Genomic DNA, 55,528 nt, shown 5'->3' on the forward strand with positions numbered 1-55,528 from the left:
GTCAGTAGCGCATTGAAGAGTGACTTTTCCGGACGCGATCTTTCCCGACGCATGGACGCCGTGCCTTCGGCATGATGCCAAGCCAACGCACGGCCGAAGGAACTGGTTCCCGGCTGCGAGAATAGAATTCGACCAGTGCTACGGCGCGTCAGCCCCCCGGAGGCGTTTGCCAAACGTTAAGCAAGCGCCGGCATACCCATCGGCATTCCCAAGAAACTCCACAATCTTTCCTGGGAAGAAGACAGCATTTTTCGACAAAGGAGAATTTTCCATGCGGTTAGGGCAAGCGATCTTCTTCGGTTCGGCGGCCGCCCTCCTCACCTTGGCAGCGCCGACGCTCGCCAGGAATTCCAGCACGAACGCCCATACGGCGAAGGCGACCGAGGCGCCCGCGGCCGGCAGCTGCCATGCCTATCAGCAGGCGGCCGACGGCTCATGGACGCAGCGGCCCTGTGAGGCGATGGGCTCCAAGGCGCCGGCCCAGCCCCGCTCCGCCGCAAAGGGCGCCACCGAAGATATGCAGTGATGCGGGCAAAGGCGCCTGTGCGCCGTGTCCACCATCCATCATCGATCGTGCATCTTGATGGTGGGCACGCGGGGCCTGTCATCACTACGCGAGCGCTATTGCGCTCGTCGCGGGGCGCGGCATTCGCCGCGATCCGGTGGCTTTGTCCACACGGACTGCGAACTGATTTGCTTCGTGCGCAAGCGTAAATACATGTAGCGGCCTGCGACAAGCTGGCACGACGGGCAAATCACCAAAAATCTGTCCAGCCCTCCCAGCAAAAATATTCTGCTTTCGTTCTCACCCAAATCAGCTCCATAACTCCGCCCGTCTCACGGCAGATGAGGGGCGTTGGCCATCGTCACGAACGCGCGGTGAGATGCGATGGACGCTGATGGCGCGCTAGACGTACGCGCCGGACGCGTACGGCGAAGTCGTGTGGTTCGGGCGCCGCGGTGCTGGCGCTAAGTTGCGTGAAACTGTTTGCGCAGCGACGGAGGCAACAGAGCCGTTCTCCGGGAAGAGCACGAAGTAAGCCGTAAAGCCATTGCGCAGGGAAGGCCGGAATGCTCCCGCTGCCCTGTATGCTCGTGTGCAGTTTTGTTTGCGCAAATCGCACGCGAGACCGCGGGTGCAGCAAGCACCCGGTCTTCCCTGCGCCCTCTGAACGAGAGGGTACAGTTCAAGTGCAAACCTCGGGCGCGACGCGCCGCGAGATCATAACGTCATATTCAGTTGTCATCGTCCGCCTTGTGCGCAATTGCGCACTGGGGCGGACGATCCGGTATTCCAGAGACGCCAGTGATTGAACCAAGAAGTCGCGGCGTACTGGATGCCCGCCTTCGCGGGCATGACGAGCCCGTGCAATTTTCGGCGTCATTGCGAGGAGCGAAGCGCCGCCCTGCTCAGCCAATCGTCGAAACGCGTCGGCATGATCCGCGCGCCAGCGTCCGGCACCAGCGTGCGCAACGCGAGCGGCGCACCGAAATACGGCACGTCAGCGCCCGACACGATCTTGCTGCTGTCGCCCTGCTTGCGCAGCCAGCGGCCGACGAAATCCGCAAGCGTCGCCGGTTCCGGACCTGCGACCTCGCGTATGCCGTTGGCGGGATCCCCGAGGGTCACGTCGGCGAGCGCGACGGCGACCTCGTCGGAAAGCAACGGCTGCATCAACTGGCTGGAGACGTGGACCGCGCCATCCCTGCGCCCGGAATCTGCGATCGCGCCGACGAATTCGAAGAACTGGGTAGCGCGCAGGATCGTGTAGGCCAGGCCGGATTTCGCGATCAGCCGCTCCTGTGCCAGCTTGGCACGGAAGTAGCCGCTGCTCTCGAGCCGGTCGGTGCCGACGATCGACAGCGCAACGCAATGCCGTACGCCGCCCTGCTTCGCGGCCGCGATCAGGTTGCGCGTCCCCATCTCGAAGAAGTGCAGTACCGCCTTGTCCTCGAACGAGGGCGAATTCGACACATCAACGACAATGTCGGCGCCTGCAAGCGCTACTTGCAGGCCCTCTCCGGTCACAGCGTTGACGCCCCTGCTCGGCGACGCCTGCAGCACCTCATGGCCGCGCGACCGGAGCAGAGATGCCAATTTCGAGCCGATAAGGCCTGTTCCACCGATGACAACGATCTTCATTTTCCTCGCTCCTCTCTCGAAAGCCGCGGCAACCCGCACTGCATCAAGACGACTGTGCAAGGCGCCGGCGTGACACGCCACCACTGTAAACTCTGGATTAAGTTGCACCACCTATACTGGTGGCCTACATGCCCTGACCCGCGCAAATGGCCTAAAATCCCATGAAAATCGGCACCCTCCTGACCACTGCCATCGTCTCGCTTTCCGCCGTCGGCGGCGGGCTCGCCGTCTATGTGGCGGCTTCGAAATACCAGACCATGGACAAGGTTTCGGTCGCCCAGAGCCGGCTGGAGCTGGTGCGCGCGGTCGGCGATATCCCGCGCTACATGAATCCCGAGCGTGGCTTTGCCACCAACATCATGTTCGGACCTCCCGCCGTGGATCCGAAGCTGATCGCCGAACTCGACAAATATCGCAAGAACACCGATGGCGCGCGCGACACAAAATGAACCGGGTCAAAACGACTCTGCCCGGCGCGATCGACGACAGTGCCGCCGTCACCAGCAGCATCGATGCCCTGAACTCACAGTTCGCTGCGCTGCGCACGGCCATCGACAAGGCCCTCACCGGTCCGCCGGAAGCCCGCCGCGATGCGGCCAAGAAAATCGTCTCCGACAACTCGGTCTTCAACAAGGCTATCACCACGCTGCTCGACGAGCAGGTGCGCAAGATTGCGCTGCTCGACGGCACGGCCTACCGGCAGGCAAGCTACGCCAATATCGCCTGGACGCTACGCGACGTCGGCGGTCTCAACTCCAGCCTGCACAAGAATCTCATCGGCGCCAACCGGGTAGCCACCGAAGCCGAGAAGATGGAGATCAGCCGCTCGCAGGGGCGAAACGATCAGATTCTGATGACGCTGCAGGAATTGCGCGGCAATCCCTCCACGCCGGCCAATGTGGTCACCGCGCTTGACAAGATGAACGCAGCCTATGTCGATCGTTTCGGCAAAGAGCTGAAGCTCGTCAAGGATGGCGCCATCAGCGGCAAATATGAACACGATATGGAGACCTACTACGCAGAGACGCAACTCGGTCTTGCGTCCATCATTACGGTCCGCGACGCCTTTTACGATAACGCTGAACAGGTGCTCGGTGAAGCCTATTCCTCCGCGCGCTTCAGCTTCCTGATTGCGCTCGCAGGCCTGGCCGCGGTTGTCACCGCAAGCGGCGCGCTGATCGCGATGGTGCGCCGCCGGGTCTGCAAGCCGATCATCGACCTCACCGCCACCATGTCGCGGCTGGCCAGCGGCGACGTGTCCGGTGAAATCGCCGGCACCGGGCGCAGCGATGAGATTGGCGCGATGTCCGCTGCCGTTGGTATCTTCAAGGACAGCATGATCGAGGCCGAACGGCTCGCAGCCGAAAAGGCCGCCGAGAACGACGGCAAGATGCGCCGCGCCCAGGTGCTCGACGAGCTCACCCGCGTATTCGAAGCCAAGGTTACCGAACTCGTCGGCGGGCTGTCGTCGGCATCGTCAGTCATGGAAGACACCGCACAGTCGATGTCGTCGACCGCAACGCTTACCAATCGTCAGGCCGCCATCGTTGCCGCCGCTTCCGAACAAACCTCCGCCAACGTGCAGACGGTGGCGAGCGCCACCGAGGAACTGGCCTCCTCGATCTCGGAGATCGGCCGTCAGGTCGCGCAATCGACCGAAATCGCCGCCCGCGCAGTCGACAATGCGCGGCGCACCGGCGACACCGCCCGCTCGCTCGCCGACGGCGCGCAGAAGATCGGCGACGTCGTGACGCTGATCCAGAGCATTGCCGCGCAAACCAACCTTCTGGCGCTGAACGCGACCATCGAAGCCGCGCGCGCCGGCGATGCCGGCCGCGGCTTCGCCGTTGTCGCCTCTGAAGTCAAATCGCTGGCCGGCCAGACCGCAAAGGCGACCACTGAAATCTCCGAACAGATCGCCGCGATTCAGGCGGCGAGCGACCAGACCGTGACGGCGATCCAGAACGTCGCCAACGTGATCGGCGAGATCGACCAGATCGGCACCGCGATTGCGGCCGCGATCGAGGAACAGGGCTCCGCGACCAAGGAAATCTCCCGCAGCGTCCAGGAAGCCGCGCGCGGTACCCAGGAGGTCAATTCCAACATCACCGGCGTCCAGAAGGCCGCCGACGACACCGGCGCCGCCGCCAATCAGGTGCTCGGTGCGGCCGAGCAATTGTCCTCGCAGTCCAAGGATCTCGCCGGACAGGTCAACCGCTTCCTCTCGGAGGTGCGTGCGGCGTAGGCCTAACGGGCGAGTTCCGGACCGACAAGCCGCGCGCAAGTTGTAGCGCCATGCGTTTCGGCTTTCCCTGCCCTCCGCCGCAAATCGAACAGAAATGCTGCCTAGCGAATGCGCCTCCTACGCGGGGGCACACTTGAACAAGAAACTGAAATATGCCGCGGCGGCGATCGTCGTCTTCGCCGCAGCCGTCTACGTCAACAACACCAACCATCTCGCCGCGCATCGGGACGGCAAGCCCGTACTTCTCGCCCATCGCGGCATTGCCCAACGCTTCGACGAACGCGAGCTGAAGAACGACACCTGCACCGCGGCGCGGATGCTTCCGTCCAGTCACCAGTATCTGGAGAACACGATCGAATCGATGCGAGCCGGTTTTGCGGCGGGCGCCGATATCGTCGAGTTCGACGTTCATCCCACCACCGACGGCGAATTCGCGGTGTTTCATGACTGGACGCTGGATTGCCGCACCGACGGCCACGGCGTCACGCGCGAACACTCCATGGCCTATTTGAAGAAGCTCGATATCGGCCATGGCTATACGGCTGACGGCGGCAAGACCTTTCCGTTTCGCGGCAAGGGCATCGGCCTGATGCCAACGCTAGGCGAGGTGCTGGCAACCTTTCCGGAACAGCGGCTATTGATCAATGCAAAGAGCCGCGACCCCTCCGAGGGAGAGAAGCTCGCGGCCGCGCTGAACAAGCTTCCCGCCGAACGCCGGGCGCAGATCATGGTCTATGGCGGCGACGAGCCGGTCGAGACCGTGCGCCAGTATGCGCCCGGTGTCCGGACGATCTCGCGCGGTGCGATCAAGAGCTGCCTCCTCGGCTACATCGGCTACGGCTGGAGCGGTGTGGTGCCGAAAGCCTGCCACAACGCGATGGTGATGCTGCCGATCAACGTCGCCCCGTGGATGTGGGGCTGGCCGGACCGCTTCCTCAACCGCATGAAGGCGGCCAACAGCGAGGTCTTCGTGCTCGGCCCCTACCGGGGCGGCGAGTTCTCGACCGGAATAGATACGCCTGAGCAGTTTGCGCGTTTGCCGCAAAACTATTCCGGCGGCATCTGGACCAATGAAATCGAGGCCATCGCCCCGCTAACGGGCAAGTAGCCCATAGCCCGCTAGCTCCGTAACCCCGGCGCCTCGTGCCCGGTGCGCGCGACATATTCGGTGTAGCCGCCGCCAAATTGATGAATGCCTTCGGGCGTCAGCTCCAGCACGCGGTTGGAGAGCGCCGCCAGGAAATGCCGGTCGTGGGAGACAAACAGCATGGTGCCCTCGAACTCGGAGAGCGCGTTGATCAGCATTTCCTTGGTCGCGAGATCCAGATGGTTGGTCGGCTCGTCCAGCACCAGGAAATTCGGCGGGTCGTAAAGCATTTTTGCCATCACGAGACGCGCCTTCTCGCCGCCTGACAGCACCCGGCATTTTTTCTCGACATCGTCGCCCGAGAAGCCGAAGCAGCCCGCCAGCGCGCGGAGCGAGCCTTGGCCCGCTTGCGGGAAGGAATCCTCCAGCGACTGGAACACGGTGCGCTCGCCGTCGAGCAGATCCATGGCATGCTGGGCGAAGTAGCCCATCTTGACGCTGCCGCCGACGGCGACCGTGCCGTCGTCGGGTTCGGCTGAACCCGCCACCAGCTTCAACAGGGTCGACTTGCCGGCGCCGTTAACGCCCATCACGCACCACCGCTCCTTGCGGCGGATCATGAAGTCCAGTCCCTGATAGATGCTGCGGCTGCCATAGCCCTTGTGGACATTCTTCAGGCTGACGACGTCCTCGCCCGAGCGCGGCGCCGGCATGAATTCGAACGCCACCGTCTGGCGGCGCTTCGGCGGCTCGACGCGCTCGATCTTGTCGAGTTTCTTGACCCGGCTCTGCACCTGGGCTGCATGGGAAGCGCGCGCCTTGAAGCGTTCGATGAACTTGATTTCCTTGGCCAGCATCGCCTGCTGGCGCTCGAACTGAGCCTGCTGCTGTTTTTCGTTCAGCGCGCGCTGCTGCTCGTAGAACTCGTAATTACCGGAATAGGTCGAGAGCGTGCCGCCGTCGATCTCGACGACCTTGTTGATGATGCGGTTGATGAACTCGCGGTCATGCGAGGTCATCAACAGCGCGCCCTCGTACCCCTTCAGAAACTGCTCCAGCCAGATCAGGCTCTCCAGGTCGAGATGGTTGCTCGGCTCGTCCAGCAACATCACGTCGGGACGCATCAGGAGAATGCGCGCCAGCGCCACGCGCATCTTCCAGCCGCCCGAAAGCGCGCCGACGTCGCCCTCCATCATCTCCTGGCTGAAGCCCAAGCCCGCCAACGCCTCGCGCGCCCGGCCGTCGAGGGCATAGCCATCGAGCTCCTCAAAACGGTGCTGCACCTCGCCGTAGCGCACGATGATCTCGTCCATGTCGTCGGCGCGATCGGGATCGGCCATCGCGGACTCGAGTTCCCGGAGCTCGTTCGCTACGGCGCTGACGGGCCCTGCGCCGTCCATCACCTCTGCCACCGCGCTGCGGCCCGACATTTCACCGACGTCCTGGCTGAAGTATCCGATGGTAATGCCCCGATCGAGCGAGACCTGGCCCTCATCCGGCGGCTCCTGGCCCGAAATCATCCGGAAAAGCGTGGTCTTGCCCGCCCCGTTCGGGCCGACGAGGCCGATCTTCTCCCCCTTCTGGAGGGCCGCGGAGGCTTCGATGAAGAGGATCTGGTGGCCGACTTGCTTGCTGACGTTATCGAGACGGATCATTGGGGCCTGAAAGGGAGGAAATCGCTGCGGCCCGCTGCTTAGGACATCTGGCGCGCCGGTGGAAGCGGTTCCGAATAGCATCATTCGGAGTGATCACTCTACCCATGGGCGGGAGCTATTATGCCTGCAACCGCATGCCGCTCGGATGCAGAATCGGTCGCGGCAAAACCTTTGAGCCTCGCGAACCGATCAGGGCAAGCCTCGTTACTTCGTCATATCCAATTGAAGAACGGAGTAGTTCCATGAGCGCAACAGGTCTCGAAGTGTTCGACAGAACCCTTCAAATCACCAACACCTGGTTGGACGAAATGATGGCGACGCTGCCGCGCGATCGCAAGCTGGCATGGCATGTATTGGGCGCAGTGCTGCGAACCATCCGTGACCGGGTTCCGGCCAATCTCGCCGCACATCTTGGCGCGCAGCTCCCGCTGTTGGTGCGCGGCACCTACTATGACCAATGGCGGCCGAGTGAAACGCCGAAGGCATGGCGATCGGCAGACGAATTTCTCTCCATCGTTTCGGCAGAACTAAGTTCCGTGAAACCGATCGGCGCTGATGACGCGGTGCGCGCGGTGTTTCGGGTTCTGAACCACCATGTCGATCCTCATCAGGTCGAGAAGGTCCGACACGCACTTCCCGAAGAGGTTCAGAAGTTGTGGCCCGCCGATAATCAGGTTTCCTCGGCTGCCTGATGCGGCATGTGATCGCGGTTCCGCTAATCGAGAAGAACTCTCGCGTTCAGCGGGCGTTGTTTCTCGAAAGCGACAACGGAGACAGCCATGACCAAGCCTCCACCCGTGCCGCCGGACAATCAAAGCCACAAGGGCACCGGTGATCCGAAAACCGGCAACGCTCATCAGGCCCAGAAGGGCCGCGGCCATATCGAAAATCCCCGAGAACAGGGACAGCCCGGCAATACCGCGCAGAACACCACGCATCAGGGCTATCAGCAGGATCGCTAGTCAGGAGCGAGCGCCATGTCGACTTCAACAAAAACGCCGGCGAGCATTCGCCAAGGCGGCCCGGGCGCTTCCCACGAGAGCGCCTGGGAGCCCCTTCACGTCAGCAAACCGCCGGCCGATGATCCACAGCGCCGGCACAGCAAAGTGTCCGGCGGCGGCGGCGAGCACGATACCCATCATACGCATCGCCCGGAACGAAAGGGCGGTGGCAGCCACCCAGGTTCGAAGAGCACGTCATGAGCACCAAGCATGTGAAACTGAACAGGCCGACCAACGCAGATCTCGCCCGCAACCCGCTGATTGGCGGATCGAAGGGCGTGACGATGGCGGGGGCTACGCCGGACGAGCTGGAGGAGTTCGAAGGCGCCAACACCTTCGAGGGCGACATCGAGAACGACACCAATCCGCAGGGCGGCATCAACAAGGCAGAAGTTCGCGACCGACGCCGCGGACCGCCGCAAAACGATCGGGACAGCGGCCCGCGGAAAATGCCGCTGCAGGGAAGGAAGACCCATGAGCAGCAATTGCGTATCCTGGAAAGGAAGCCTGATGTTCCTGACGCGAGGCGGGAGGAGCAGATTGCGCGCACCCAGCGCGAAGGCGGTGCAAAAACCGCGAAGCGTGGCGGACGCCAATCGGAATTTCCGGTGAGTCGCGCCGGCCTCAACCAGGAAAGCCAGCACAACAAGCACAATCATCCGGGGCAGTCGGGCCATAAGCCCCAAAAACCGCAGGGATAGAGATCATGACACGTGGAGCACACGGAGATGGCAGGCATCTGGGACCGGGAGCCAAGGGCAAGGGCGCGGGCACCGGCGCGATGACCGACCTGCAGGACGAGTTGATTGGCGATAACGTGCTCTCCAACCGCGACAAGGCCGAGCATTCGCGCGATCGGGGCCAGGACAGCAAATGGGCCCAAACCGAACAGTTGCATGATCACGCTGCCAACAAGGGCCGCGGATAGGCGGGATGCCGTCGGCCCGGCAGGGCGGAGTTACAGGTGGATCACGCCGCGCCGCGCGGCGTGTGCCACAGCGTCGGTACGGCCGGTGGCGTCGAGTTTATCGAGCAATGATCCGACGTGGAATTTGGCCGTGTGAACGGATATTCCAAGCTGTCTCGCAATAGCCTTGTTCGATGCGCCTTCGGCCATCAGCACAAGCACGTCGCGTTCGCGCGGCGTAAGCTCGATGTCGGCGGGTTCGAGCGCGTGCGCTTCACGTGACACGAGCACGACCGCGGCAGCCTCCCCCGGTGTCGCCAGGCGGATACCGGCAACGCCACCGAGCAGCGACGCAAGCCGGTCCGCCAGCGCGGGATCGGAAATCTCGATGGCGACCACAACAACCGGCGAAATTTCCTCGCTCACGCCTCCGCCCTTTCGCCGATCGTGAGCTTGACCCGCACTGGTTCGCCGCCGCGCCGAATCTCGACGTCAACGACCGAGCCGACGCTGTCCGGCCCGAGCGCTCGTAACAGCGAACGCACGCCGGAGAGCTTCTCGTCGTTCCAGCCGACGATGATATCGCCTTGCCGGATGCCGGCTGCGGCCGAAGGGCCCGACTTGTCGACGCTCATCACCATCGCGCCGATGCCATCGTCCAGCTTGACGGGCTGCAGCCCAACCCCGAGATAGCCCCGCGCGATCCGGCCATGGGTTTCAAGTCTTGCTGCGATCCGGCCGATCGTCGCGCTGGGAATGACAAGAACACGTCGCACCCCCTGGACAGCCATGCCAATCGCTTCACCGGAGGCAGTGAGCGCAAGGCCCCCCTCGTGGCTGTGTCGCAACCGGACGCCGAGTTCGATCCGGGCGTCTATCTCGCCACCGCGCAGGCTTCGCCAGCGGCCGCCGACCAACGATACCGCACCCAGCGCTGCGGTGGGAACGCCATGCTCGGCGGCGACCACGACCGACAGCGAGCCGAGATCAGGAATGACAGATGCAAGCGCGACCGGCGCAATACTCTTGTCCTCGAATCGCAGCAGCGCGATGTCGGTTGTATGATCACGGCCTGCGATGCTGGCCGGCCGCGTCGTTCCGTCGGCAAGTCTGATCGAGACTTCGCCCTCGTCGGCCAATGCCTCGTCAGCCGTTACGATCAGGCCGGGTTTCCAGACGAAGCCCGAGGCCCTCAAGCGGTGCGAATGCACCGAGACGATCGCGGGCCTTGTTCGGGCGACCATCTCGGCGAGGGCGGAGGAGAGTGAGGAAAGGACGGTTGCGCTCGGGTCGGACATGACTGGAAGCTCCTGGATTGTTTGATCCAATCTGGGGGTTCGGATTGCGTTCGGGAACTAGCCTGATGGGGAGGCGCGATGGGTTTGACGTCGAGCACACCATCAGGGAACCAGCATCGACGAGCTGTCCGACTTCTCAGCCGCTACGTGTTGTTGTGGCGGCCAGCAATTTTTCGCACCTATTTTTGGAAATCTTCTAAGAGCTTCTCTAAGAACCTTTCTAGCGACTCCAAGAACCTTTCTATTAGAGAAATCATCGTCCCTCGCGTATGCGTCCCACTGGGGTTGCGCTGCCAAGTTTCCTGAAAGCGCGACAAGTGCTCTCAGGGTTGGGGTGACGCTTTGAAGTCTCGTGATTTGTTGAGGGTCGCCGCGTCGGCGACCGTGTCCGTATTGGTCTTGTGGCCGCAGGCGATGTTGGCGCAGTCGAGCTCCGGCTCCGCGTCGCAATCACTCCCGTCAGTCGTTGTCACCTCACCTGAAAAGCGCACCGCGGCAACGACGACGCGGCGCGCCCGGCACCCGGCCGCGCAAAGCGCAGCCGCGGCCCAAAGGCCCCAACCGAAGCGCGAGGCAACCACTGTTGTCGAGAATCCGCGCGGCGCGGTCCAGGGTTACGTCGCCGGCCGCTCGATGGCGGGCACCAAGACCAACACGCCGATCATGGAGACGCCGCAGTCCCTCTCGGTCATCGGCAGCGAACAGATTCGCGACCAGAAACCCGGCAAGTTCGACGAGATCATGCGTTACACGCCGGGCGTTCTTGCCGGAACGTTCGGCGCCGATCCGCGCAACGACTGGTTCCTGATCCGCGGCTTCAAGTCTGACGACGTCGGCCTCTTCCTCGACGGGCTGCAATTATTCTACACATCGTTTGCGAGCTGGAAGCTGCAGCCGTTCAACCTTGAGCGCGTCGAAGTGCTCCGCGGCCCCTCCGCCGTGCTGTACGGCGGCTCCAGCCCGAGCGGCATCGTCAATGCGGTCAGCAAGATGCCGCCGACGGAGCCGATCCGCTATCTCGAGACCGGGGTCAATAATTTCGGCAACGCTTATTTCGCCTTCGATCTGGGTGGTCCAGTGGCGACGGCTGCCGAGAATGGAAAACTGTTCTATCGGGTGGTCGGTCAGATCCAGAACGGCGGTACCCAAGTCGATTTCACGCCCGACAACAACTACTTCATCGCGCCGTCGCTGACCTGGAAGCCCGACGCCGATACGACCTTCACCGTGCTGGCGTCAGCCTCGAAGAACGACACCCGCAGCCAGAACTTCCTGCCCCATACCGGCACTGTCGTATCAGCGCCATTCGGCCGGATTCCGACCAGTCTGTTCGCCAGCGATCCCAGCGTCGACAAGTTCAAGCGAGAGCAGGAAATGCTCGGCTACCAGCTCGAGCGCAACCTCTCCGACGACGTGACCTTCCGGCAGAACGCTCGATTCGCCCATGTCGACGTGACTCTCGCGACGCTGTTCGGCCTCGGTTATGAAACGACGCCCGCGGCAGCCAATCTGATGCGGGGCAATTTCATCACTCGTGGTGTCGCCAATCAGGGCAATCTCGACAGCCAGCTTGAATACCGTTTCAACACCGGCATTCTCAGGCACACTGCGCTGTTCGGTGTCGACCTGAAGCATTACCGCATCGACGATCGACAAGGGTTCACCTGCTGCGCACCCGCCCTCAATCTCGTGAATCCGGTTTACGGCTCCGTCGCGCCTATCAATTGGACGTTTAATAGTACGGACACGACGCTGACCCAAAAGCAGCTTGGCGTCTATGTACAGGATCAGATCAAGCTCGACCGCTTTACGCTCGTGTTGAGCGGCCGCAACGACTGGGTTGCGACCAATAACGACAACCACATCGACACCGGGCAGAGCCGCGAAGACAGCAAGTTCAGCGGGCGCGCAGGCCTGATCTACAATTTCGATTTCGGCCTTGCGCCCTACGTCTCTTACGCTACCAGTTACAATCCGGTCATCGGCGTCAATAGGGGCCAGTTGCTGTTGCCGGAGACCGGCCAACAAACCGAAGTGGGCTTCAAATTCCAGCCAAACGGCTTCAATGGTCACATCGGCTTGGCATGGTTTGATTTGAAGCGACAGAATGCGCTGACGTTCGACCCGACTGGTATATTTCAACCGACCCAGAGCGGCGAAGTCACGTCGCGCGGTCTCGAACTGGAAGCCGTCGCCAATCTCGCCCCCGGGTTCAAGGTGATCGGCGCATTCACGACTTACGATCTTTTCATCAGCAAGGATCTGAATCCGGCGCTGATTGGCAAGGTCCCGACCGCCACGCCGCGCCAGCTCACCTCGGGCTGGATGGACTACACCTTCCAGGAAGGTCCGCTGACCGGCTTCGGCTTCGGTGGCGGCGTGCGCTATATCGGATCGTCCTTTGCCGATCAGGCGAACCTGCTGCCGGTGCCCTCCGTCGTGCTCGGCGACGCCGCTATCCACTATGAGTGGAAGAACTGGCGCGCGGCGCTCAACGTCATCAACGTCGCCGACACGGTCTATGTGGCCAACTGTTCGTCGGCGAACGCCTGCTTCTATGGGGATCGGCGCCGAGCAACAGCGAGCCTGTCGTATAAGTGGTAGCCGCGTGAGTGAAAGGAGGCAGCACTGAAAGCCAGAACCGTTCGCATCTGGTCGGTGGTCCACACCTGGAGCAGCCTGATATCGACGCTGTTCCTGCTGCTATTGTGCGTCACCGGCCTGCCGCTGATCTTCCACCACGAGATCGATGAACTGCTCGGCTACGATCCGAAGCCCGAGATCGCCCAGCCGGGCGCCGTGAAACGAAGCATCGACGAGATCGCCCGCACGGCGCTCGCGAACGATCCCGGGCGTGTCCTGCAGTACATCCTGTGGGACAAGGACGAACCGAACAACGTGATTGCCTTTACCAACAACAAGGTCGATGGCGATCCGGATGCGGCAACGCTCAAGGCGTACGATGCGCACACCGCCAAGCCGCTCGGCTCGGTCGGCGGCGGCCCGATGCTGATATTCCTAAAACTCCACGTCGACATGTTTGCGGGCCAGCCCGGCAAGCTGTTCCTCGGCGCGATGGGATTTCTGTTTCTGGTCGCGATCATCTCCGGCGTGGTGCTGTACTGGCCGTTCACGCGCCGCCTGAGCTTTGGCACGCTGAGGGACAAATCGCGCCGTATTGCCTGGTTCGACTGGCACAATCTGCTCGGCGCCATAACCATCGCCTGGGCGCTGGTGGTCGGCGCCACCGGGGTCATCAATACGCTGGCCGAGGTAATGCTCAGCCAGTGGAAAGCCAACGAACTCGCTGGCATGGTCAAGCCCTATGCCGGCAAGCCGCCGCCGGTGCACCTCGCCTCGCTTGACGCAACGCTCGAGAAAGCGCGCAAAGCCGCGCCCGGCATGAATGTCTCGTTCGTCGCCTTTCCGGGCACGCCGTTCACAAGCTCGCATCATTTCGCGGTGTTCATGCGCGGCGACACACCGCTGACGTCGCGGTTGCTCAAGCCGGTGCTGCTGGACGGCGAAACCGGGGAAGTATCCGATGCGCGCGACCTTCCCGTCTATCTCAAGGCGCTCCTGGTGTCGCAACCGCTGCATTTCGGCGACTATGGCGGCATGCCGCTGAAGATCATCTGGGCGCTGCTCGATATCATGACCATCGTCGTGATCGGCAGCGGGCTCTATCTGTGGATCGTCAAACGCCGCAAGCACCGCAGCCACGCCATCGCGGGGCAGCCCTTGTTGCAGCCGTCCGAATGACCGCTGCACGCAAATCCCGATCCAGCGGCAACTGGCGCGCCGTGTATGGCGGCCCGATCCTGCTCGGCGTGCTGTCGATCGCGGGGCTGCTGAGCGCGCTGTTGTCCGAAGGTCCGGGCCGTTATTTTTCCTGGCTCGCCCTCGGTGCGCCCATCGCCCTCACCGCCTGGTTTTTCGCGCGGCGAAGGCGGACCTGAAATCCGCGCGCGCTGCGTCAGCCTTGCGCCCCCTTGCAATCGGGAACATCTCCGGGCGTGCAGCCGTTAGCCGCCACAAGCTCTGAGGGAGTTCCCAATGAACTGGAAAGGCAAATGGCGCAATCAGTACGGTTCAACCGTCGATATCACCGACGATGCCAACCACCGGATTGCCGGCACGTTCAAGACGGCGCTCAGAGACAGCGGCTTCTACGGGCAGGAAATCCCGGTCGTCGGCATTCATCAGGGCGATTGCATCAGCTTCGTCGCGGGCGGCAAGACGCCTGCGGGCGATGCCGCGGTTTCCTATACCGGACTCGTGCGTGACGGAAAAATGGAGACGATGTGGTTCGTGGTCGCGGATGCCGCGATCAAGGCGGCGGAGGAAGGCGCGCCCGGCAGAATCGAAAAGCTGAACTGGTGGCGCTCGATCATCACCAGCGCCGATACGTTTGAGCGCGTGGTACGATGACCTGTTTTCGTATCGTCGATCGGCGCCACTTCTTTCGCAGCCATCACGGGCCTGGATGATGCGCTACGCCGGCTGCATCAGTTTCAGCGTGGCAGCCAGCCGCAGGCTGCGCTTGCCCGCCAGCGCAATGGCTTCGAGTTCAGCGCCCGCCTTGTCGCAGGTGCCGGTAAAGCCGATGCCGACCTCATGGCCGCCGAACACGGGATTTTCGCCTTTCGCCGGCGTGTGCTCCTGGTTGAGGATCTCGCCCTTCCAGCGGCCGTCAGCCGAGGAATAGGCGCCGAGGTAATAGAAAAAGGCGTCGCCGCCGAGAATGCGGCCGTTCAGCAGCAGCATGACGCCGGACAAGCCGGCTTTGACGCCGTCGAGCGCGCGAAGCTGAAGGGAATAGAGCCCGTTGACGATACCGCCCTGCCCGACGGTGCCGACCGGCGGCAACCCCTCGTCGTCGAGCCGGGTCAGTTCGGCCCAGAACAGGGCGCCGGGCCGCGGCGCGGCGCTGCCTTCAAAACGAATCTTGTTGCCTTGCAGCCTGCCCCGCACGCTGATCGCAGCAACGTCGGTATCCATCAGTGGCTTGTAGTAGGGATCGTCATTGTGGCGCTGGGTGATGACCTCACCGAGAATTTCGTCACCGCTCTCCTGATAGGTGCCGAGATGGGCAAAGGCTGAATTGCCGCCCAGCAGCTTGCCATTGTGCATGCACATGATGCTGCGGCCGAACGCGTCGTTCACGCCATACTCGACCTTGTAGAGCCCGCTCAGCAACGAAGATGTCCCGCGCTATGGAATTGTCTCGCAGGCGGCATAGCACCGCTGGAAGCCGGGAACCAGCCGCGTTTTCACCCAGGTTCAATGCCGTTTGAAATACTGCACCGCGCGCTCGTGCTTTTCCGCCGCTGCGCGGGATTTGAAGGTTCCAAGGTTACGGCGTTTGCCCGTTTTCGGGTTGATTTTGCGGGAATAGAGCCGGTATTCGCCCGATTGCAGTTTTCGGATCATGGAAAGCACCGCTGTTTGCGAGCCCCTGTCCGCAATAATTGCGCCGCGGGGCCTCTTGTTCCGGGCCGGCTATTCGCGTTGTCTCTGGCTTGCAATGCCGGATCACTCTGCCGGCACGGAATGGATTGGGGGGCCTCGTGCAACATTTCTTCCTCTACCTCCTCGCGCTCGGCGCCGGTGTCAGCGTCGTCACCCAACAGGGGCTCAATGGCAGCCTGCGCACGGCGCTAGGCTCGCCGGCCTGGGCGGGGCTGGTCAGCTATGCCGGTGGCCTCGTCACCATGATCGTTGCGGTGATTGCGCTCGGCGAACGCGTGCCCTCCTGGAAAACGATGGCCGATGTGCCGTGGTACGCGTGGTCCGGCGGCGTGTTCGGCGGCGCCTTCATCCTGTTGGCGATCCTGCTGTTGCCCTCGCTCGGCGCGGCGACACTCTTTGCGCTTGTCATCGCCGGCCAGGTGCTCGCCGCGGTGACGCTCGATCATTTCGGCGCATTCGGATTGACGCCGCATCCGATCGGCGCCGCGCGGCTCGCGGGCGCGGCTCTCCTGATTGCCGGCGTCGTCTTGATCAGGGAGTGAAATTCAGGGTTCCAGTCCGCTCTCGCGCAACGCCGGCGCGCTCTCAGGCGACGCGAGAAACCGCAGCAACCGGTCTGCTTCAGCGGGCGTCCTCGTCGCCATTCGTCCCGCCGAAAATACCGCAGGCGTTTGCAGGTCGCGCGGAATGGGACCGACGACTTCGATCCCTCCCACCTGCTTCAGTTCGCTGATCTGCTGGACGGCGAGATCGGCCTCGCCGGTGACGAGCTTCTCAGCAGTAAAACCCTGCGGGATGATCTGCGCCTTTGCATTGATGTCGGAGGCAATGCCGAGCCGATCGATCAGCTTTGCGAACAGAATGCCGCTGGCGCCGAGCCGCGAATAGGCCACCGAACGCGCGCCGAGCAATGCTGTGCGCAGCGTAGCCTCAGTCGCGATATCAGGATGGGCGGCTCCCGCCTTCACCGCAACGCCGACCCAGGAGCACGCGAGGTCGACGCAGCCTTCGGCAACCACCCGTCCTTCGCGCGCGACCTCGTCCAGTCCCTCGCGGGTCAGGATCACGACGTCGGCGGCCTCGCCGGCACGCAACCGCTCCAGCAGCGCCAAGGTCGGCGCGAAATCGGCATTGATGCGCGCACCTCCGGTCGCCTCGAAATGTCCCGCCAGGCTATGGACCGCCCCCTTCAATGCCAGCGTCGAGAGCACGCGGATCGCTTCGCTCATCGGTCGCTACAGCCGGCGCATCAGCTTGAGCACCGCCGTCATGCGAAGGCTGCGCTTGCCGGCGAGCGCAGTCGCGTCCAGCAGCGCGCCTTCCGCATCGCAGGTGCCGGAAAAGCCGATGCCGACTTCATGGCCGCCGAAGATGGGGTTCTCGCCCGTTGCGGGCGTATGCTCCTGATTAAGGATCTGGCCTTTCCAGCGGCCATTCTCCGAAGTGTACGTGCCGACATAGTAGAAGGACGCGTCGCCGCCGAGAATGCGCCCCTCATTGAGCAGCATCACGCCGGTCAGGCCGCCCTCGACGCCGTCGAGCAGGCGAACGTGGATGGAATAGAGGCCATTGACGACGCCCCGTTCGCCGACGCCGCCAGCGATCGGTATCGCGTCCTGCTCGATCGGTATCATCACCGAGTGGAACGCGACACCCGGCAGTTCCTTCAAGCCCCCTTCAAAACGATAGAGGCTTCCGTCAGCCCTGCCCTTCGCCAGCAGGGTGGCATCGTCGGTGCCGGCCATCGCACGATAAGCCGGGTCCGGGTTATGGCGGACGGTCTGGATCACGATGTCGACGCCGTCGTCCCGTTTTTCGTACGTGCCGATATGGGCGAAGGCCGAATTGCCGCCCAGCATCCTGCCGTCGCGCGCGTACATCACGCTGCGGCCGACCGCGGCGCCAAGCTGAAACCTGACCTTATAAAATCCCTCAAACAATGCCGCGTCCCCGGCAAGCCCACGCCGCTGTCTAGCGCGCTTCACAACGCAGGGAAACGGTCTTGAACCGGCGGAATTGAATCAAACCCATCAAGACGCCGTGTCATCAAACGCAATAATCCGCCAGGGCGGTTCGCCCTGGCGGATCATCAGCTTTTGCACCCGGGCGGCCCGGGTCATATCGCAGGTCCCTTAGGCCGCAGCCGCCTTGGCGCCGGTCGGAACTTCCGCGATGGTCTTCAGGATCTGGGACGCGATCTGGTATGGGTCGCCCTGCGAGTTCGGACGGCGGTCTTCCAGATAGCCCTTGTATCCGTTGTTGGCGAAGGAGTGCGGAACGCGGATCGAGGCGCCGCGGTCGGCAATGCCGTAGCTGAACTTGTTCCAAGGGGCGGTCTCGTGCTTGCCGGTCAGGCGCTTGTCGTTGTCCGGCCCGTAGACGGCAATGTGGTCCATGAGATTCTTGTCAAAGGCCGCCATCAGCTTCTCGAAGTACTCCTTGCCGCCGACTTCGCGCATGTACTTGGTCGAGAAGTTGGCGTGCATGCCGGAGCCGTTCCAGTCGGTGTCGCCGAGCGGCTTGCAGTGGAACTCGATGTCGATGCCGTAAGCTTCGGTGAGACGCAGCATCAGGTAGCGGGCCATCCACATCTGGTCGGCAGCGGTCTTGGAACCCTTGCCGAAGATCTGGAATTCCCACTGGCCCTTCGCCACTTCGGCGTTGATGCCTTCGTGGTTGATGCCGGCGGCGAGGCAGAGGTTGAGATGCTCTTCCACGATCTTGCGGGCGACGCTACCGACGTTCGAGTAACCAACGCCGGTGTAGTACGGGCCCTGCGGCGCCGGATAGCCATCCGAGGGAAAGCCGAGCGGACGGCCGTCCTTGTAGAAGAAATATTCCTGCTCGAAACCGAACCAGGCACCTTCATCGTCGAGAATCGTCGCACGCTTGTTCGAGGGGTGCGGGGTCTTGCCATCGGGCATCATGACTTCGCACATCACTAGCGCGCCGTTTTCCCGCGCGGCGTCCGGATAGACGGCGACCGGCTTCAGCACGCAATCGGAGCTGTGGCCTTCGGCCTGCATGGTGGACGAACCGTCGAAGCCCCACAGCGGAAGCTGTTCCAGCGTCGGAAACTTGTCGAATTCCTTGATCTGCGTTTTGCCGCGCAGATTCGGCGTCGGCGTATAGCCGTCGAGCCAAATATACTCGAGCTTGTACTTGGTCATTGAGCCTCTCTTGAGTTGCTAGTGGAATGCGGAAGACCGAAGCCTTGAAATCTGGATTTTGACGCCCAGCCCCCTGGAGGTCTCCGCATACGTGTACCCGGCCACGTCAGGCCACGCCTTACTAAGCATTTAACGTGCCAATCGCTGCGCTGCGGAAGAGGCCGTCCACAGCGCGGGCCGGCGGCAAGCCAAAATAAGAGCTGCGACATAGAAGCGCGGCAGGCGTGTCAAACAGCCGGTTTCGGGTTCCGCCGGGCGCGCGAATTCAGCTCATTTCTCCAGCATTTCCCTGTTCGGTTCCTTCCGCGATTAAAGCTGCGGCACTCCTTCGATAGATCCGCCGTGCGCACCGGTGTCCCCGGGCAACCATGCCGCCGGCTCAAGCGTTGGTCATCCGCCCGCTGCCCCGCAGGAAGCAAAGCCGGAAATGCCTACGAATTAGACATCCTGTGCCGAACTCTTGGTCAGCTTGCGCCTGCCGAGGGCAAGAACAATATCGCCTCATGTAACTACTAGAGAACGAGTCGGGCGCACCATGGAGGCTCGCGCTTCGACAAAAGGAGACTGAAAATGATGAATACGGGTGTAAATCAGGGGTCCGCAAGGATCTACCAATTCCCAGCCGGGGGCCGTGCGGCTCTCGGGGGGCGCCGCTATGGCGAGGCCAAGACCGAGTTTGCCGCCCCGCCGGCCAACCTCGCGGATTGCAGCGACAGCTGGTACCACGCCGCCGCTATCGAGGACGAAAAGAACGAGCGGGACCACTGATGCCCGGGAGATGTTTGGCAGGGACGCGCCCGATCAGTGAGGCGCGGACGGTGAATTGAAAAGGGTCGAAACGCTATCGTTTCGGCCCTTTTTCATGACTGCTCGCACGTGGTGGTCGGCCGCCTGGCATGCTTGAGCGTCGTGACCCCGGCCTTGGTGATCCTCAGGGTCACGCCCTTCCCCTGATAACGCGATCCCGACAGCGCCACGCGCTTGGGCAGCGTCAGCGCCTTGCCGTCGAGCTGCAGATGGGCGCGGGAATCGTACTGGAAAAACCCGACCGTGAATTGCGCCCCGTCGGCGCAGCGATAGTTCCGAAACGTCGACTGCGCGAACGCGGCCGACGGTACCGTTGCCATCGCCACGGCGCACAGCGCCGCGCCAAAAATCCAGTTTCTGCGACAATTCATGTTTCGCCCCCTGCAGAGTTCAGTATAGACGAGACGGGAGCGGACAACATGCCCTTCCCACCCTTGTCCGCCGCTCGAGATCGTCCGAACCAGCCGATGTCAGTGCCCCCCGACCGCCATCTCAATCTCGCCGGCGCCAGCAATTTCCGCGATCTCGGCGGTTACCCCACGCGCGACGGCCGGACCGTGCGCTGGCGGCAGATCTTCCGTTCCAACCATCTCGGCCATCTCACCGGCGACGATGTCTCCATCCTGCGCGAACTCGGCGTCCGCAGCGCGTTCGATTTTCGCGGCGCCGAAGAGCGCACCTCCGCCTCGTGCGGCATGCCTGAAATCACCGTCCATTCGCTGCCGGTCGAACCCACTGTCGTCGCCGCGCTGCGCGCCATCGCGACCGCCGGCACGCCGCTGTCGACGGACCATGCCGTCGAGGTGATGCGCGATTCCTACCGCAGCTACGTGCAGAACAACACGCAGCGTTTCCGCGCGCTGTTTGAGCATCTGCTGGAAGATCGCGCGCCGCTGGTGATCCATTGCACCGCCGGCAAGGACCGCACCGGCTTTGCCTGCGCGCTGATCCTGCATACGCTCGGCGTCTCCGAGGACATCATCTCGGAAGACTATCTCCTGACCAACCGTTTCTACCGCAGAGATCCCAATTCCAGCAGCGACCTGCCCGAAGAGATCAAGCAGGTGCTCGGCTCGGTGCAGGCATCGTTCCTCGCCGCCGCGTTCGAGGCGATCGATGCCGACTATGGCGACCTCGAAAGCTATCTCCGCGATGGCCTCGGCCTCGGCAAAGCCGAACGCGCCCACCTCGAAGCACGCTATCTGCAGCGCTAGTCTAATCCGACTTCACCCGCCGCATCGACACGACCTGCGCGGACGGCTTACGGCCTGTCGTCCTGACGTCGACCCGCACTTTGTAGGCGTTGCTGGTTTCGCTCTTGGGCACATAGAGCATCGCGGTAAAGCTCACGCGGCCACGCGCATCGAGTGTCACCGGCAGATCCTCACGCACGCGGAAGGAATTACCCTGGCGATTTCGCGGCGGCAACCTGGCCGTCATGACCGGCTCGACCAGCGCACGCAGATCGAGCTTGGTCGCCGTTGCACCTTCAATCCGGTAGTAGGCAAAGGAATCGCTGTCCCAGCGGCTGTTCGCGACCTCGATGACGGCCCGACTATCCGGCGACCAGGCCGCCAGTAGATCGTAGCGGTTCGCGCGCATTTCGCCGGTCGCCCAATACTCGCCACCGAGCTTGGCAAGCACGGCGCCGTCAGCGATGCGGATCAGGAGATTTTCGACGCCGGCTGGCGGCAGATCACGGCCGGATGGCAGGCCCTGCTCGCTGCGCCATGCGAACGCGTAATTCTTCGACGGAGAAGTGGTGTCGGCAACGACACGCATGGCGGCCTTCCCCTCGCCGCACACGAGACCGCCTTGTTGATCGGCAACGCAAGCCTGCGCATGCGCAGTAGCCGCCTGCTGCACATGGAGCGCGATGAGAACGAGTGGAAGGGCCAGAGCTCGGCGCATGCCGCGATCCTATCCGCCGCACGCAAACCGTAAAGTAGCGGCAAACCAAACCTTAGACGGTCCGGAAGGCGGCGCGCTATCGGCTCAGGCCGCCGCTTCCATTTCCATTTCGGCATCGAGATCGGCGATGACGTCCTCGAACGCCGAGATCGCCTGCTGGATTGCCGCGATCTGCATCAATTCCCAGCTCGAGACCGGACCGCTGCGATTCTGCAGCGCTACGACAAGGTCGCGCCGCTGCTCCTTAAGCTGAACAAGCGGTAAACCATGATCCGGCAAACCCATGACAAATCCCCTGCCTTTTGTTGGTATCCCGCTTTTACCGAACGGATTCTGCAAACGGCTTACAGAACTCCGGCAAATTTTATCGATTCCGCCCCATTCCGTAGCGTTACGCAACTCGCTTCCTCCGGATCGGCACGGCTCGCGGCAATTTGGGCGCGTGAGACAGATCGTTCCATGCAGAAATTCGCCGCATTGCCAGTGAAAAACTCCTGATAGGGTGCGCTCCCGTTTCCCGGCAGGCGGAGGCCCTTCATGGACGGAAAAGTCATTGTCGTGACGGGCGCGCTGGGTGCGCTTGGCCAAGTGGTCGTGGACGAAGCGCTGGCGCGGGGGGCCCGGATTGCAAGCATCGATCATGCGCCTACCCAAGCCCCAGCCACCGCTGATCTGTTCGAACTCGGCGGCATCGACCTCACGGATGCCGCCCAGGCCGCCAAGGCGATCAAGGCAGCCGCATCGCATTTCGGCCAACTCGATGCGCTGATCAACATCGCCGGCGGCTTCGCCTTCGAGACGGTGACCGACGGCGATCCCAAAACCTGGCAGCGGATGTACGCGCTCAACGTCATGACCGCACTCAACGCATCGCGCGCGGCGATCCCGCATCTCATCTCGTCGGGTGCCGGCCGCATCGTCAATATCGGCGCGATGGGCGCGCTGCAGGCAGGAAGTGGCATGGGCGCCTATGCCGCCTCCAAGGCTGGCGTGCATCGCCTTACGGAGGCGCTAGCCGCCGAACTGAAGGGCAAGATCACGGTCAATGCCGTGCTGCCGTCGGTTATCGACACCGCGGCCAACCGCGCCAGCATGCCGAAAGCCGATTTCACGAAATGGGTCACGCCAAAGGAACTGGCCGACGTGATCCTGTTTCTCGCCAGCGACGCGGCCAGCGCCGTCACCGGTGCGCTGCTGCCGGTGAACGGGAGGGTTTAGTTTGGACTGAGGCTGTCCTCACACGGCTTTTTCGCTGCGCTTTTGGGATGCTATAGTGCTGGAATGACAACAGCCGAAGACATTGAAAAGGCCGTCGAGCAACTGCCGCCTCGAGAACTAGCGAGGTTTCGTGCCTGGTTTGAAGCGTTTGACGCCGATCAATTCGACGCGGCCATCGAACGTGATGTGCAGGCCGGCAAACTCGACGCATTTGCAGAGGAGGCCGTTGCGGCATATCGCGCCGGCAAATCCCGGGACTTGTGAGACACTCGGCATCGCCAAGGTTTTGGGACGCTTACCGATCATTGCCGTCATCGATCCAGAAGTTGGCTGATGCCAACTTTGCGTTGCTCAAGCGCGATCCGCGCCATCCCTCGCTCCAATTCAAGAAAGTTGGTCGATATTGGTCTGCGCGTGTCGGACGCGGTATCCTGCCTTGGCTGTGGAAGTCGACGATGTCTATGTCTGGTTCTGGATCGGCTCTCACGCTGACCACGATCGGCTAATCGGCTAGTTCTTAACCTCCACCAGCTTTCGCAGCACCGCCTTGAAGCGGATGCTGCGCTTGCCGGCGAGCGCGGTGGCCTCTCCTTCCGCGCCATTGCCGTCGTACGTGCCGGAAAAACCGATGCCGACTTCATGGCCGCCGAACAGCGGTCGTTCGATCCTGGAGGGCGTATGCTCGCGGTTGACGAGTTCGCCCTTCCATTTGCCGTTCGCCGCCGAGTACGCCCCGATATAGTCGAAGAACGCGTCGCCGCCCCGGATGCGGCCGTCATGCAGCATCATGACACCGGTGTTGCCGGCGTCGATGCCGTCCAGCATGCGGATGTGGATGGAGTAGAGCCCGTTGCCGATCCCGTCAGGGCCGACCGCACCGGGCGGCGGCGCGTCGGCGTCGTTGATCGGGGTCAGGACGGCCGTGAACCGGACGCCCGGCAAGGCCGCGCTGCCGCCCTCGAAATGAACTTCCTCCCCGCAGGCCGCGCCCGTGAAATTCATCGCGACATTGTCGACGTCGAACATCGGCACATAGCCGGGATCATGGTAATGGCGCGACATCATGCATTCGGCGGAGATGACGCCGTCGCCCTCGGTGAAATGGCCGATGAATGACGAGCCGGAATCGCCGCCATAGAGCCTGCCGCCCGCGGTAGCGAACATCACACCGGAACCTTCACCGCGCTCCGTCGTAAAACGGAATTTGTACAATCCTCGCAGCACGCCCTGCATACTCCGGAAATTGGCAAGGGCGAGTGCCCCGCGAACGATCGATCGCTGGGTTCCGTCAATTGCCGCTGGCCTTGTCCCCGCGCCAGACTAGCCGCCGCGGTGCCATCCGATCAAACGCTTTGCCGGAATTCAGCTAGAGTCTGCGGGATTGAGTCGCGGCCATACGCGCCGCTGGAGCGAAATTTGGAAACCGCGCTTTATCTTCCTGTCAAACGCTTCCTCGAAAAGCTCGGCTTCACCGTCAAGGGCGAGGTCGGCGGCTGCGATCTGGTGGCGCTCAGCGGCGAGGATCCGCCGATCGTAGTGATCGGCGAACTGAAACTTTCCTTCAACCTCGAACTGATCCTGCAGGCGGTCGATCGCGCCGGCGCGGCCGACGAGGTCTGGCTCGCCGCCAAATTATCTGCCCGAGGCAAGGGCCGCGAGAGTGACGCGCGTTATCGCAATCTCTGCCGCCGCTTGGGCTTTGGCATGCTGGCGGTCACCAACACGGGCGATGTCGAGGTGATCGTCCAGCCCGCGACGGCAGCCCCTCGCCGCAATCCGAAAAAGCGCTCGCGGCTGATCATGGAGCATCAGAAGCGCAAGGGCGATCCGGCCATGGGCGGATCGACGCGCGCGCCGATCATGACGGCCTATCGCCAGCAGGCGCTGGCCTGCGCGTCCGCGCTGTCAGGCGGGCCGCGGCGCGTCAGGGACCTGCGGGCCGAGATTCCTGATGCCGGAAAGATCCTCCTGCACAATGTCTATGGCTGGTTCGACCGCGCGGAGCGCGGCATCTACGTGCTGAACGATGCCGGGCACGCAGCGTTAAAACGCTGGCCGCAGCAGCCGCTGGATCTGGCCGCTGCCGGCAATCCCGTCCCATGATGGCGAGAACGGTGAAATCATCGAACCGTACGGCGCTACCGGACTTGAGAGATTGTAGATGCATGGCTGTATTGCCATGCGAAATTCATATTGCAATGCAACATGTGAGGACCTAGGTATCTCCGCAATCAGATGCGAGGCCCTATGAGCGAAGACTGGAACACGAAATACGGCACACGGCGCGTCCGGCGGGATCCGCCAACGCTCGAGGAGGCAATCTTCGCCGCAGTGGGGATCACCGACGATCAGCAGCAGCAGGCGGAAATCGCCTCCGCGCTGATGGGACTGCCCTACGAGGACGTGCTGGCTGAGGTAAAGAAGACCGGCCGCGCGGTAGCGCGATCGGCGACCCGCATCATCGCGGGTGAGCAAGGCGCCCAGCGCGCGGTCGTGGTCGAGCGCCGCGTCGTCAGGCGGTTCGGCAACGACAAGCGCACCGGCACCTGAACAAATCGAAAGTTATGGGCAATTCGCTGGATCCAACGTCAGCGAATTGCCCTGATTGAACGCGCCGCTCAAGCGGCGCGGCCCCAGCCATACATCCGAAGCAGCATCCGCCAATAGGCACGGTTGAAATTCGCGACCGTGCGTGCGGCATTCAGCGCAGTGTCCGCCCAGGTGGTCGCGAGCTCCGTCTGATCCTGTTTCGTCAGGTCGATGGTGCCGGTGGATTCGCCGTGGCGGAACACAAGCTGCGCGCCGAACTTGCTGGCAAGCGCCCGCATCGCCCCGTTCTGCGCGCCGGTGGTGATCCGCAGGCTCTTGTAACCCTTGGCGCGCGCCACCGTGATCAGCTTGCGGAACAGGATACTGCCGACGCCGCGCCGCCGCACCGATGCCTCGACGCTGAAGGCGATCTCGGGGAGCGAATCTGGTGACTGGTCGGGCGGATGCAGTTCGGCTGCGCCTCGAACAACGCCGTTTTCAAAGAAGGCGATGATGGTTGTGCCGTCATTGGCGCATTTCTCGGCGTAGCGCTCGATGAAGCTGTCGTCCATGAAGCCATGGAAACGGTCGCGACGGCTATTGCGGTCGAGGCGCAGCAGGTGATCGCGCAACAGCGGCAATTCTTCCTGCTGGCTCAGCGTGCGCACGCTACTATTGGCGAGCGCGGCCGCAATCATGGTGAGATACATATCCTAAACTCCTCTGAGAAAACCCTCGAGGAGGCGTCGAATCCCTAGACCACCTATATTGTGCATCGCAGCATGAAATTCAAGCCCGGATTGTCCGTATACTTCCTTAAATAATTGCAATAATTCCAGTGACTTAGATCTATCGCTATCAACCAATTGTTAACGCCCGCGACCCAGCGCAGACTGGGCATGGGGCTTGCTTATTTTAAATGGGCCAGGGCTCCATAGCGTTTTCGAGCGAAGTGGATACCGGTTCGCGTGAAGAAAACGCGTCAAGACAAGAATCTAGAGCTTCGGTTCTGATTCAATCAGAACCGAAGCTCTAGCTAGGCAACACACCCGGATGGTTCGTGGAGGTCCGTCGTGGCTGTCGTGCTCGACACGAGTTCTTGCCTTCCGGAACGCCGGCTTGCGGTGTGGCAGGACATCGTCTGCGACACCTTCGTCGGCTTAGACTGCAAATCGGACATGCGCGGCGCGTTCTGGGGCGCGGTGTCGCAATCCAGAATCGGGCAGGTCGCGCTCACCCAGGTCGATTCCACCGCTCAGCGGGTATTCCGCACGCCGTCGCGCATAGCTCGCGCCAGCGAAGATTATGTGCTGATGGCGCTCGGCAACAACGGCGTCAACGGCGTCTTCCAGGACGGCCGCGAGGCCATCGTCGCCGCCGGACAATTCGTCATCTACGACACCACCCGCCCCTACGAGCTGCGCTTCGACGACAGTTTTTCGCAGACGATCTTCCAGATGCCGCGCAAGCTGCTGCAACAGCGCGTCGGCTCGTTCGATGGCTTGACCGCGACCACGTTCGCCGGCGACCGCCCGCTCGAACGGCTGACCTATGATTTCGCACGAAATGTGAGCAGGACGATCGAGCTGGTCGATGCCGCCGCCGCAAGCCGCCTGCTCGACCAGGCGCTCGATCTTCTGGCGATGACGCTAGCGGACAGGCTGCACGCGCGGTTGCCGGTCCAGTCGGTCCACCGGTCGGCGCTGCTCTATCGCCTCAAGAATCATATCCTGACGCATCTCGCCGATCCAGAACTGTCGCTGCCGCGGGCCGCGGCGGCGACAGGAATCTCGCCGCGTTACGCCAGCGATCTGATGGCCGCCGAACAAACCTCGTTCCGCAGCTACGTCCAGACGCAGCGGCTGGAACGCTGCAAGCGCGACCTCACCGATCCCGCGCATCAGGCCCGGCACATCGGCGAGATCGCCTTCGCATGGGGCTTTAACGACCTCGCCCACTTCAGCCGTATCTTCAAGCAGCGCTTTGGCGTCTCGCCGCGCGAATGGCGCGAGCAGCCGGGCAAATAGCCTCACGGCCCTCTCCGTCCCACCACGCCACAAGCGTCTGACGCCTCGGCCGTCCACCTGCCAGTTAAGACAAGTTTTCGTTCCGCTGCGGACAAGCGGCGCGCGTCACCACGGCTGTAGGCTCGGGATCAGCGATTGTCGGTCGCCAACGCGAAGGGATTGATGCGATGGGTCTGGTTCATCAGAAATACAAGGTAGCGGTGGTTCAGGCGGCGCCGGTCTTTCTCGACCTCGATGCGACCGTTGACAAGACCATCGCGCTGATCGAGGAAGCTTCCGCGAGGGGTGCGAAGCTGATCGCGTTTCCCGAAACATTCATTCCCGGATATCCGTGGCAGATCTGGCTTGGCGCGCCCGCCTGGGCGATCGGCCGCGGCTTTGTGCAGCGTTACTTCGACAATTCACTAGCCTTCGACAGCCCGCAGGCGGAAAAAATCCGCCAAGCCGTCAAGCGCGCCAAGCTGACCGCGGTGCTCGGGCTGTCCGAGCGCGACGGCGGCAGCCTCTATATCGCGCAATGGCTGATCGGCCCCCACGGCGAGACCATCGCCAAGCGCCGAAAGCTGCGGCCGACCCACGCCGAACGTACCGTGTTCGGTGAAGGCGACGGCAGCGATCTTGCGGTGCACGATCGCGCCGACGTCGGACGGCTCGGCGCACTGTGCTGCTGGGAGCACCTGCAGCCATTGTCCAAATACGCGATGTACGCCCAGAACGAACAAGTGCATGTCGGCGCCTGGCCGAGCTTTTCGCTGTACGATCCGTTCGCGCATGCGCTCGGCCATGAGGTCAACAACGCCGCCAGCAAGGTCTATGCGGTCGAAGGCTCGTGCTTCTTCCTGGGCCCTTGCGCGGTCGTCTCGCAGGCGATGATCGATGAGCTCTGCGACTCCCCCGAGAAACACGCCTTCCTGCATGCCGGCGGCGGCCATGCGGTGATCTACGGACCGGACGGCAGTCCACTCGCTGAGAAACTCCCGCCCGACCAGGAAGGCATTCTCTATGCCGATATCGATCTCGGCATGATCGGAGTAGCGAAGAACGCCGCCGATCCGGCCGGCCATTATTCACGGCCCGACGTCACGCGGCTGTTGCTCAACACCACGCGCGCCAACCGCGTCGAGCATTTCTCGCTTCCCGTCGATGCCGAGGTCATGAGCGAAATCAGGCTGCAGGCCTGAGGCGTTTCAATTCTGGCAAGGAGCAGGCCGATGGAATCCGCAATCCCTCCGCATCTGCAAACCGCACGCACGCGTCACCGCCGGGTCGGCGACGATTATGCGCCGCCTTACCCGTCCTTCGTGGCGCGGCATAAACCCAGCGTCACGCGGGTGGTGATGACCTATTTCGGCATCCAGGCGCGCGGCGCGCCATCGGTCGCCGCGGAACAAGCGTTGGCTCGGCTCGCGTCGGATTTCGCAAGCGCGGATGGCCCAACGCACTGGGACCGCGCGAGCTATGTCGACGAGGCCGGTTTCACCAACGTCGTCACGGTGGCTTACTGGGACGACCGGCAAACATTCGATCGCTGGTTTCCCGCCGCCAGGGAGCGCTGGACCGGCGAGAAGCCGACCAATAACGGGTTTGGCACCTTCATTGAAGCGCTTTATCCCTCCGTGGAGGATTATGAGACACTGTTCTCTTCCCTCGGCAGGCCCGAAGGCGTCGCCGTCCTCGCCGACGGCATGAGCGGCGAAGTTTTGGAGCACGCCTATTGGGGCGGCATGCGCGACCGCATCGCGTTGTCGCAAACCAGCGAGATGACACCTTCAGGCACCGCCCGCGCGATCCGCGACGGCGCGCGCATCCGGATCATCCCGCATGACAACCTCTGCCTGATCCGGTCGGGACAGGATTGGGGCGATACCGAAGCCGCCGAGCGCAAGATGTATCTCGGCGATGTCGAGCCGGTGCTGCGTGAAGGTATGGATTTTCTGCGCGACCAGGGACGCTCGATCGGCTGTTACGCCAACCGTTACATGACGGTCTTAGGCCCCGACGGCACGGCGATCGAAAAGTCCTACGGCATGAGCTGGTGGAAAAGCCTGTCGGCGCTGGAACGCTGGGCTGAATCGCACCCGACCCATGTCAGGATATTCGGCGCTGCCATGAAGTACCTGTCAATGCTCGGGCCGGCCGCTAAGCTGCGGCTCTACCACGAAGTCACCGTCGCCCGCGCCGACGAACAGCTTTTCGAGTATGTGGATTGTCATCCGCAGACCGGGATGCTGAACGCCGTGCAGACGGTGGACGCAGCCTGAAGCTACAGCACCATCTGCGTCTGGGTCACGATAGCTATCAGCTTGCCGTCCTCGGTCTCCAGCCGCGTCTGCCAGACCTGGGTGCGGCGTCCCCGGTGCACCGGTGTAGCGGTGGCAATCACCGTCGCTCCTTCCTTGGCGCCGCCGATGAAATTGGTCTTGCTCTCGATCGTGGTGGTGCCTTTGGCATCCGCAGGCAGGTTGATGACGGTTGCCGCAGCGCCAACCGAATCCGCGAACGCCATGATCGCGCCACCGTGAATCGTATTCCGCAACGTGCAGAGATCCGGCCTCACCAGCATCTTGGCGACCACCCGATCCATTCCGGCTTCCGTGAAGGTCACGCCCTTCAATTCGGCAAACGGCATCTTCATCGACTGGATTTTTTCGAGCGGCGTCATTCGTCCTCCGGCTTTTCTGAAATCTGTCATACGCGGGCTTGCCGCCTCCGCCAAGGCTTCGGCGGCCGAGTGAGCTCGTGGCCCGGCGAAGCCTTGGCGGAGACGGGACCCGCGTATCCATCCATCTTCCAAGCAGATGTTTTTGAGAGGATGGATTGCCAGGTCAAGCCCCGGCAATGACGTTCCAGGTAATGGCTGCCGTGACAACGCCCCGTTAATTCGGCATATCGTCCGCATGCGCCAGTTCCCACCCCGCCGGATCATTTGCCTGACCGAAGAGACCGTCGAGACGCTATATCTCCTCGGCGAGCAGGACCGCATCGTCGGTGTCTCCGGCTATGCGGTGCGGCCGCCACAGGTCCGCCGCGACAAGCCGCGGGTCGCAGCCTTTATCTCCGCGGACATTCCGAAGATTCTGGCGCTCGAGCCGGATCTCGTGCTGGCTTTCTCCGATCTGCAGGCGAATATAGTCGCCGACCTGGTGCGCGCGGGCGTTGCCATCCACGTTTTCAATCAGCGCGACATAGCGGGCATTTTCGCGATGATCCGCACGCTCGGCGCCATGGTCGGGGCGGCGGAGCGCGCCGATCAGCTTGCAATCAGCTTCGAACAACGCCTCGCGCGCATCGCGGCGACGCCCCGGTCCTCGCCCAAGCCAAAAGTCTATTTCGAGGAATGGGACGATCCGCTGATCTCCGGCATCGGCTGGGTATCCGAACTGATCGAGATCGCCGGCGGCGAGGACGCGTTCCCGAAACTGCGGCTTCAGCGGGCGGCCAAGGACCGGATCATTGCGCCCGATGTGGTGCGCGAGGCGGCCCCCGACGTGATCCTCGCGTCATGGTGCGGCAAGAAGGTCGTGCCGGACCGCATCCGGCAGCGGCCGGGCTGGGGCGATATCCCGGCGGTGCGCAACAACCGCATTGTGGAGATCAAGTCGACGATCATCCTGCAGCCGGGACCAGCGGCGCTGACGGATGGGCTGGATGCGACTGTGAAGGCGTTGTGGCCGGAGACGAATTCGTAGGGTGGGCAAAGGCGCAAAGCGCCGTGCCCACCATTCTAGCGTCCGGTGCAAGCGATGGTGGGCACGCTTCGCTTTGCCCACCCTTCTGTAACGGGCCTCGATTAGTCAATCCCTTTTGCGTTGTCCGCTCGCCGGGGTCTCGCTTCTGTACGGGGTCGGCGCAGGGCCGCCACCTGATGGGGTTGGAAGAGGATAGGTCGACCAATCTACGTTGAGCGTGCTCACGAGGGCAACCTGGTGGGCAACGGCCTGACCTGATCCATCGTCCCGGCGAAGGGACTTCGCTTCGAGAAGGCCTGGTGTCGTGACCCGCCCGAAAACGGTTGCGTCTCTCCTGTCAGGCTGCCGTCGCAGCGGCGTTAAAGGGGGTTCCGTCGGCGAGCATGCGATGCATGATCACCGCGAGCCGGCGCGCCAGCGCCACCTTGGCTTTGCTCATGCCGGCGCGCTTTTTGATCCGCATGGCCCAGCTCTTCAATTGCGAACAGCCTTTGACCGGCTTGGTCAGCATGACGTTGGCGGCCTCGTAAAGCGCCGTGCGCACCGAGGCGTCACCGATCTTGCTGATCCGGCCGGTGTAGTCGGTCTCGCCGGATTGGTGCTTCTTCGGGGTCAACCCGAAATGGGCTCCTGCCTGCTTCGACGATTTGAACCGGGTTGGATCGTCGATGGCGCTGGCATAGGTCAGCGCCACGATCGGGCCGACCGCCGGGACCGACGTCAGCAGCCGCGCTTGCATGTCAGACCGCACCATCCTGCAGGTCTGCTTCTCGAAAGCTGCGAACTCGGTCCGCAGCACCGCCCGCACCGCCAGCAGCGCCTTGGCGATCATCTGCAGGTGCGGGTGGCCGTCCACGAGTTCCTCGATCCGTCCCGCGAACTTCTGCCCGGTCGTCTTGCCAACCTTCAGGCCAAAACCGCGCAGGATCCCGCGCAGGCTGTTCTCCACGTCGAGAAGCTTCGATTGCACCAGCTTGCGCGCCGTCAGCAGCGATCGGGTCTCTTGCGCACTGATCGATTTGCAGTGGACCGGTCGGAACCAGCCCAGCCGCATCAATTGCGCAATCCCTCGCGCGTCGTTGCGATCCGACTTGACCGGCATCGCCTCAAACGCCTTCCGCACGTGCCGCGTCTCCAGCAGCTCAACGGCGAGGCCGGCGGCCTTCATCCCCGCAAACAGCTATTGCGACAGCGGCCCGGCCTCCAGCCCGATCCGCTCAAACTCAAAGCCAGACGACCGGAACCAGGCGATCAGCGCCTCCGGCTCGCTGGCCACCCTGGCCTCGCGCAAAATCTTGCCGCTTGCGTCAACAACACACACGCTCGAGCATTCCAATGACACGTCGATTCCGGCATAGTAGTTCATGGTCGTCTCTCCTCGATGTTTGGAGCGAGGCTCATCCCTCGACTCCGTCACACCATCAATGTGAGGGACGACCGCCCGCCCTCCAAGCAAGCCGCGCGCAGCGCGCCATCAAATAGCGCCGTAGCAAGCGCGGCTTGCTTGGAGGGCAGACTGGGGCCCGTTACCCCATCTACGGCAGCGCGGCTGCTATACCTTCTCCACCCCGCACCATTCTGCGATGAACAGCGCGGTCGCCTTGGTCGACTTCCGCAGCGAGTCCAGCTCGACATATTCGTTGAAGCCGTGCATTGCGGCGCCCGTCGCGCCGAAGCAGAGGCTCGGGATGTTGTAGTTCAGGCCGTAGAACCGCGTATCGGTCAGCGCGGTGAACGCCCGGTCGGGCACCACGCCGCCATAGACGGCGCCGAACGCTTTTGCAAAGGCAGCTTCCGGCTCGGCCGAATTGGTCAATTCATAGCCCTCCGACAAAAAGCCCGACCATTCGACCTGCGGCGGATTGTTGGAAAGAAAGCGATGGTCGCGCGCGGCCGCCGAGACGCAGGCCAAAATCTCCTTCTGGCATTCGGCGATCGACCAGCCCGGCAGCACCGCAATCCGGCAATCGACGTCGCACCAGGCCGGCACGCTGGACGCCCAGTCGCCGCCCTTGATGATGCCGGGATTGAAGTTGAGGGGATGGGCGACCGCCTTGAAGTGACGATCCGCCTTGGCGCGTTCGTTCCACTCTTCTTCGAGCTTCTGCAGCGCGTGGATCAGATGATACGCCGCCATGATCGCATTGGCGCCGGCGCCGGCCTCGAACACGTGCACGGGGAAACCGCGCACCTTCAAGCGAAACCAGATCACGCCGACCTGCGAGCGCACCATCGTTTCGCCGGTCGGCTCCGGGATGAAGCAGGCGTCGGCACGGTAGCCGCGCTGCAAGGTCGAGAGCGCACCGACGCCGGTGCTCTCCTCCTCGATCACGGATTGAAAGTGGATGCGCCCGGTCGGCTTCAGCCCAGCCGCCTTGATCGCATCCAGCGCGTAGAGCGCGCCGATGGTGCCGGATTTCATGTCGCAAGCACCGCGGCCGTACATCTTGCCGTCCTTGATGACCGGCGAGAATGGCGGCGTCTCCCACATGTCGAGTGGTCCTGCCGGAACGACGTCGCAGTGGCCCTGCAGGATCAGCGATTTGCCTGAATTGTTCGTAGGACGGTAGGTGCCGACCACCGTGCGGGCCTTCGAGAAATCATGCTCGATCGGGCCGAAGCCGCGCAGATCCTTCAAATCCCCGACGTCGATATGCCAATCGTCGACTTCATAGCCGCGCTGGCGCAGGAGATCGCCGATCATGTCCTGGCACGGCCCTTCGGCACCGCGGGTCGAAGGGATAGCAACGAAATCCCGTGTCGTCGCCAGTTGCGCATCAAAGCCGGCGTCGACGGCGTCGAGGATTTTTTGTTGCGTATCGGTCATCATGCGGCAGCTCCAGTCGCGAATTCAAAGAGATCGGGAGTGCGCACCCTACCCCGATCTCAGCCGCCTGCGTAATGCGCAAAATGCGCATCCCGCAATGCATCTTCGAGCAGGCGGCCTTCCGAGTAGCCGCGCAGCGACGCCGGGCGCTCGACGCCATTGAGCAGCCGCGGACAAGGTTCGGGCGCGCCCAGCACGGTACGCACCGGAATGCGCTCGGCATAAACAGGCAATTCGTAGTCCTCGTCGTCGTCGGCGACACCCTTCGACCTGATCTTGGCGGATGCCTGCTCGATTTCCATCGCAATCACTGAAGTCGCCTTGATTTCCTGCACCGTGCTTTGCCGCAGGCTCGCGGTCCGATCAGGAAAGAAGCGGTCGATCATGGCGACCAGCGCGCGCTGCTTCTCGGCTTCGTCGGTGACGAGGTAGGCGGTGCCGAACGCCATCACCGCGCGGTAATCCGCCGAATGATTGAAGCCACAGCGCGCCAGCACCAGGCTGTCGAGGTGCGCAACCGTGAGGCAGACCTGCTGGCCGCCGGACTGGTTTCGCAGCATCCGGCTGGCGCTGCTGCCGTGCCAGTACAGCCTGCGTGCCTCCCGCCAGAAGAAGGTCGGCGTGCAATAGGGCTGGCCGTCAATCACATAGGAAACGTGGCACAGCATCGACGCATCCAGCAGATCATGGACCGTGGCGTGATCGTAGAAGCCGCGATCATGGCGTCGCTTCACCTGGTTTCGCGACGATAGCGGGTACGCGGTGGTGGTCTCGGCTTCGGTCACGATGGCTCCTGTCGGGATTGGTGGGCAGTCGGAACAGTTGTACCGGCGAATTTGGTCTGCGATAGTGCCAATTCCATGCGAAAAATTCCGACCAATTCCCCGCCGTCGCCGCGCAAGGGCGAGCTTGCGCTCGACCTTTCCGGCCCGCACGTGACGCAGAGCGCCTCCTCGCAGCACAGGCTGTATCAGGCGCTCTGCCACGCGATCACCGGCGGGATCGCAAAACCCGGCGAGCCGCTGCCGCCGTCGCGAGCGCTGGCAAAGCAGACAGGCTTCCGTCGCAACGCCGTCACCTCGGCCTATGAGCGGCTGATCGCGGACGGCTTTGCGGTGGCAACCATCGGCTCCGGCACCTTCGTCGCCGCGCGCATTCCCGCCCGCGTCAACGATATCAGCAAGACCAAGATCGCGATCGAGGCGCCGCAGCGGGGCGCGCTGGCGCTCGGCTGCACGCATATCGATGAAAGAGCGCTGCAGCGCTTCAGGGCGTTTGCCGGCCGGCGTATGCGTGCCTTCGGCACCGAGCATCTGCAATACGGCGACCCCAGGGGCAGCCGCGAGCTCCGCCTTGCGATTGCCGATCACTTGCTATCGGCGCGCGGGCTGCGCTGCGATCCGGACCAGATCATGCTGACATCGGGAACGCAGCACGCGTTGCGGGTCGTGCTCGGCGCGATCCTCAAGCCCGGCGGTCACATCTGGTGCGAGGATCCCGGTTACCCCGCTGCGCGAAAAGCCATCGAGCATTGCGGCCTGCGCCCTGTCTCCGTGCCGGTCGACACCTCAGGCATGATCGTGGCCCGGGGCCGCGCGCTCGCGCCGTCGGCGGGCGCGGCCTACGTCACACCGTCGCACCAGTTTCCGCTCGGCGTGCAGATGTCGATGACGCGGCGGCTGGAATTGCTGGATTGGGCGAGGGATGCCGGCGCCTTCGTGATCGAGGACGATTACGACAGCGAGTTTCGATACGACGGTCCGCCATTGCTGTCGCTCGCCGGGATCGATCACCTCTCGCGCGTCATCTACATGGGCACGTTTGCAAAGACACTGTTTCCCGGATTGCGCATCGGCTACTGCGCGCTGCCCGAGCGCCTCGTCGGGCCGGTAACGACGGCCCGCGCCGCGCTCGACCGCTTTCCCGGCACGCTGCTCGAAGGCGCGGTGGCGGACATGCTCAATTCCGGCGCGTTCGCGGCAAACCTGCGCAAGGTGCGCGGGATCTATCGCGAAGCGCGTGACGTCTTGGCTTCGACCCTGTCGGGGGCATCGGACGGGCTTCTATCGGTACCGGTGCCCTCGCAGGGCCTGCATCTGGTTGCGCGGTTCGATCCGTCGACCGATCCGCTGGTTGCCGCCAAGGCAAAGGCTGAGGCCGGCGTCGCGGGTTGGCTGCTGGCGGAAACCTGTTTTCGCGCGCGCCCGCTGCCGGGATTCGTCCTAGGCTTTGCCGGCCATCCGCTGCCGCAACTGATTGCGTCGGCCGAACGGCTTGCGGAGGCATCGCTGACGGCCTTGCGGACAAACCGCAAAGCAAACAGCGGAACCGGCGTCAGAAGGTTGAAGTCCGCGACATAGCCGTTGCGGCCGGCGCAGCACAGCTCGCACTCTATGAGAATCGCCGCCGCGTCACTAAGCTCGCCGTCCATCATCACGACGGAACTACCGGATGCCCGGCAATCGCAACGTCCTCTACCTCATCATCGGCGTGTTGATCGTCGCAGTCAGTGTGCTCGGCTACAATCTCTATCAAGCCAAAAAGGAGCCCGAGGGCCTGCAGATCAATGTCGGGCCCGATGGGCTGAAGATCAAGACCAAGTGAGCGAGGCTGGAATGATGACGACGAAGGCTGCCCGAACGCTTGCCCTGCCCGCGGGCGTCGCGCTGTGGCTCCTTGCGAGTCCCGCCCTGGCCCAGGTGGTCTCGCGCGAGCAGGATATCATCGACCTGCGGCTCGGCCAGCGCGTTCTCGTCGACGACGGATCGTGCCCGACGGGACAAATCAAGGAAGTCCAGGGCGCGCAGATGACGACCTCAGGCGTGCTGCGCACCCGCAAGTGCATCCAGAGGCTGGGGACGAAGAAGCGATAGCTCTAGAGCATGATCCGGAAAAGTGGGCACCGGTTTTCCGAGAAGATCATGCTCAAATCAAAGAGATAGAGCGGGATGACGATTCGAAGAAAAGTCATCACGCTCTAGAACATGCCGTTGGTGTTGGCGGCCTTCTCCGGAATCTCCTGCACGACGTCCCAGTGCTCGACGATCTTGCCGTTCTCGAGCCTGAAAATGTCGACGATGGCACGGCCGCGGGTACGCTTCTCGCGCACGCTGTGAACGTGCACGATCACGTAGTCGCCGTCCGTAAAGGCACGCTTGATCTCGCTGCGGGAGTCCGGGAATTTCTCACGCAGAAAGCCGAGGAACGCCTTGAAGCCTTCGATGCCGTCGGGGGCCGTCGGATTGTGCTGGATGTAGTGCGGCCCGAAAAACTTCGCGGCGGCGTCGAAATCCTTTCGGTTGAGCGCCGCATCGTAGAATTCGAGCACGGCCTTCTTGTTGGCTTCCTGCGTCGCCGCGTCGGCGGCGAACGCCGGAGATGCGGCTAACGACAGCAGGCCGATCAGACCGATAACAAGAGATCGCATGACAGCTCCTTTGTGCAACCGGCCTCGATTCCAGACCTGTTCTACCAGCTTCCATATCCGCCGACGACCCCGCGCCACAGCGCGTCGCGCTCACGCGCCAAAGTCTCCTTGCCGACGCTGGCATTCTTCGCCACGGCGGTAATGACCATCACCAGCTTGAGTTCGGGATCGACGAAGATCGACTGCCCGTAGACGCCGAGCAGCGCGAACCGCCGCTTCTCGCCCGGAAACAGCCAGAACTGGTAGCCGTAGCCGAAATACGGCGTCGCCTTGCGCGGCGTGAACGGCTCTGGCTGGCGGCGCCAGTCGGTGGCGTCGAGCAGATAGTCCTTCGGCACGATCTGCCTGCCGTCGAGGGCGCCGTCGTTCGCCAGCAAGATTCCAAGGCGGCCATAGTCGCGCAGGATCGCGTTGAAATTCCCCGAGCCGCTTTCAGTGCCGTCCTTTGTCTTCGACCAGGTCGCATCGGCCTCTGCGCCCATCGGCTGCCACAGGCGCGTCGTCAGGTACTCGCTCAGCGAGGTGCCGGTCACCGCGTGCAGCAACAGCGTCAGGGCCACGGTCTGGTTGGACGCATAGTGAAAGCGCGTCCCCTGTTCGACCTCGCGCGTCGTGAAAGCGCGAAGCGCCGCGACCGAGTCCTGCGAGTAGCGGATCTTGTTGAATTTCGCCAGATCGTCCTTGCCGTCATAGACCTCTTGAAACGGCACGCCGGACGCCATCCGCAGCATGTTACGGATCGTCGTCTCGCCATAGGGATTGCCGGCAAGACCAGGCACATATTTGGCGATCGTATCGTCGAGCGATGCGATCTTCTTCTCGGTCAACGCCATGCCGACGGCGAGGCTGACGATCGACTTCGCCATCGAGTGCGAAACAAAACGGTGCTCCGCCTTGCGGTCGTATTGATAGCGCTCGGCCAGCACCTCACCATCCCTGATCAGGAGGAAGCCGGTAACGCGCTGGCGCGCCAGGAAGTCGTCGAGCGAATAGCTCTGCTTGTCGAAGCGATATTCGATCTTCGGTTCGGCTGCAGCCCGAGGAAGCGAGAGCGACGTCGCCGATTTCGCCAGCGTGTAGTGAGGAAGTATCTTGTCGACGTTGCTGAACGACCCAACCCGAACGCTCTCGTCATAATACCAGTTGGCGCGCGAGCCGATCGGGTAGCCGGCCGCCTTCCCCAACAGGTCCTCGTCAGGCGCAGCGCCGGCCGGCAAGCCGAGCACAACGAGCACCGCGCAAGAGAGCAGGAGCAGTCCGGGCTGCATTGGCTGGCTCACAGAGATCCTCGACCGGTCCATTGCTTACAATGGCCGTTACCGGTGTGTCGAGCCCGCGGGCAAAAGGAGATCGGAGCTAAGCGGCGCTGAATTTACGGGTTCTTCGCCGGCTCGAACATGCACTGTAGTGTCGGCCTGGCGATCTTGGTGAAGGTCGGACCGATCTCGGATTGCTTCGACGGCGGCACCCACGCGGTCTCGATCGTCGGCACCCCGGTCTCGCTGATGCCGCGCAGCAGCGCTTCGCGCAAATCGGCATCTTCCACGGTCGCGGCGGCGTAGTCGTGCAGACAGCCGCAAACGCTTTCGGGGTGCGCCCAGCGTCCGACCATATGGGGCGAGCAAAGCCGCACGAACTCGCCGCGCGGATCGGGCACTTTGAACAGGGAACGGAATGAAGTCTGCGGCGGCTGAAGCTGGATCTGGACTTGAGCCTGGGCTTGGGCCGAGCCGTTAAGAAGGAAGAACGACAAGATTGCAGAACAACAGATGCGTAGGAACATACAGGGCCTTTATCGGCGATCTTTTTCCGGAACGTCCACTACGCTCAGTTGGCAGCCACGACCATCGGCTGGGATGCCGGGGTCGCAACCGGCGAGCCACTATAGGCGAAGGTGCCGACGCCCGGCAGGCCCTGGTCGGAGGAACCAGCCATCGAGGGACCAGCCAGAATGAAGGCGAAGGCGAGGATGAAGCTGAGGGTCCGCATCTGACTGTCTCCGGTGCTGTGTGGCCGGCAGCGCCCGCCGTCTCGTTGGCCACCTGATAATTGTCGGCTGTTTCCGGACATCTGCGCCAAAACGGAAAATGGTTTCATCGCGCAGGAGAATTGTTTCATCGGTTCAAGCGGACGAAACAATAGCCAGAAAAATTCAATGAATTCAGTCGCGACGCCCTCACTTCAGATGATCAGGCTGAACGCCGGAAACCGGCCATAGGCGCGGCTTTGGCCCTCCTCCCATGGACGAAAGCGACCTCGTACACCGGCTGACCGGATGAACCGAAGCCCCGTTCCGGCCGACTCAGTCGAACGCCGTGCAACCTTGCGCGCGCTTGTGCGTTGTGACCCCTCCTCAACAAAGGATGGCAGTCGTGGGTAGTGGCAACAACGATGTTGGCAGTGCAACCCCGACCCGCAAACCCGGCGAGCCGGCGGTTGAAAATTCGTCCGTGAGTAACGGCTCCGAACTGCGGATCGATCCTTCCCTGAAGACAGAGCGCCAAGGAAGAGCTCAAGAAAAAGCCTCAAAGGATGCTGTGGGCCTTTGTGGCGCGATGTCGCAGCAAGGCAGCGAATTTCGCGGCAATGTATCGGCGCCGCAAAAATTCGTGCAGCTCGTCGGTTGCCGTGATCGCAAGGCCGGAACCGGCCTGGAGGCCCGTCAATATTCCAATCCGGTCAAACGGTAAGCCCGAAGCTCTCATCCCGGATCCGATCTTGGATCCCGGATCCTGGTTCGCGTCGGACTTACTGGATGAATTCACCGCATTTCTGAATCGCGGCGTCGGCTTGGCCCCAAGGCATGATCGGCACCGAGGACGTTGAGTTTTTGGGTGAACCTTCGATCAGCCTGTCCGAATAGACCATGTAGACCAGCACGTTGCGCTTGGCGTCGCAGCCGCGGACGATCTGCATCTTCTTGAAGAATAGCGAGCGGCGCTGCCGGAACATGTCGTCGCCCTGCTCCAGCTTGTGCTTGAACTTGATGGGGCCGATCTGGCGGCACGCCAGCGAAATATCCGAGACCTCTTCGGCGAGGCCGAGCCAGCCCTTGAAGCCGCCCTTTTCCGGGACCGTGAAGTGACAGGCCACCCCGTCCACCTCGGGGTCGTCGAGGGCGTAGGTCGCGAGCTTGTCGTTGGGGCTCAGCCACTTGAACACGGTCGAACGGCGAAAAATCAGGTCGGGTTCATCCGCGGCCGACGCCGGGCCTGTCTGCCAGAATGTCAGCGCCAGCACCACCAAGGCCAGATTTCTCCACTTATTGTCACACTTAACGATGGCCTTGGATGTCATTGATATCTCCGCTGAAGCGCTCGCCGCCTATGTAGTGCCGGAATGTCGCACAGGAAGGCCGCAGGCGGATTTGACGGAGCGCAAAGGGGCGTGACGCGGCAATCCCTGACGTCCCATTCGGCCGGCGCCGTTTAACGGAATGTGAGGCTTTTTTGCTACGATCGGGGCGAAAAGCGCTGAAATTAGAAGGCTTACGCTAGTGAACGCGTTTTGCCTCTGCGACAACAAATAATTATCGGAAGAGTGGATTCGAGTAACTGGATTTGAGGATTATGCGCGTGAGCGGGCATCGAGTTTTCAGTGCGGATATTGCGGGCGCAACGATTTCCAAACGGCAATTTTGGCAGATGGCGATGTTGACGGCGGCCGGTACCCTTGTCGCCGCGCCCCAGGCAGATGCCGCCACCCTGTTCTACTGGCAGGACTCCGATCCAGGCTATTACCGGCCCGCCCCCGTGGCGCAGCCGCGCAAGCCTAAGGCCCGCCGGCCTTCCGCCAAGAGCGCGGCCGCCATCAAGGAAACCAACGCCAAGCCGCACGGGCCGCTGATCATCGCGGTCTCAATCGAGCAGCAGAAGGTCCGCGTCTACGACGCCAACGGGTTGTTCGCCGAAAGCCCGGTGTCGACGGGCATGAAGGGTCATTCGACCCCGATGGGCGTGTTCAGCATCATCCAGAAGCACAAGATGCACCGCTCCAACATCTACAGCGGCGCGCCGATGCCTTACATGCAGCGCATCACCTGGTCGGGCGTTGCGATGCATGCCGGCGTCTTGCCCGGCTATCCGGCGTCGCACGGCTGCATCCGCATGCCGACGGCGTTCGCGATAAAGATGTGGAATTGGACCAGGATGGGCGCGCGCGTCATCATCACGCCCGGCCAGATCACGCCCGCCAGTTTCTCGCATCCATTGCTGGTGGCGCAGAAGGTCGTGCCGCAGCCTCTCATTGCCAATGATCCGGCGACCGACGCGCCCGCGGTGAAGAGCGACAAGGGCGCGGACGCAGGCCATGCAACCACGCCTGCGAATGCCAATCTTGCGGAGCCGAGCCTGGACCTGCGATCGACCGTCGGTCACGCGGCGCCGTTGCGCGAACGGACCCACACCGCGGATGCCAGTACCGCGCTGCCGGCAATGAACGCCGTCGTGACCATGTCCGACGCAACGCCGTCTGCGGCTGAGGTCCGCCCGGCCGGCGATGCGTCCAACACGGAAGCCAACGCAGACGCGCCGAAATCCGAGCCGGCAGCCAACGCGACTGACGCCGGCGAGCCCACGAAGACCGAAATCTCTGCAAGCGAGAACGCCGAGGACAAGCCCGCCGAGGCGAAAGTCGAAGCCAGCTCGGAAGCGAAATCCGACGCGGTGAACGCCGAGGCCCCCACGGCAGCGATTACCAAGGTCGAGGAAGCCAAGACTCCTGAATCCAAGACTCCCGAATCCAAGGCTCCCGTATCCAAGCCTGCCGGATCCAAGCCTGCTGAAGCCAAGGCCGCTGAAAAGCCCGCCGAGCCCGTCGAGGCGGCCGCCGATGCGCCGGCAGCGCCGGCCGTTGCACCCGACGTGAAGAAGGATACGGCGCGTCTGCCCGGCGCGGCTGCCAAGGCCGAACCGCCGAGGCGTCCCGGCCTGATCGCGGTGTTTGTGAGCCGCAAGGATTCCAAGCTGTATGTCCGCGAGAACTTCAAGCCGCAGTTCGACGTTCCCATCACGATCGCGCCGAGCGACCGGCCGCTGGGCACGCACGTCTTCACCGCCGAGGTCGACAAGAACGATCCCAACCTGTTGCGCTGGTCGGTGATCTCGCTGCCAGTCACAGCCCGCAACGCCGCCCGCACCGACGAGGACGACCGCGCTGCGCGGCGCCGCAAGATGACCGGCGGCGCCCTCGCCGAGGCCAAGCCGCTGCCGAACAGCCCCGCCGAGGCCCTGGACCGCATCACCGTCGCTCCCGAGGCGATCGCCCGGATCGCCGAAGCCCTGACCACCGGCAGCTCGATCCTGGTGTCCGATCACGGCATCAACCAGGGCGGTGAAACCGGCGAAGGCACCGACTTCATCGTACCCCTGCGGTAGACCCCATAACGGCTTGTTGAGCGGCAGCGCCCCGCGCGTTGCGCTATCCTTCGACAGTTGAACCGCTGTCGAGGCTTTTCATGATGGACCGCAGGAGCGTGATATCAGCGGCGCTGGCCGCGATCGCAGCCGTCGCCTCGAACAGGCAATCGCTGGCGCAGGCCGGCATGAGCCGGATCACGGCTTACGCGTTTTCGTTTCCGGGATTGGCCGGCGGCGACATCAGGCTTTCCGAATTTGCCGGCCGGCCGATCCTGATCGTCAACACCGCTTCGCTCTGTGGCTTCACGCCGCAATATGGCGGTTTGCAGGAATTGTGGACCGAGTTTGGCGACCGCGGCCTAATGATCATCGGCGTTCCCTCAAACGATTTCGGCGGCCAGGAGCCGGGCGGCGCGTCCGAAATCGTCGCGACCGCGCAGAACCACCACGTCAGCTTTCCGATCGCCGCGAAGGCCGTCGTCAAGGGACCGACCGCGCATCCATTCTACAAATGGGCGGCAGAGGCGCGGCCGAAGGATGTTCCACGCTGGAACTTCCACAAATACCTGATCGGCCGCGACGGCTATATCGCCGACGTCTTCCCGGAATCCGTCGACCCCGTGGATACACGGGTGAAAACCGCCATCGCGCGGGCACTCGCCGCTTCCTGAATTAACCTGTCCGGTGACAAATCGGCTGGGCGTAACCGCAGCCGTTGCGTTGGCGCGCCCGCTCCAACTAGGCTACTATCTGCTTCGAGGGATGGAGGCAGACCGGACGACGGCAACGCCGCGACCGGGAGCGGGATTCAAATTTAGGGAAAACAAGATGCGTATTGCGGCAGGGTTGATCTTTGCAGGCGCGGTTTCGCTGTTGGCATCAAGCGCGGCGTGGTCGCAGACGCCACCCGTCAAAGGCGCGGCCTCGCCTCCGCAGGCAGCGCCTGCCCCCGCCCCGCCGCCGGCGCCCGTCTCGACCCGTCCGCCATGCAACAATCCCAACGCGCTCGGCATCGGCCGCACCGTCGAGATCGACACGACCGGCGGTCCCGGTTTCGGCTTCGAACATTTCAAGGAGCTCGACTTCCTGCGCGACAAGGAAGTGGTTCTGACCTTTGACGACGGTCCGTGGCCGGTGAATACGCCGTCGGTGCTGAAGACGCTGGCGGAAGAGTGCACCACCGGCATCTTCTTTCCGATCGGAAAGCACGCCACCTATTATCCCGAAATACTCAAACAGGTGATGGCGGCCGGCCACTCCATCGGATCGCACACCTGGTCGCATGCCGCCCTCGTCAACAAGAAGCTGAACGAGCAGCAGCGCAAGGATGAAATCGAAAAAGGATTCAGCGCCGTGAAATGGGCGCTCGGCGGCAAGGCGCCGGCCCCGTTCTTCCGCTTCCCGGCGCTGCAGCACCCGCCGGAGATGGTGACCTATCTCGGCACCCGCAACATCGGAATCTTCTCCTGCGACCTCGATTCCTTCGACTTCAAGGCGAGCAAGCCGCAGACCATCATCGACAACGTGATGCGCAAGGTCGAGAAGAACGGCAAAGGCATCATCCTGATGCACGACTTCCAGAAGCATACCGCCGAAGCCCTGCCCGAGCTCCTGAAGAAGCTGAAGGCAGGCGGCTACAAGGTGGTTGCGATGCGCGCCAAGGCGCCGGTGCAGACCATCGCGCAATATGACGAGGACATCGTCAAGGATCTGAAGCTGCCGACCGTGAGCTCACGTCCGGTCTCCAGCGTCGTGCAGACGATCTCGGAATAACGCGGCGCGACACGTGCCGGCGCTGCGTATCGAAGGTTATGTCATCGTCTCCGCGGACGGCATGCTGGCCGACGCGCGCAACGTCATGCCGGACGAATTGAAGTTCGAGGGCGACAAGGCATTTTTCACCGCCGCCCTCGACCGTGCTGATCTGATCCTGCATGGCCGCAATTCCTACGAGGACCAGCCGAATTCGCCGCGGCGCAGGCGCGTCATCCTGACGCGGAAGGTCGAGGCGATCGCGCCCGATCCATCCAATCCGAACGCCACGCTCTGGAATCCCGCGGGTGCGACCTTCGAAGCTGCCTGCGCGCAGGCAGGCGTGCCTGACGGCGTTGTGGCGATCATCGGCGGCCCCGGCGTATTCGGCATGTTCATGGACCGCTACGACGTGTTCTGGCTCTCGGTCGCGCCGCATGTTCGCTTGCCCGGCGGCGAGCCCTGCTTTCCCGGAGTCCCTGCCCGTACGCCACAGGAAATCCTCACCGCACATGGGCTGCGTGCGGGCGAGGCGCAGACGCTTGATGCAGTGCATGATGTCACCGTCACGCCGTGGCGGCGCAGCGCCTAGAGCGTCATCCTTTCGTACAATCGCCTCGCGGTAAGCCGGCCTCGGCGAGAGATCGCTTGACAGCACGCGGACGCGGTTCCACCCTGAAAAGAAAAAAGACACATATCATCATCGGGAGGACCACAACATGTTGAGGTACGCTTCAACTATGATTGCAGCGGTGACTCTTGGAATGGTCACCGTCTTCACTGCGCCGGTTCACGCTCAAACCGCTCAAAAGCCGCTAGTGCTGAAGGGTCAGTCGACCCACCCCGCATCCTCGAACTTCCATCTCATCTTCAAGCTGTGGGCGGAGACCGTCGAGAAAATGACGGCCGGACGCCTCAAGATCGAGACGCTTCCGGCGGGAGCGATCGTGCCGCCGTTCGAGGTGTTCGATGCCACCTCCAAGAACGTTCTCGATGTCGGCATGGGACCGTTCGGCTACATCCTCGGCCGCAACACCGCGACGATACCGATGTCGCATGGTCCGTTGTACGGCATGGACGGCTCGGACTACTGGGCCTGGTACTATGACGGCGGCGGCATGAAGTTGCTCGACGAGTTCTACCGAGACGTCCTCAAGCTGAACGTCGTCGGCTTCCCGATCCCGACTGACTACCCGCAGGGCATGGGCTGGTTCAAGAAGGAGATCAACAGCCTCGCCGACCTCAAGGGCATGAAGTACCGGATCTACGGCATCGGTGCGGAAACCTACGGCAGGCTCGGCGTATCGGTCGTCACCATTCCGGGCGGCGAGATCGTCCCGGCGATGGAGCGCGGCGTGATCGAGGGCGCCGAGTGGATCAACTGCGAGGAAGACAAAAAGCTCGGCCTCCATCAGGTCGCCAAGCATTACTACACGCCGGGCATGCATGAACCCGTCACCGGCGGCCAGTTGATGATCAACGGCGACGTCTGGAAGAAGCTTACGCCGGACTTGCAGGAGATCATCAAGGTGGCGAGCGTCTACGCAACGACGCAGCGTAACTTCGCCCTCAACCGAGAGACGGCGCAGGCTTGCCAGGACCTGATCAAAGGGGGCGTGCAGATGCATCGTACGCCCGACGAGATCCTGACCAACTTCCTCGACGAGTGGGAGAAGATCCAGGCCGAACACGCGGCGAAGAATCCCTTCTACAGGAAGGTTATCGACAGCCAGAAGGCCTACGCCGAACAGATCGTGCCGTTCAAGCTCTCCTGGTTCCCGCCGTACAACTTCGCCGGCGAATACTACTGGAAGAACAAGATCTATCTGACCAAGAAGTGATCTCTCGCACGTAGCTGAGCTGCTGGCGTCCGCACGGCCGGACGCCGGCACCGCACTGCCTGAAGAGGAGCGATCATGTCGTCGAACACCACAAGTGCCTCGGCCCCCGGCCATCCAGGCGGCGAGTTCCCACGCGCGTTCTACGCGATCATTCGCGTGATCGATCGCTTTACGGACGTCACCGGCAAGCTGATCGCCATGGCGATGCTGTTTCTGGTCGTGACGATCTCCTACGAGGTCGTCATGCGCTACGGGTTCGGCGCACCGACCATTTGGGTCTATGAATCAAGCTTCATGGTCAACGGCGCGGCCTTCATGCTCGGATCCGGATATGCGCTGTTGAAGGGCGCGCATGTTCGCACCGACATCTATTGGGAGAACTACTCGGAGCGGACAAAAGGCATCGTCGACCTGATCTCATACCTGTGCCTTTTCTATCCGGCCATGCTCATTTTCATGCTGATCAGCATAGACGACGCCTGGCATTCCTACGAGACCGGCGAACGATCGCAGGAAAGCGTGTGGCGCGCGATCATGTGGCCTTTCCGGGCCACGATCCCGCTGGCGGCCCTTCTTCTCATGATCCAGGGCGTGTCCGAGGTCCTGAAGTGCTGGTACCAGGTCCAGTTCGGACGCGAGTTCGAGCACAAGGAAAAGATTGAGATATGACGGGCCTCGAACTCCTCGGACTTGCCATGCTCCTCGTAATGCTGGGAGCCATCTTCATCGGCCTGCCGATCAGCTTCACGCTGCTGTTCCTAGCGCTGATGTTCGGCTATGCCGGCATGGGTGAGCGCGTCTTCAACCTCGCCTATCTGCAGACCATCGGCCTGATGAAGCAGGACGAACTCGTCGCAGTGCCGATGTTCGTTCTGATGGGATTCATCTGCGACCAGGCCGGACTCATGGAGCGGCTGTTCAAGGCGTTCCGCGATCTGTTCGCGCCGCTCAAGGGCGCGCTCTATGTGGTCGTCATTCTCACGGCGACGCTGTTCGGCATCGCCGCCGGAACTGTCGGCGCAACCGTCGCGCTGCTCGGCATCATGGCCGGGCCGATGATGATCCGCTCCGGCTACGATGTGCGGATGTCGGCCGGCGCCATCGCCGCGGGAGGCACGCTCGGCATCCTGATTCCGCCGTCCGTGATGCTGGTCGTGATGGCACCCGTGCTCGATATCTCGATCATAGATCTCTATGCAGCCGCGTTCGGCCCGGGCTTCCTGTTGTCCGCGATGTTCATCGCCTACACCCTGATCCGCTGCCACTTCAATCCCAAGCTCGGCCCGCCGGTGCCGGTCGAGGAACGGCCGGATTCGATGCGGATCGTATTGTGGGAATGCCTGGTCGGCCTCGTGCCGGTGACTGTGCTGACGCTCGTGACACTCGGCGCCATTCTCGCCGGCATCACGACGGCCGCGGAAGCGGCGGCCTTCGGTGCACTCGGCGCGATCCTGCTCGTCATTGCCTATGGCAAGTTCACATGGCGAGGATTGCTGGATGCCTGTTACGCCACGCTGGCGACGACAAGCATGGTGCTATTGCTTGCGGTAGCCTCCAACGTGTTCGGCGCCGTGTTCGCGTGGCTCGGCACGGCGACCTGGATGACCAACGCCCTGCTGGCTTCGCCGCTGCCTTCCTGGGGCACGATGTCCCTGCTCCTCACCCTGATATTCCTGCTCGGCTGGCCGTTCGAATGGCCGGCCATCGTCTTCATCTTCCTGCCGATGCTGGCGCCCGTGGCCAAGGGCCTCGGCTATGACATGGTCTGGTTCGGCTGCATCGTCGCTGTCGTGCTGCAAACCGCGTTCCTGTCTCCACCAGTCGCCATGTCGGCCTACTATCTCAAGCAGGTCGTCAAGGAATGGAACCTGCGGCTGATCTACCGCGGCATGGCCGACTTCATGGTGCTCCAGTGCGCCTGTGTGGCGCTGGTGCTGATCTTCCCGGCCATCGCGATGTGGTTCCCGCAGTGGCTGCAGGCGCGCAGAGTGGCGGAACGCAACGCGCAGATCGAGTACGTCGCGCCGCCGCCGACCGCCGCCGCGGCCCTTGACGGTTCACGTGTTGCCGTTCGGAATTTCTGACTTCGTCTGAAGCCGCCGCTACCGAATTCAGATGTCCCCGTAGGCCGGTTCATTCGGTCGCGGACCCTTGCCGTAGCCTGCGATCATGAACAGCGCGCCGATGATCGACAGGTTCTTCAGGGCATCGATCAGCGTCTTGGCATTTTCGGGCGCCGGCTGATTCCAGAAATCGTGGAAGTAGAAGGTTGTCGCCAGCACGAAGAAGATCAGCAGAATCGCGAAGAAGCGCGCGCCGAAATTGACCGCGATCATCAGACCCGCGAGGATCTCGAAGCCGCCAACGCCCATCGCCAGCAGTTGCGGCATCGGCATGCCCGTCATGGTTTCGAGCTGCGAGGTATAGGGCGCCAGTACCGCCGGGATGGTTATCTTGGTTGCGATGAAGTCGGCCGTCTGCTGAATCGCGAAGAGCTTGGTCGCTCCCGTGTACATGAAGAGGACGGCGAACAGGACTCGCCCGAAGGTAACTAACGCTGGCATGGGATCGGCCTCACTGAATGGCATGCAAAGGTTGCAGGCGGCGCGAAACGATTATGGGCGTTTCGCCTCCGCTTTTCAAACGCTCAAATCGAAACCATCCGCGCAGTAGCCTGCGCAGGCTTAACCTGACCTTCTGATAGAAGCAGAACCAAGGCCCCTTTTTTGATCATAGCGTTTTTCAAGCGGACGATAGCGGTCCACGTGAAGAAAACGCGCCAGAACAAAAGGCTAGATCCCCGTTTTGATTCAATCTGAACCGGGATCTACCCGAACAAGGTCGGCTGCTGGCGGCCGGCACGCTCCTGGGCTTCGACGGCGGCAACCGCCGTCATGTTGAGGACGCCGCGCGCCGTCACGCCCGGGGTTAGAATGTGCGCGGGACGCGCCGGCCCGATCAGGATCGGCCCGACCGGCAGCGCATCCGCCAGCGTCTTGATCATCTGGTAGGCGACGTTGGCGGTGTCGAGGTTCGGCATGATCAGGATGTTGGCGTCGCCTTCCAGGTTGGAATGCGGCAGCACGAGCTTGCGCGCCGCGGCAGAAAGCGCGGTATCGCCCTGCATCTCGCCGTCGGCCTCGATCTCCGGATGCTTTTCCTTCAGCAGCGCGGTGGCACGGCGCATCTTGCGCGAGGAATCCGTATCATAACTGCCGAAGTCGGAATGTGACACGAAGGCGACGCGCGGCTTCATGTTGAACCGCTGCACATGGTTTGCCGCCAGCGACGCCACCTCCGCGAGTTCCTCGGCGCTCGGGTTCGGGCGCACCTGGGTGTCGGCGATGAAATAGGACCCCTTGGTGGTGATCATCATCGACAGCGCTGCGAAATCGCTGACACCGGGCAGGAAGCCGACGATCTCGCGGACATGGCGCAGATGGCTCATGTAGCGGCCTTCGACGCCGCAGATCATGGCATCGGCCTCGCCGCGGACCACCGCAAGGGCTGCGATCACGGTGTTGTTGGTGCGGACCACGGTACGAGCGGCCTCAGGCGTGACTCCGCGCCGTCCGGCCACGTCGATATAGGTCTGCACATACGAGCGATAGCGCGGATCGTCCTCGGGATTGACGAGGTCGAAATCCTTGCCCGCCTTGATCGAGAGACCAAACCGCTTGAGCCTTGCCTCGACGACCGAGGGCCGCCCCACCAAAATCGGCCGCGCCAGTTTCTCTTCGAGCACGACCTGCGTCGCGCGCAGCACGCGCTCGTCCTCGCCCTCGGCATAGATCACGCGAACCGGCTGGGTCTTGGCTTTCGCGAAGACCGGCTTCATGACGAGGCCGGAGCGGAACGCAAAGCGTTCGAGCAGCGCGGTATATTCGTCGAAATTCTTGATCGGGCGCGTCGCCACGCCGGATTCCATCGCAGCTTTCGCCACCGCCGGCGCGATGCGCAGGATCAGCCGCGGATCGAACGGACTCGGGATCAGCGAGCCCGGCCCGAAGCCTTGCGTCTCGCCGCTGTCAAACCCGCGCGCCACCGCATCCGACGGCGGATCGCGCGCAAGCTGCGCGATCGCCTCGACGGCGGCATGTTTCATTTCCTCGTTGATCCCGGTAGCGCCGACGTCGAGCGCGCCGCGGAAGATGAACGGGAAGCACAGGACGTTGTTGACCTGGTTCGGGAAATCGGACCGCCCGGTGCAGATCATCGCGTCGGGGCGCGCCTTGCGCGCTTCGTCCGGCATGATTTCCGGGTTCGGATTCGCCAGCGCCATCACCAGCGGCTGGTCCGCCATCGACTGGACCATCTCGGGCTTAAGCACATTGGGCGCGGAAACCCCCAGGAAGATATCGGCGCCGCCGATCACGTCCGCCAGCACGCGCGCGTTCGTCTTCTGCGCATAGACCGCCTTCCAGCGGTCCATCAGCGTGTTGCGGCCCTCATGCACCACGCCGTCGATGTCGCAGACCCAGATGTTCTTGCGCTGCGCGCCCATCGACACCAAAAGGTTGAGGCACGCGATCGCCGCCGCACCGGCGCCCGAACAGACGATCTTCACATCGGCCAGCTTCTTGCCGTTCAACAGCAACGCATTGACGATGGCGGCTCCGACGATGATGGCCGTGCCATGCTGATCGTCGTGGAACACCGGGATCTTCATGCGCTCCTTGAGCTGCGCCTCGATCTCAAAACACTCCGGTCCCTTGATGTCCTCCAGATTGATGCCGCCGAAGGTCGGCTCCAGCGCGGCCACCGTCTCGACCACACGCTCGATGGTGTCGGCGGCGATTTCGATGTCGAAAACGTCGATCCCGGCGAACTTCTTGAACAGGACCGCCTTGCCTTCCATCACGGGCTTCGAGGCCAGGGGACCGATATTGCCCAGCCCCAACACCGCGGTACCGTTGGAGACCACGGCAACCAGGTTGGCCCGGGAGGTCAGCGACGCCGCTTCGGCCGGATTGTTGGCGATTTCGGTGCAGGCCGCAGCAACGCCCGGCGAATAGGCCAGGGCGAGGTCGCGCTGGTTGGCGAGTGGCTTGGTCGCCTGGATCTCGAGTTTACCGGGCCTCGGCAGCCGATGGTACGCCAGCGCCGCAGAACGCAGATCTTCAGAATAGGACGACATATAGGCTCCCGCGTTTCCGGTCCCGAACTCTTGTCTTATTGATACTTCCAGATCAGGGTCAGTTTTCCGGCAAAATGAGGGGGATGTGAAGCACGGGCGACCACTTGGATGCAACATCCGAGAACGCCGCCGTCAACAGGGGCTCATCGACGGAGGGCGGCAAATCCGGTAGCATATTCGTCTCCCTACCCCATCCCCTTGACCGACAATATGGCAAATTTGCCTTCTCCACGTCGGCGATCGGAGCACATCCGATGGTAAAGATACTGATGAGCCTTGCCGCCGTGGTGGTGATCGCGGTGGGCGGCTTCTTCGGCTTCGAGTTTTACACCCAGCATCGAATCGCGGGCGAGGTCGAGGCCGCGTTCGAGCAGATTCGCGCCTCGGGCGGCAAGGCAAGCCACGGCAAGGTGTCATTCGACCTGAAGAGCCGCACGCTCAGGATCGACGATATTGCCACTGAATCGGCATCGCAGACGCCGGTAAGCGTCAAGATCGCCAGCATCACCGCGTCCGGTGTCGGTCAGCCTGATGGGGCGCGCTTCTCGGCCGATGCCATCGAGGCGCTCGACCTCGAACTCAATACCAGGATGCCCGCAGGGGCAGATTGGCAAATCGCCTACAAGGTGCCGTTGATCATCGCGAAGGATTTTTCCGGTCCCGCAAGCCTGCCGCGGCCACCGGCATCGTCCTCCATCATCGACCTATATCGAATGCTTATCGAACAGCTTGGTGCGCTCACAGCCTCCTCGATCACGGCGCCCCGTGTTGCCGGCACCATGAGCTCCGGAAACCCGGCGCAGGGGAATGGAGAATTCGCCTATTCCAACCTTGCGCTACGCGACATCAAAGCCGGCAAGATCGCCGCTGTCACGATCGACCGGATGACTTTCACAGGGACCACGCAGCCGAAAGGCAAGCCCGAGAAGGTCATGGGTGAGCTGGCAAATCTCGCTGCGCAGGACGTCGATACGCTGGCCGCCGCAGCCCTCCTCGATCCGCAGCGAGCCAATGACGACCAATACTACCGCGTCTACCGGCAGATTAGTGCCGGCGCCTATACGATCACCTCAGGGCAAGGTCCGGCGGTGCGTATCGAGGGACTGACGGCCGAGGATATCGGGGCGCGGCCCTCGCGGCTGCAGTTGGCGGCGCTGCTGGCAACGATACCGTCCGGCACGGCGCAGCCCACGCCGGTGCAGGCGCGCGAAATGATGGAGAGGATCGCCAAAATTTACGAGGGCGTGCGTATCGGAAATGCCGAGATGCGCGGCTTTTCGATGGAAATGCCGGACGGCGGCTTCAAGCTCGCCTCGATGCGCTTCAGTCTGGAAAACGGAAAGACCGGCGAATTTGCGGTCGAGGGTTTTGACGGCCGCACGCCGCAGGGTCCCGTCAAGCTCAGCCGCTTCGCCCTGAAGAGCCTGGATATCGCCGGCTTGTTGCGCATGAGCGCGCTGTTCTCGAACCCGGCGCAACCGCCAGCGCCCGAGCAGGTGCTCGGCATGATCGCCCTGCTCGAGGGCGCCGAGCTCAAGGGCTTCGCTGCGCCCTACAAGAACACCGGCCGGCCGATCAACGTCGACCTCGTCAGCCTCGACTGGGGACAGTTCGTCGGACCGATCCCGAGCAAGGCACGGCTGATCGCAAAGATCTCCGGTCCGCTCGATGCGACGCATCCCGGCCAGCGAATGCTGATTGCCGCGGGCCTCGACAAGATGGCGATTGATCTCGATCTCGGCACGGCGTGGACCGAAGCATCACGCTCATTCGTGCTGGAGCCCGTGACGTTCGAGCTTGCCAGCATCCTGAAGGCGTCGGCAAAAATCTCGCTCGCCAACGTGCCGCGCGAGGTGTTCTCGATCAATCCGCTGCAGGCAGCCGCCGTCGCGACGCTAATCGAGGCAGGCACCGTCGAGCTCACGGTGCGCGATTTGGGTGGCGTCGATCTCGCGGTCGCCCACTATGCAAAGACGCAGAACATCAGCCGCGACGCGGCACGACAAGCGATCGTTGACGACATCAGAAGCAGCGCAGCGAAGTCGGAGACAAGCAATGCCGATGCTGTGGCCGCTGCCGAGGCGCTAGCGCGCTTTATCGAAACGCCGCGGACGACGCTGACGCTTAAGCTCACGCCGCTCGGCAAGGTGCCGGCAATGCAGCTCTTCCAGGCGTTGAAGATCGACCCGCTCGTCGCGCTTTCGCAATTCCGTATCGAGGCCTCGACGGCGCTGTGAACTACCCCTTGTCCGGCAGGTTGAGCCGGATGTGGAGTTCACGGAGCTGCTTGGTCGTGACTTCCGAGGGCGCGCCCATCAGCAGGTCCACGGCCTGCTGGTTCATCGGGAACAGCGAGATTTCGCGCAGGTTCGTGGTGCCGCAGAGCAGCATCACAATGCGGTCGACGCCGGCCGCCATGCCGCCATGCGGCGGGGCGCCGTACTGGAACGCGCGATACATGCCGCCGAACCGCTCGACGACATCCTTTTCGCCATAGCCCGCGATCTCGAACGCCTTCACCATCGCCTCAGGGCGGTGATTGCGGATACCGCCGGAGGCGATCTCGTAGCCGTTGCAGGTGATGTCGTACTGGAACGCCTTGATGGTCAGCGGGTCCTGCGTCTGCAACGCGTTGAGGCCCCCCTGCGGCATCGAGAACGGGTTGTGCGAGAAGTCGACCTTCTTGTCTTCCTCGTTGTACTCATACATCGGGAAGTCAACGATCCAGGCGAGTTCGAACCGGTCCTTGTCGATCAGGTTCAATTCCTCGGCCACCTTGGTGCGGGCGAGCCCCGAAAACTTCCAGAATTTTTCCGGGTCACCGGCGACAAAGAAGGCGGCGTCGCCCTCCTTCAAGCCAAGTTGCGTGCGGATTGCCGCCGTCCGCTCCGCGCCGATGTTGTTGGCCAAGGGACCTGCGCCCTCGCCGCCCTCGCGCCACATGATGTAGCCGAGGCCGGGCTGGCCTTCGCCCTGCGCCCATGAGTTCATGCGGTCACAGAAGGCGCGTGAACCGCCGCCCACACCGGGGATCGCCCAGACCTGGTTCTTCGGGTCTTCCAGCATCCGCGCGAACACCTTGAAGCCGGAGCCGCGGAAATGCTCGGAGACGTCCTGCATCTCGATCGGGTTGCGCAGATCCGGCTTGTCGGTGCCGTATTTGCGCAGAGACTCCGCAAAGGGAATCCGCCGCCAGCCCTTGGTCACGGGCCTGCCCTTGGCGAAATCCTCGAACACACCGGTGATGACAGGCTCCATCGCCGCAAAAACATCTTCTTGCGTGACAAAGCTCATCTCAACGTCGAGCTGGTAAAATTCGCCAGGCAGACGGTCGGCGCGCGGATCCTCGTCGCGGAAGCATGGCGCGATCTGGAAATAGCGGTCGAAGCCCGACATCATCAGGAGCTGCTTGTACTGCTGCGGCGCCTGCGGCAGCGCGTAGAACTTGCCGGGATGAATGCGTGACGGCACCAGAAAGTCGCGGGCGCCTTCCGGCGAGGACGCCGTCAGGATCGGGGTCTGGAACTCGAAGAAGCCCTGCTCCTTCATCCGCTTGCGCATGGAATCGACAATGGCGCCGCGGGTCATGATGTTCTGGTGCAGCTTCTCGCGACGGAGGTCGAGGAACCGGTACTTGAGCCTGATGTCTTCGGGATATTCCTGCTCGCCGAACACCGGCAGCGGCAGCTCGGCCGCAGGCCCCAGCACCTCGATCTCGCTGACATAGACTTCGACCATGCCGGTCGGCAGTTCCGGATTGTCGGTGCCATCGGGCCGGCGGCGCACCTTGCCGTCGATCCGCACCACCCATTCCGAGCGGAACTTTTCCACTTCCTTGAATGCCGGCGAGTCCGGGTCCGCCACGCATTGCGTGATGCCGTAATGGTCGCGCAGATCAATGAACAGCACGCCGCCATGGTCGCGGATGCGGTGGCACCAGCCGGAAAGACGGGCGGTCTGGCCGATGTCGCTGTCGCGGAGCGCGCCGCATGTATGTGACCGGTAGCGATGCATGGAATTTCCAAAAA

Annotated in this window: 59 protein-coding genes and 3 pseudogenes (1 of these 62 only partly in view); 36 read left to right on the top strand and 26 right to left on the bottom strand. The window is 62.8% G+C overall.

Annotation, left to right across the window (positions count from 1 at the left end):
• Positions 1-53 carry the beginning of a hypothetical protein gene (locus V1288_RS29345; protein ID WP_334360340.1) on the bottom strand. Its footprint begins 205 nt before the window's first position, so 53 of the gene's 258 nt are visible here — the first part of the coding sequence; the start codon lies at positions 51-53; the stop codon falls past the left edge of the window.
• 218 nt (positions 54-271) lie between these two features.
• Here V1288_RS29345 and V1288_RS29350 point away from each other — a divergent pair, with 218 nt between their 5' ends.
• A complete protein-coding gene (locus V1288_RS29350) occupies positions 272-526 on the top strand; it encodes a hypothetical protein (RefSeq protein ID WP_334360341.1) in 255 nt (84 codons plus the stop codon).
• A gap of 855 nt (positions 527-1,381) precedes the next feature.
• On the opposite strand, the gene V1288_RS29355 is transcribed toward V1288_RS29350, so the two are convergent.
• On the bottom strand, positions 1,382-2,143 hold the full coding sequence (locus tag V1288_RS29355) for an SDR family oxidoreductase (protein ID WP_334360342.1): 762 nt from the start codon (positions 2,141-2,143) through the stop codon (positions 1,382-1,384).
• A gap of 161 nt (positions 2,144-2,304) precedes the next feature.
• On the opposite strand from V1288_RS29355, the pseudogene V1288_RS29360 reads away from it, so the two are divergent.
• Positions 2,305-4,388: pseudogene (locus tag V1288_RS29360) on the top strand (methyl-accepting chemotaxis protein).
• A 133-nt stretch (positions 4,389-4,521) separates the two neighbouring features.
• Positions 4,522-5,496 (top strand): glycerophosphodiester phosphodiesterase family protein, encoded by a 975-nt coding sequence (locus tag V1288_RS29365; RefSeq protein WP_334360343.1) that lies wholly within the window; start codon positions 4,522-4,524, stop codon positions 5,494-5,496.
• Positions 5,497-5,507: 11 nt separating this feature from the next.
• On the opposite strand, the gene V1288_RS29370 is transcribed toward V1288_RS29365, so the two are convergent.
• Positions 5,508-7,130 (bottom strand): ABC-F family ATP-binding cassette domain-containing protein, encoded by a 1,623-nt coding sequence (locus V1288_RS29370; protein ID WP_334360344.1) that lies wholly within the window; start codon positions 7,128-7,130, stop codon positions 5,508-5,510.
• Positions 7,131-7,372: 242 nt separating this feature from the next.
• Between V1288_RS29370 and V1288_RS29375 the strand changes: the two genes are divergently transcribed.
• The 5 genes from V1288_RS29375 to V1288_RS29395 all read left to right on the top strand — a co-directional run bounded on the left by V1288_RS29375 (position 7,373) and on the right by V1288_RS29395 (position 9,059).
• The gene (locus V1288_RS29375) at positions 7,373-7,822 is read left to right on the top strand and encodes a DUF2267 domain-containing protein (protein ID WP_334360345.1); all 450 of its coding nucleotides are present in this window, start codon (positions 7,373-7,375) and stop codon (positions 7,820-7,822) included.
• A gap of 87 nt (positions 7,823-7,909) precedes the next feature.
• Positions 7,910-8,092, top strand: a complete 183-nt coding sequence (locus V1288_RS29380) for a hypothetical protein (RefSeq protein WP_334360346.1) — start codon at positions 7,910-7,912, stop codon at positions 8,090-8,092.
• A 15-nt stretch (positions 8,093-8,107) separates the two neighbouring features.
• Positions 8,108-8,332: a hypothetical protein gene (locus tag V1288_RS29385; protein ID WP_334360347.1), complete on the top strand. Its 225-nt coding sequence runs from the start codon at positions 8,108-8,110 to the stop codon at positions 8,330-8,332.
• A complete protein-coding gene (locus tag V1288_RS29390; protein WP_334360348.1) occupies positions 8,329-8,832 on the top strand; it encodes a hypothetical protein in 504 nt (167 codons plus the stop codon). The genes V1288_RS29385 and V1288_RS29390 overlap by 4 nt, the downstream gene beginning before the upstream one ends.
• A 5-nt stretch (positions 8,833-8,837) precedes the next feature.
• Complete coding sequence (locus V1288_RS29395; RefSeq protein WP_334360349.1) at positions 8,838-9,059, top strand: hypothetical protein; 222 nt, start codon at positions 8,838-8,840, stop codon at positions 9,057-9,059.
• A gap of 30 nt (positions 9,060-9,089) precedes the next feature.
• On the opposite strand, the gene V1288_RS29400 is transcribed toward V1288_RS29395, so the two are convergent.
• Complete coding sequence (locus tag V1288_RS29400) at positions 9,090-9,464, bottom strand: response regulator transcription factor (protein ID WP_334360350.1); 375 nt, start codon at positions 9,462-9,464, stop codon at positions 9,090-9,092.
• The gene (locus V1288_RS29405) at positions 9,461-10,336 is read right to left on the bottom strand and encodes a S1C family serine protease (protein WP_334360351.1); all 876 of its coding nucleotides are present in this window, start codon (positions 10,334-10,336) and stop codon (positions 9,461-9,463) included. The genes V1288_RS29400 and V1288_RS29405 overlap by 4 nt, the downstream gene beginning before the upstream one ends.
• 357 nt (positions 10,337-10,693) lie before the next feature.
• Between V1288_RS29405 and V1288_RS29410 the strand changes: the two genes are divergently transcribed.
• The 4 genes from V1288_RS29410 to V1288_RS29425 all read left to right on the top strand — a co-directional run bounded on the left by V1288_RS29410 (position 10,694) and on the right by V1288_RS29425 (position 14,767).
• Positions 10,694-12,940, top strand: a complete 2,247-nt coding sequence (locus tag V1288_RS29410; protein ID WP_442893871.1) for a TonB-dependent siderophore receptor — start codon at positions 10,694-10,696, stop codon at positions 12,938-12,940.
• Positions 12,941-12,994: 54 nt separating this feature from the next.
• The gene (locus V1288_RS29415) at positions 12,995-14,098 is read left to right on the top strand and encodes a PepSY-associated TM helix domain-containing protein (protein ID WP_334360352.1); all 1,104 of its coding nucleotides are present in this window, start codon (positions 12,995-12,997) and stop codon (positions 14,096-14,098) included.
• Positions 14,095-14,295 carry a hypothetical protein gene (locus V1288_RS29420; protein WP_334360353.1) on the top strand — a complete coding sequence of 67 codons (201 nt, stop codon included), beginning with the start codon at positions 14,095-14,097 and terminating at the stop codon, positions 14,293-14,295. Before V1288_RS29415 ends, V1288_RS29420 begins: the two co-directional genes overlap by 4 nt.
• A 97-nt stretch (positions 14,296-14,392) precedes the next feature.
• Positions 14,393-14,767 (top strand): avidin/streptavidin family protein, encoded by a 375-nt coding sequence (locus V1288_RS29425; protein WP_108519237.1) that lies wholly within the window; start codon positions 14,393-14,395, stop codon positions 14,765-14,767.
• Positions 14,768-14,830: 63 nt separating this feature from the next.
• Here the strand turns inward: V1288_RS29425 and V1288_RS29430 are convergent, their stop codons facing one another.
• The gene (locus tag V1288_RS29430; protein WP_334360354.1) at positions 14,831-15,535 is read right to left on the bottom strand and encodes a GrlR family regulatory protein; all 705 of its coding nucleotides are present in this window, start codon (positions 15,533-15,535) and stop codon (positions 14,831-14,833) included.
• Positions 15,536-15,906: 371 nt separating this feature from the next.
• On the opposite strand from V1288_RS29430, the gene V1288_RS29435 reads away from it, so the two are divergent.
• Complete coding sequence (locus V1288_RS29435) at positions 15,907-16,350, top strand: DMT family transporter (protein WP_334360355.1); 444 nt, start codon at positions 15,907-15,909, stop codon at positions 16,348-16,350.
• A gap of 3 nt (positions 16,351-16,353) precedes the next feature.
• On the opposite strand, the gene V1288_RS29440 is transcribed toward V1288_RS29435, so the two are convergent.
• From V1288_RS29440 to V1288_RS29450, 3 genes are all read right to left on the bottom strand, one after another.
• Positions 16,354-17,037 carry a substrate-binding domain-containing protein gene (locus tag V1288_RS29440; protein WP_334360356.1) on the bottom strand — a complete coding sequence of 228 codons (684 nt, stop codon included), beginning with the start codon at positions 17,035-17,037 and terminating at the stop codon, positions 16,354-16,356.
• A gap of 6 nt (positions 17,038-17,043) precedes the next feature.
• Positions 17,044-17,748: a GrlR family regulatory protein gene (locus V1288_RS29445; protein ID WP_334360357.1), complete on the bottom strand. Its 705-nt coding sequence runs from the start codon at positions 17,746-17,748 to the stop codon at positions 17,044-17,046.
• A 192-nt stretch (positions 17,749-17,940) separates the two neighbouring features.
• Positions 17,941-18,978, bottom strand: coding sequence for a glutamine synthetase beta-grasp domain-containing protein (locus V1288_RS29450; protein ID WP_334360358.1), 1,038 nt, complete (start codon positions 18,976-18,978; stop codon positions 17,941-17,943).
• A gap of 570 nt (positions 18,979-19,548) precedes the next feature.
• Between V1288_RS29450 and V1288_RS29455 the strand changes: the two genes are divergently transcribed.
• Positions 19,549-19,746 carry a DUF2735 domain-containing protein gene (locus V1288_RS29455; protein ID WP_334360359.1) on the top strand — a complete coding sequence of 66 codons (198 nt, stop codon included), beginning with the start codon at positions 19,549-19,551 and terminating at the stop codon, positions 19,744-19,746.
• Positions 19,747-19,838: 92 nt separating this feature from the next.
• Here the strand turns inward: V1288_RS29455 and V1288_RS29460 are convergent, their stop codons facing one another.
• Positions 19,839-20,156 (bottom strand): MliC family protein, encoded by a 318-nt coding sequence (locus tag V1288_RS29460; RefSeq protein WP_334360360.1) that lies wholly within the window; start codon positions 20,154-20,156, stop codon positions 19,839-19,841.
• Positions 20,157-20,252: 96 nt separating this feature from the next.
• Between V1288_RS29460 and V1288_RS29465 the strand changes: the two genes are divergently transcribed.
• Entirely contained in the window at positions 20,253-20,999 is a 747-nt protein-coding gene (locus tag V1288_RS29465) for a tyrosine-protein phosphatase (RefSeq protein ID WP_334360361.1), read from the top strand.
• 1 nt (position 21,000) lies between these two features.
• Here V1288_RS29465 and V1288_RS29470 read toward each other — a convergent pair whose 3' ends face one another.
• Together V1288_RS29470 and V1288_RS29475 are read right to left on the bottom strand one after the other, a co-directional pair.
• Positions 21,001-21,696: a hypothetical protein gene (locus V1288_RS29470; RefSeq protein WP_334360362.1), complete on the bottom strand. Its 696-nt coding sequence runs from the start codon at positions 21,694-21,696 to the stop codon at positions 21,001-21,003.
• 84 nt (positions 21,697-21,780) lie between these two features.
• Entirely contained in the window at positions 21,781-22,095 is a 315-nt protein-coding gene (locus V1288_RS29475; protein WP_334360363.1) for a hypothetical protein, read from the bottom strand.
• A gap of 138 nt (positions 22,096-22,233) precedes the next feature.
• Between V1288_RS29475 and fabG the strand changes: the two genes are divergently transcribed.
• The 3 genes and pseudogenes from fabG (at position 22,234) to V1288_RS29490 (ending at position 23,428) form a co-directional block, all read left to right on the top strand.
• On the top strand, positions 22,234-22,914 hold the full coding sequence (gene fabG, locus V1288_RS29480; RefSeq protein ID WP_334360364.1) for a 3-oxoacyl-ACP reductase FabG: 681 nt from the start codon (positions 22,234-22,236) through the stop codon (positions 22,912-22,914).
• A 63-nt stretch (positions 22,915-22,977) separates the two neighbouring features.
• Positions 22,978-23,178, top strand: coding sequence for a hypothetical protein (locus V1288_RS29485; protein ID WP_334360365.1), 201 nt, complete (start codon positions 22,978-22,980; stop codon positions 23,176-23,178).
• A pseudogene (locus tag V1288_RS29490) lies at positions 23,175-23,428 on the top strand (hypothetical protein). Before V1288_RS29485 ends, V1288_RS29490 begins: the two are co-directional and overlap by 4 nt.
• On the opposite strand, the gene V1288_RS29495 reads toward V1288_RS29490, so the two are convergent.
• Entirely contained in the window at positions 23,425-24,138 is a 714-nt protein-coding gene (locus tag V1288_RS29495; RefSeq protein ID WP_334360366.1) for a GrlR family regulatory protein, read from the bottom strand. The pseudogene V1288_RS29490 and the gene V1288_RS29495 overlap by 4 nt on opposite strands.
• Positions 24,139-24,330: 192 nt before the next feature.
• Here V1288_RS29495 and V1288_RS29500 point away from each other — a divergent pair, with 192 nt between their 5' ends.
• Positions 24,331-25,017, top strand: coding sequence for a DUF2161 domain-containing phosphodiesterase (locus V1288_RS29500; protein WP_334360367.1), 687 nt, complete (start codon positions 24,331-24,333; stop codon positions 25,015-25,017).
• 144 nt (positions 25,018-25,161) lie between these two features.
• Positions 25,162-25,464 carry a hypothetical protein gene (locus V1288_RS29505; protein ID WP_334360368.1) on the top strand — a complete coding sequence of 101 codons (303 nt, stop codon included), beginning with the start codon at positions 25,162-25,164 and terminating at the stop codon, positions 25,462-25,464.
• Between the two features lie 68 nt (positions 25,465-25,532).
• On the opposite strand, the gene V1288_RS29510 is transcribed toward V1288_RS29505, so the two are convergent.
• Positions 25,533-26,153: a GNAT family N-acetyltransferase gene (locus tag V1288_RS29510; RefSeq protein ID WP_334360369.1), complete on the bottom strand. Its 621-nt coding sequence runs from the start codon at positions 26,151-26,153 to the stop codon at positions 25,533-25,535.
• Positions 26,154-26,516: 363 nt separating this feature from the next.
• Here V1288_RS29510 and V1288_RS29515 point away from each other — a divergent pair, with 363 nt between their 5' ends.
• From V1288_RS29515 to V1288_RS29525, 3 genes are all read left to right on the top strand, one after another.
• Positions 26,517-27,470 (top strand): helix-turn-helix domain-containing protein, encoded by a 954-nt coding sequence (locus V1288_RS29515; protein ID WP_334360370.1) that lies wholly within the window; start codon positions 26,517-26,519, stop codon positions 27,468-27,470.
• Positions 27,471-27,637: 167 nt separating this feature from the next.
• Positions 27,638-28,651, top strand: a complete 1,014-nt coding sequence (locus V1288_RS29520) for a carbon-nitrogen hydrolase family protein (RefSeq protein WP_334360371.1) — start codon at positions 27,638-27,640, stop codon at positions 28,649-28,651.
• A 30-nt stretch (positions 28,652-28,681) separates the two neighbouring features.
• Positions 28,682-29,731, top strand: a complete 1,050-nt coding sequence (locus V1288_RS29525; protein WP_334360372.1) for a phenylacetaldoxime dehydratase family protein — start codon at positions 28,682-28,684, stop codon at positions 29,729-29,731.
• A gap of 2 nt (positions 29,732-29,733) precedes the next feature.
• Here V1288_RS29525 and V1288_RS29530 read toward each other — a convergent pair whose 3' ends face one another.
• Positions 29,734-30,132 (bottom strand): PaaI family thioesterase, encoded by a 399-nt coding sequence (locus V1288_RS29530; RefSeq protein ID WP_334360373.1) that lies wholly within the window; start codon positions 30,130-30,132, stop codon positions 29,734-29,736.
• Between the two features lie 235 nt (positions 30,133-30,367).
• On the opposite strand from V1288_RS29530, the gene V1288_RS29535 reads away from it, so the two are divergent.
• The gene (locus tag V1288_RS29535) at positions 30,368-31,159 is read left to right on the top strand and encodes a cobalamin-binding protein (protein ID WP_334360374.1); all 792 of its coding nucleotides are present in this window, start codon (positions 30,368-30,370) and stop codon (positions 31,157-31,159) included.
• 337 nt (positions 31,160-31,496) lie between these two features.
• Here the strand turns inward: V1288_RS29535 and V1288_RS29540 are convergent.
• From V1288_RS29540 to V1288_RS29550, 3 genes and pseudogenes are all read right to left on the bottom strand, one after another.
• Positions 31,497-32,525: pseudogene (locus tag V1288_RS29540) on the bottom strand (IS110 family transposase).
• A gap of 186 nt (positions 32,526-32,711) precedes the next feature.
• Positions 32,712-33,989, bottom strand: coding sequence for an ArgE/DapE family deacylase (locus V1288_RS29545; RefSeq protein ID WP_334360375.1), 1,278 nt, complete (start codon positions 33,987-33,989; stop codon positions 32,712-32,714).
• 56 nt (positions 33,990-34,045) lie between these two features.
• A complete protein-coding gene (locus V1288_RS29550) occupies positions 34,046-34,771 on the bottom strand; it encodes a pyridoxamine 5'-phosphate oxidase family protein (protein WP_334360376.1) in 726 nt (241 codons plus the stop codon).
• A 75-nt stretch (positions 34,772-34,846) separates the two neighbouring features.
• On the opposite strand from V1288_RS29550, the gene pdxR reads away from it, so the two are divergent.
• The 3 genes from pdxR (at position 34,847) to V1288_RS29565 (ending at position 36,859) form a co-directional block, all read left to right on the top strand.
• Positions 34,847-36,346, top strand: a complete 1,500-nt coding sequence (pdxR, locus tag V1288_RS29555; protein WP_334360377.1) for a MocR-like pyridoxine biosynthesis transcription factor PdxR — start codon at positions 34,847-34,849, stop codon at positions 36,344-36,346.
• A 91-nt stretch (positions 36,347-36,437) separates the two neighbouring features.
• Positions 36,438-36,590 (top strand): hypothetical protein, encoded by a 153-nt coding sequence (locus tag V1288_RS29560; protein WP_334360378.1) that lies wholly within the window; start codon positions 36,438-36,440, stop codon positions 36,588-36,590.
• Positions 36,591-36,601: 11 nt separating this feature from the next.
• Positions 36,602-36,859 carry a DUF6719 family protein gene (locus V1288_RS29565; RefSeq protein ID WP_442893872.1) on the top strand — a complete coding sequence of 86 codons (258 nt, stop codon included), beginning with the start codon at positions 36,602-36,604 and terminating at the stop codon, positions 36,857-36,859.
• 104 nt (positions 36,860-36,963) lie between these two features.
• Here the strand turns inward: V1288_RS29565 and V1288_RS29570 are convergent, their stop codons facing one another.
• The 4 genes from V1288_RS29570 to V1288_RS29585 form a co-directional block, all read right to left on the bottom strand.
• Complete coding sequence (locus V1288_RS29570; protein WP_334360379.1) at positions 36,964-37,413, bottom strand: nuclear transport factor 2 family protein; 450 nt, start codon at positions 37,411-37,413, stop codon at positions 36,964-36,966.
• Positions 37,414-37,454: 41 nt separating this feature from the next.
• Complete coding sequence (locus V1288_RS29575) at positions 37,455-38,693, bottom strand: serine hydrolase domain-containing protein (protein ID WP_334360380.1); 1,239 nt, start codon at positions 38,691-38,693, stop codon at positions 37,455-37,457.
• A 92-nt stretch (positions 38,694-38,785) separates the two neighbouring features.
• The gene (locus V1288_RS29580; RefSeq protein WP_334360381.1) at positions 38,786-39,196 is read right to left on the bottom strand and encodes a hypothetical protein; all 411 of its coding nucleotides are present in this window, start codon (positions 39,194-39,196) and stop codon (positions 38,786-38,788) included.
• A 44-nt stretch (positions 39,197-39,240) separates the two neighbouring features.
• Entirely contained in the window at positions 39,241-39,402 is a 162-nt protein-coding gene (locus tag V1288_RS29585) for a hypothetical protein (RefSeq protein WP_334360382.1), read from the bottom strand.
• 383 nt (positions 39,403-39,785) lie between these two features.
• Here V1288_RS29585 and V1288_RS29590 point away from each other — a divergent pair, with 383 nt between their 5' ends.
• Complete coding sequence (locus tag V1288_RS29590; RefSeq protein ID WP_334360383.1) at positions 39,786-40,103, top strand: hypothetical protein; 318 nt, start codon at positions 39,786-39,788, stop codon at positions 40,101-40,103.
• A 58-nt stretch (positions 40,104-40,161) separates the two neighbouring features.
• Here the strand turns inward: V1288_RS29590 and V1288_RS29595 are convergent, their stop codons facing one another.
• Positions 40,162-40,710 (bottom strand): CreA family protein, encoded by a 549-nt coding sequence (locus tag V1288_RS29595; RefSeq protein ID WP_334360384.1) that lies wholly within the window; start codon positions 40,708-40,710, stop codon positions 40,162-40,164.
• A gap of 353 nt (positions 40,711-41,063) precedes the next feature.
• On the opposite strand from V1288_RS29595, the gene V1288_RS29600 reads away from it, so the two are divergent.
• The 7 genes from V1288_RS29600 to V1288_RS29630 all read left to right on the top strand — a co-directional run bounded on the left by V1288_RS29600 (position 41,064) and on the right by V1288_RS29630 (position 48,447).
• Positions 41,064-42,788: a L,D-transpeptidase gene (locus V1288_RS29600; RefSeq protein ID WP_334360385.1), complete on the top strand. Its 1,725-nt coding sequence runs from the start codon at positions 41,064-41,066 to the stop codon at positions 42,786-42,788.
• An 80-nt stretch (positions 42,789-42,868) separates the two neighbouring features.
• Positions 42,869-43,441, top strand: a complete 573-nt coding sequence (locus V1288_RS29605) for a glutathione peroxidase (protein ID WP_334360386.1) — start codon at positions 42,869-42,871, stop codon at positions 43,439-43,441.
• 157 nt (positions 43,442-43,598) lie between these two features.
• The gene (locus V1288_RS29610; protein WP_334360387.1) at positions 43,599-44,543 is read left to right on the top strand and encodes a polysaccharide deacetylase family protein; all 945 of its coding nucleotides are present in this window, start codon (positions 43,599-43,601) and stop codon (positions 44,541-44,543) included.
• A gap of 61 nt (positions 44,544-44,604) precedes the next feature.
• The gene (locus tag V1288_RS29615) at positions 44,605-45,114 is read left to right on the top strand and encodes a dihydrofolate reductase (RefSeq protein ID WP_334361436.1); all 510 of its coding nucleotides are present in this window, start codon (positions 44,605-44,607) and stop codon (positions 45,112-45,114) included.
• Between the two features lie 172 nt (positions 45,115-45,286).
• The gene (locus V1288_RS29620; RefSeq protein ID WP_334360388.1) at positions 45,287-46,363 is read left to right on the top strand and encodes a TRAP transporter substrate-binding protein; all 1,077 of its coding nucleotides are present in this window, start codon (positions 45,287-45,289) and stop codon (positions 46,361-46,363) included.
• Positions 46,364-46,438: 75 nt separating this feature from the next.
• Complete coding sequence (locus tag V1288_RS29625) at positions 46,439-47,032, top strand: TRAP transporter small permease subunit (protein ID WP_334360389.1); 594 nt, start codon at positions 46,439-46,441, stop codon at positions 47,030-47,032.
• Positions 47,029-48,447, top strand: a complete 1,419-nt coding sequence (locus tag V1288_RS29630; RefSeq protein ID WP_334360390.1) for a TRAP transporter large permease — start codon at positions 47,029-47,031, stop codon at positions 48,445-48,447. The genes V1288_RS29625 and V1288_RS29630 overlap by 4 nt, the downstream gene beginning before the upstream one ends.
• Before the next feature lie 27 nt (positions 48,448-48,474).
• Here V1288_RS29630 and V1288_RS29635 read toward each other — a convergent pair whose 3' ends face one another.
• Both V1288_RS29635 and V1288_RS29640 read right to left on the bottom strand, forming a co-directional pair.
• Entirely contained in the window at positions 48,475-48,927 is a 453-nt protein-coding gene (locus tag V1288_RS29635; RefSeq protein ID WP_334360391.1) for a DoxX family protein, read from the bottom strand.
• A gap of 263 nt (positions 48,928-49,190) precedes the next feature.
• Positions 49,191-51,500, bottom strand: coding sequence for an NADP-dependent malic enzyme (locus tag V1288_RS29640; protein ID WP_334360392.1), 2,310 nt, complete (start codon positions 51,498-51,500; stop codon positions 49,191-49,193).
• A 254-nt stretch (positions 51,501-51,754) separates the two neighbouring features.
• Between V1288_RS29640 and V1288_RS29645 the strand changes: the two genes are divergently transcribed.
• Complete coding sequence (locus V1288_RS29645; protein WP_334360393.1) at positions 51,755-53,737, top strand: hypothetical protein; 1,983 nt, start codon at positions 51,755-51,757, stop codon at positions 53,735-53,737.
• 1 nt (position 53,738) lies between these two features.
• Here V1288_RS29645 and aspS read toward each other — a convergent pair whose 3' ends face one another.
• On the bottom strand, positions 53,739-55,514 hold the full coding sequence (gene aspS, locus V1288_RS29650; RefSeq protein WP_334360394.1) for an aspartate--tRNA ligase: 1,776 nt from the start codon (positions 55,512-55,514) through the stop codon (positions 53,739-53,741).
• Positions 55,515-55,528 lie beyond the last annotated feature (14 nt).

It is taken from the genome of Bradyrhizobium sp. AZCC 2176 (assembly GCF_036924645.1).
Taxonomy (GTDB): Bacteria; Pseudomonadota; Alphaproteobacteria; order Rhizobiales; family Xanthobacteraceae; genus Bradyrhizobium.

Coding starts and splice junctions, on each gene's coding strand:
- V1288_RS29350 (WP_334360341.1), top strand. CDS start 272: ATGCGGTTAGGGCAAGCGATCTTCTTCGGTTCGGCGGCCGCCCTCCTC.
- V1288_RS29355 (WP_334360342.1), bottom strand. CDS start 2,143: ATGAAGATCGTTGTCATCGGTGGAACAGGCCTTATCGGCTCGAAATTG.
- V1288_RS29370 (WP_334360344.1), bottom strand. CDS start 7,130: ATGATCCGTCTCGATAACGTCAGCAAGCAAGTCGGCCACCAGATCCTC.
- V1288_RS29375 (WP_334360345.1), top strand. CDS start 7,373: ATGAGCGCAACAGGTCTCGAAGTGTTCGACAGAACCCTTCAAATCACC.
- V1288_RS29380 (WP_334360346.1), top strand. CDS start 7,910: ATGACCAAGCCTCCACCCGTGCCGCCGGACAATCAAAGCCACAAGGGC.
- V1288_RS29385 (WP_334360347.1), top strand. CDS start 8,108: ATGTCGACTTCAACAAAAACGCCGGCGAGCATTCGCCAAGGCGGCCCG.
- V1288_RS29390 (WP_334360348.1), top strand. CDS start 8,329: ATGAGCACCAAGCATGTGAAACTGAACAGGCCGACCAACGCAGATCTC.
- V1288_RS29395 (WP_334360349.1), top strand. CDS start 8,838: ATGACACGTGGAGCACACGGAGATGGCAGGCATCTGGGACCGGGAGCC.
- V1288_RS29405 (WP_334360351.1), bottom strand. CDS start 10,336: ATGTCCGACCCGAGCGCAACCGTCCTTTCCTCACTCTCCTCCGCCCTC.
- V1288_RS29420 (WP_334360353.1), top strand. CDS start 14,095: ATGACCGCTGCACGCAAATCCCGATCCAGCGGCAACTGGCGCGCCGTG.
- V1288_RS29425 (WP_108519237.1), top strand. CDS start 14,393: ATGAACTGGAAAGGCAAATGGCGCAATCAGTACGGTTCAACCGTCGAT.
- V1288_RS29440 (WP_334360356.1), bottom strand. CDS start 17,037: ATGAGCGAAGCGATCCGCGTGCTCTCGACGCTGGCATTGAAGGGGGCG.
- V1288_RS29450 (WP_334360358.1), bottom strand. CDS start 18,978: ATGACCAAGTACAAGCTCGAGTATATTTGGCTCGACGGCTATACGCCG.
- V1288_RS29455 (WP_334360359.1), top strand. CDS start 19,549: ATGATGAATACGGGTGTAAATCAGGGGTCCGCAAGGATCTACCAATTC.
- V1288_RS29460 (WP_334360360.1), bottom strand. CDS start 20,156: ATGAATTGTCGCAGAAACTGGATTTTTGGCGCGGCGCTGTGCGCCGTG.
- V1288_RS29465 (WP_334360361.1), top strand. CDS start 20,253: ATGTCAGTGCCCCCCGACCGCCATCTCAATCTCGCCGGCGCCAGCAAT.
- V1288_RS29470 (WP_334360362.1), bottom strand. CDS start 21,696: ATGCGCCGAGCTCTGGCCCTTCCACTCGTTCTCATCGCGCTCCATGTG.
- fabG (WP_334360364.1), top strand. CDS start 22,234: ATGGACGGAAAAGTCATTGTCGTGACGGGCGCGCTGGGTGCGCTTGGC.
- V1288_RS29485 (WP_334360365.1), top strand. CDS start 22,978: ATGACAACAGCCGAAGACATTGAAAAGGCCGTCGAGCAACTGCCGCCT.
- V1288_RS29505 (WP_334360368.1), top strand. CDS start 25,162: ATGAGCGAAGACTGGAACACGAAATACGGCACACGGCGCGTCCGGCGG.
- V1288_RS29510 (WP_334360369.1), bottom strand. CDS start 26,153: ATGTATCTCACCATGATTGCGGCCGCGCTCGCCAATAGTAGCGTGCGC.
- V1288_RS29520 (WP_334360371.1), top strand. CDS start 27,638: ATGGGTCTGGTTCATCAGAAATACAAGGTAGCGGTGGTTCAGGCGGCG.
- V1288_RS29525 (WP_334360372.1), top strand. CDS start 28,682: ATGGAATCCGCAATCCCTCCGCATCTGCAAACCGCACGCACGCGTCAC.
- V1288_RS29530 (WP_334360373.1), bottom strand. CDS start 30,132: ATGACGCCGCTCGAAAAAATCCAGTCGATGAAGATGCCGTTTGCCGAA.
- V1288_RS29535 (WP_334360374.1), top strand. CDS start 30,368: ATGCGCCAGTTCCCACCCCGCCGGATCATTTGCCTGACCGAAGAGACC.
- V1288_RS29545 (WP_334360375.1), bottom strand. CDS start 33,989: ATGATGACCGATACGCAACAAAAAATCCTCGACGCCGTCGACGCCGGC.
- pdxR (WP_334360377.1), top strand. CDS start 34,847: ATGCGAAAAATTCCGACCAATTCCCCGCCGTCGCCGCGCAAGGGCGAG.
- V1288_RS29560 (WP_334360378.1), top strand. CDS start 36,438: ATGCCCGGCAATCGCAACGTCCTCTACCTCATCATCGGCGTGTTGATC.
- V1288_RS29565 (WP_442893872.1), top strand. CDS start 36,602: ATGATGACGACGAAGGCTGCCCGAACGCTTGCCCTGCCCGCGGGCGTC.
- V1288_RS29570 (WP_334360379.1), bottom strand. CDS start 37,413: ATGCGATCTCTTGTTATCGGTCTGATCGGCCTGCTGTCGTTAGCCGCA.
- V1288_RS29580 (WP_334360381.1), bottom strand. CDS start 39,196: ATGTTCCTACGCATCTGTTGTTCTGCAATCTTGTCGTTCTTCCTTCTT.
- V1288_RS29585 (WP_334360382.1), bottom strand. CDS start 39,402: ATGCGGACCCTCAGCTTCATCCTCGCCTTCGCCTTCATTCTGGCTGGT.
- V1288_RS29595 (WP_334360384.1), bottom strand. CDS start 40,710: ATGACATCCAAGGCCATCGTTAAGTGTGACAATAAGTGGAGAAATCTG.
- V1288_RS29600 (WP_334360385.1), top strand. CDS start 41,064: ATGTTGACGGCGGCCGGTACCCTTGTCGCCGCGCCCCAGGCAGATGCC.
- V1288_RS29605 (WP_334360386.1), top strand. CDS start 42,869: ATGATGGACCGCAGGAGCGTGATATCAGCGGCGCTGGCCGCGATCGCA.
- V1288_RS29610 (WP_334360387.1), top strand. CDS start 43,599: ATGCGTATTGCGGCAGGGTTGATCTTTGCAGGCGCGGTTTCGCTGTTG.
- V1288_RS29615 (WP_334361436.1), top strand. CDS start 44,605: ATGCTGGCCGACGCGCGCAACGTCATGCCGGACGAATTGAAGTTCGAG.
- V1288_RS29620 (WP_334360388.1), top strand. CDS start 45,287: ATGGTCACCGTCTTCACTGCGCCGGTTCACGCTCAAACCGCTCAAAAG.
- V1288_RS29625 (WP_334360389.1), top strand. CDS start 46,439: ATGTCGTCGAACACCACAAGTGCCTCGGCCCCCGGCCATCCAGGCGGC.
- V1288_RS29630 (WP_334360390.1), top strand. CDS start 47,029: ATGACGGGCCTCGAACTCCTCGGACTTGCCATGCTCCTCGTAATGCTG.
- V1288_RS29635 (WP_334360391.1), bottom strand. CDS start 48,927: ATGCCAGCGTTAGTTACCTTCGGGCGAGTCCTGTTCGCCGTCCTCTTC.
- V1288_RS29640 (WP_334360392.1), bottom strand. CDS start 51,500: ATGTCGTCCTATTCTGAAGATCTGCGTTCTGCGGCGCTGGCGTACCAT.
- V1288_RS29645 (WP_334360393.1), top strand. CDS start 51,755: ATGGTAAAGATACTGATGAGCCTTGCCGCCGTGGTGGTGATCGCGGTG.
- aspS (WP_334360394.1), bottom strand. CDS start 55,514: ATGCATCGCTACCGGTCACATACATGCGGCGCGCTCCGCGACAGCGAC.